Origin of the sequence: Pseudomonas sp. DCA-1, from assembly GCF_046523955.1 — a bacterium.
In the GTDB taxonomy this organism is placed as follows: domain Bacteria; phylum Pseudomonadota; class Gammaproteobacteria; order Pseudomonadales; family Pseudomonadaceae; genus Aquipseudomonas; species Aquipseudomonas putida_Y.
Genome location: NZ_CP169881.1, coordinates 278,512 through 333,106, shown reverse-complemented (window position 1 = coordinate 333,106; position 54,595 = coordinate 278,512). Strand labels below are relative to the sequence as shown.

Annotated in this window: 59 protein-coding genes and 5 pseudogenes (1 of these 64 cut by a window edge); 52 read left to right on the top strand and 12 right to left on the bottom strand. The window is 56.5% G+C overall.

The genetic code is table 11. The annotated features are described in order from the left end of the window. Positions 1 to 88: 88 nt before the first annotated feature. From ACE4QZ_RS01720 to ACE4QZ_RS01700, 5 genes are all read left to right on the top strand, one after another. Positions 89 to 736 (top strand): glyoxalase superfamily protein, encoded by a 648-nt coding sequence (locus ACE4QZ_RS01720; RefSeq protein ID WP_410480385.1) that lies wholly within the window; start codon positions 89 to 91, stop codon positions 734 to 736. Between the two features lie 384 nt (positions 737 to 1,120). Continuing rightward, positions 1,121 to 1,426, top strand: coding sequence for a hypothetical protein (locus tag ACE4QZ_RS01715; protein ID WP_410480384.1), 306 nt, complete (start codon positions 1,121 to 1,123; stop codon positions 1,424 to 1,426). Positions 1,427 to 1,580: 154 nt separating this feature from the next. After that, complete coding sequence (locus tag ACE4QZ_RS01710; protein WP_410480383.1) at positions 1,581 to 2,324, top strand: hypothetical protein; 744 nt, start codon at positions 1,581 to 1,583, stop codon at positions 2,322 to 2,324. 11 nt (positions 2,325 to 2,335) lie between these two features. Next, complete coding sequence (locus ACE4QZ_RS01705; protein WP_410480382.1) at positions 2,336 to 2,521, top strand: hypothetical protein; 186 nt, start codon at positions 2,336 to 2,338, stop codon at positions 2,519 to 2,521. A 555-nt stretch (positions 2,522 to 3,076) separates the two neighbouring features. Further along, the gene (locus tag ACE4QZ_RS01700; RefSeq protein ID WP_064492258.1) at positions 3,077 to 3,286 is read left to right on the top strand and encodes a hypothetical protein; all 210 of its coding nucleotides are present in this window, start codon (positions 3,077 to 3,079) and stop codon (positions 3,284 to 3,286) included. 1,452 nt (positions 3,287 to 4,738) lie between these two features. Here the strand turns inward: ACE4QZ_RS01700 and ACE4QZ_RS01695 are convergent. Both ACE4QZ_RS01695 and ACE4QZ_RS01690 read right to left on the bottom strand, forming a co-directional pair. Then, positions 4,739 to 5,164 (bottom strand): hypothetical protein, encoded by a 426-nt coding sequence (locus ACE4QZ_RS01695; RefSeq protein WP_410480381.1) that lies wholly within the window; start codon positions 5,162 to 5,164, stop codon positions 4,739 to 4,741. 215 nt (positions 5,165 to 5,379) lie between these two features. Beyond that, the gene (locus tag ACE4QZ_RS01690; protein ID WP_410480380.1) at positions 5,380 to 5,709 is read right to left on the bottom strand and encodes a DUF6388 family protein; all 330 of its coding nucleotides are present in this window, start codon (positions 5,707 to 5,709) and stop codon (positions 5,380 to 5,382) included. 283 nt (positions 5,710 to 5,992) lie between these two features. On the opposite strand from ACE4QZ_RS01690, the gene ACE4QZ_RS01685 reads away from it, so the two are divergent. The 15 genes from ACE4QZ_RS01685 to ACE4QZ_RS01615 all read left to right on the top strand — a co-directional run bounded on the left by ACE4QZ_RS01685 (position 5,993) and on the right by ACE4QZ_RS01615 (position 16,073). Continuing rightward, positions 5,993 to 6,508 (top strand): hypothetical protein, encoded by a 516-nt coding sequence (locus tag ACE4QZ_RS01685; RefSeq protein WP_410480379.1) that lies wholly within the window; start codon positions 5,993 to 5,995, stop codon positions 6,506 to 6,508. 403 nt (positions 6,509 to 6,911) lie between these two features. Next, positions 6,912 to 7,079 (top strand): hypothetical protein, encoded by a 168-nt coding sequence (locus ACE4QZ_RS01680; protein ID WP_225786342.1) that lies wholly within the window; start codon positions 6,912 to 6,914, stop codon positions 7,077 to 7,079. A gap of 116 nt (positions 7,080 to 7,195) precedes the next feature. Beyond that, entirely contained in the window at positions 7,196 to 7,621 is a 426-nt protein-coding gene (locus ACE4QZ_RS01675) for a hypothetical protein (protein ID WP_410480378.1), read from the top strand. A 1-nt stretch (position 7,622) separates the two neighbouring features. Continuing rightward, positions 7,623 to 7,895: a hypothetical protein gene (locus ACE4QZ_RS01670; protein WP_410480377.1), complete on the top strand. Its 273-nt coding sequence runs from the start codon at positions 7,623 to 7,625 to the stop codon at positions 7,893 to 7,895. A gap of 30 nt (positions 7,896 to 7,925) precedes the next feature. Then, positions 7,926 to 8,261, top strand: coding sequence for a hypothetical protein (locus ACE4QZ_RS01665; protein WP_410480376.1), 336 nt, complete (start codon positions 7,926 to 7,928; stop codon positions 8,259 to 8,261). 473 nt (positions 8,262 to 8,734) lie between these two features. After that, positions 8,735 to 8,968, top strand: coding sequence for a hypothetical protein (locus tag ACE4QZ_RS01660; protein WP_410480375.1), 234 nt, complete (start codon positions 8,735 to 8,737; stop codon positions 8,966 to 8,968). 84 nt (positions 8,969 to 9,052) lie between these two features. Beyond that, on the top strand, positions 9,053 to 9,523 hold the full coding sequence (locus ACE4QZ_RS01655; protein ID WP_410480374.1) for a hypothetical protein: 471 nt from the start codon (positions 9,053 to 9,055) through the stop codon (positions 9,521 to 9,523). Between the two features lie 639 nt (positions 9,524 to 10,162). Beyond that, positions 10,163 to 10,870 (top strand): hypothetical protein, encoded by a 708-nt coding sequence (locus ACE4QZ_RS01650; RefSeq protein WP_410480373.1) that lies wholly within the window; start codon positions 10,163 to 10,165, stop codon positions 10,868 to 10,870. 568 nt (positions 10,871 to 11,438) lie between these two features. After that, the gene (locus ACE4QZ_RS01645; protein WP_410480372.1) at positions 11,439 to 11,735 is read left to right on the top strand and encodes a hypothetical protein; all 297 of its coding nucleotides are present in this window, start codon (positions 11,439 to 11,441) and stop codon (positions 11,733 to 11,735) included. Between the two features lie 18 nt (positions 11,736 to 11,753). Beyond that, entirely contained in the window at positions 11,754 to 12,278 is a 525-nt protein-coding gene (locus ACE4QZ_RS01640) for a hypothetical protein (RefSeq protein ID WP_410480371.1), read from the top strand. A gap of 92 nt (positions 12,279 to 12,370) precedes the next feature. Then, on the top strand, positions 12,371 to 12,661 hold the full coding sequence (locus ACE4QZ_RS01635; protein ID WP_410480370.1) for a hypothetical protein: 291 nt from the start codon (positions 12,371 to 12,373) through the stop codon (positions 12,659 to 12,661). 285 nt (positions 12,662 to 12,946) lie between these two features. After that, positions 12,947 to 13,129 (top strand): hypothetical protein, encoded by a 183-nt coding sequence (locus ACE4QZ_RS01630; RefSeq protein ID WP_410480369.1) that lies wholly within the window; start codon positions 12,947 to 12,949, stop codon positions 13,127 to 13,129. 75 nt (positions 13,130 to 13,204) lie between these two features. Beyond that, positions 13,205 to 13,870, top strand: a complete 666-nt coding sequence (locus ACE4QZ_RS01625; protein ID WP_410480368.1) for a hypothetical protein — start codon at positions 13,205 to 13,207, stop codon at positions 13,868 to 13,870. A gap of 265 nt (positions 13,871 to 14,135) precedes the next feature. After that, positions 14,136 to 14,414 (top strand): hypothetical protein, encoded by a 279-nt coding sequence (locus ACE4QZ_RS01620; RefSeq protein ID WP_410480367.1) that lies wholly within the window; start codon positions 14,136 to 14,138, stop codon positions 14,412 to 14,414. A gap of 285 nt (positions 14,415 to 14,699) precedes the next feature. After that, positions 14,700 to 16,073, top strand: a complete 1,374-nt coding sequence (locus ACE4QZ_RS01615; protein WP_003458619.1) for an IS1182 family transposase — start codon at positions 14,700 to 14,702, stop codon at positions 16,071 to 16,073. Positions 16,074 to 16,176: 103 nt separating this feature from the next. Here the strand turns inward: ACE4QZ_RS01615 and ACE4QZ_RS01610 are convergent, their stop codons facing one another. The 4 genes from ACE4QZ_RS01610 to ACE4QZ_RS01595 all read right to left on the bottom strand — a co-directional run bounded on the left by ACE4QZ_RS01610 (position 16,177) and on the right by ACE4QZ_RS01595 (position 17,710). Further along, the gene (locus ACE4QZ_RS01610) at positions 16,177 to 16,314 is read right to left on the bottom strand and encodes a hypothetical protein (protein ID WP_410480366.1); all 138 of its coding nucleotides are present in this window, start codon (positions 16,312 to 16,314) and stop codon (positions 16,177 to 16,179) included. Between the two features lie 200 nt (positions 16,315 to 16,514). Continuing rightward, complete coding sequence (locus tag ACE4QZ_RS01605; protein WP_410480365.1) at positions 16,515 to 16,697, bottom strand: hypothetical protein; 183 nt, start codon at positions 16,695 to 16,697, stop codon at positions 16,515 to 16,517. Between the two features lie 44 nt (positions 16,698 to 16,741). Beyond that, a complete protein-coding gene (locus ACE4QZ_RS01600) occupies positions 16,742 to 16,927 on the bottom strand; it encodes a hypothetical protein (RefSeq protein ID WP_225786353.1) in 186 nt (61 codons plus the stop codon). A 132-nt stretch (positions 16,928 to 17,059) separates the two neighbouring features. Next, a complete protein-coding gene (locus ACE4QZ_RS01595) occupies positions 17,060 to 17,710 on the bottom strand; it encodes a hypothetical protein (RefSeq protein ID WP_410480364.1) in 651 nt (216 codons plus the stop codon). A gap of 153 nt (positions 17,711 to 17,863) precedes the next feature. Between ACE4QZ_RS01595 and ACE4QZ_RS01590 the strand changes: the two genes are divergently transcribed. From ACE4QZ_RS01590 to ACE4QZ_RS01530, 13 genes are all read left to right on the top strand, one after another. After that, entirely contained in the window at positions 17,864 to 18,136 is a 273-nt protein-coding gene (locus tag ACE4QZ_RS01590) for a hypothetical protein (RefSeq protein ID WP_410480363.1), read from the top strand. Between the two features lie 44 nt (positions 18,137 to 18,180). Beyond that, positions 18,181 to 18,456, top strand: a complete 276-nt coding sequence (locus ACE4QZ_RS01585; protein ID WP_410480362.1) for a hypothetical protein — start codon at positions 18,181 to 18,183, stop codon at positions 18,454 to 18,456. Between the two features lie 247 nt (positions 18,457 to 18,703). Next, positions 18,704 to 19,003 (top strand): hypothetical protein, encoded by a 300-nt coding sequence (locus ACE4QZ_RS01580; protein WP_410480361.1) that lies wholly within the window; start codon positions 18,704 to 18,706, stop codon positions 19,001 to 19,003. A gap of 192 nt (positions 19,004 to 19,195) precedes the next feature. Further along, positions 19,196 to 19,441, top strand: a complete 246-nt coding sequence (locus tag ACE4QZ_RS01575) for a hypothetical protein (protein WP_410480360.1) — start codon at positions 19,196 to 19,198, stop codon at positions 19,439 to 19,441. 601 nt (positions 19,442 to 20,042) lie between these two features. Then, on the top strand, positions 20,043 to 20,918 hold the full coding sequence (locus tag ACE4QZ_RS01570; RefSeq protein WP_410480359.1) for a SprT-like domain-containing protein: 876 nt from the start codon (positions 20,043 to 20,045) through the stop codon (positions 20,916 to 20,918). A 55-nt stretch (positions 20,919 to 20,973) separates the two neighbouring features. Next, entirely contained in the window at positions 20,974 to 21,471 is a 498-nt protein-coding gene (locus ACE4QZ_RS01565; RefSeq protein ID WP_410480358.1) for a hypothetical protein, read from the top strand. A 108-nt stretch (positions 21,472 to 21,579) separates the two neighbouring features. Further along, on the top strand, positions 21,580 to 22,086 hold the full coding sequence (locus ACE4QZ_RS01560) for a hypothetical protein (RefSeq protein WP_410480357.1): 507 nt from the start codon (positions 21,580 to 21,582) through the stop codon (positions 22,084 to 22,086). A 250-nt stretch (positions 22,087 to 22,336) separates the two neighbouring features. Continuing rightward, positions 22,337 to 22,741 carry a TraR/DksA family transcriptional regulator gene (locus ACE4QZ_RS01555; protein WP_410480356.1) on the top strand — a complete coding sequence of 135 codons (405 nt, stop codon included), beginning with the start codon at positions 22,337 to 22,339 and terminating at the stop codon, positions 22,739 to 22,741. Between the two features lie 50 nt (positions 22,742 to 22,791). Next, positions 22,792 to 23,118, top strand: coding sequence for an Arc family DNA-binding protein (locus ACE4QZ_RS01550; protein WP_410480355.1), 327 nt, complete (start codon positions 22,792 to 22,794; stop codon positions 23,116 to 23,118). A gap of 12 nt (positions 23,119 to 23,130) precedes the next feature. Continuing rightward, a complete protein-coding gene (locus ACE4QZ_RS01545; RefSeq protein ID WP_410480354.1) occupies positions 23,131 to 23,910 on the top strand; it encodes a hypothetical protein in 780 nt (259 codons plus the stop codon). 111 nt (positions 23,911 to 24,021) lie between these two features. Continuing rightward, the gene (gene rdgC, locus ACE4QZ_RS01540) at positions 24,022 to 24,942 is read left to right on the top strand and encodes a recombination-associated protein RdgC (RefSeq protein WP_137162099.1); all 921 of its coding nucleotides are present in this window, start codon (positions 24,022 to 24,024) and stop codon (positions 24,940 to 24,942) included. A 167-nt stretch (positions 24,943 to 25,109) separates the two neighbouring features. Beyond that, entirely contained in the window at positions 25,110 to 25,577 is a 468-nt protein-coding gene (locus ACE4QZ_RS01535; RefSeq protein ID WP_410480353.1) for a hypothetical protein, read from the top strand. 135 nt (positions 25,578 to 25,712) lie between these two features. Next, positions 25,713 to 26,875 (top strand): IS3 family transposase gene (locus tag ACE4QZ_RS01530; RefSeq protein ID WP_410480352.1). Its coding sequence is split into 2 segments (ribosomal slippage): positions 25,713 to 25,968 and positions 25,968 to 26,875, totalling 1,164 coding nucleotides; the frame shifts between segments, so codons are not numbered across the junction. 150 nt (positions 26,876 to 27,025) lie between these two features. Here ACE4QZ_RS01530 and ACE4QZ_RS01525 read toward each other — a convergent pair. Continuing rightward, on the bottom strand, positions 27,026 to 27,244 hold the full coding sequence (locus ACE4QZ_RS01525) for a helix-turn-helix domain-containing protein (protein ID WP_410480351.1): 219 nt from the start codon (positions 27,242 to 27,244) through the stop codon (positions 27,026 to 27,028). Between the two features lie 104 nt (positions 27,245 to 27,348). Here ACE4QZ_RS01525 and ACE4QZ_RS01520 point away from each other — a divergent pair, with 104 nt between their 5' ends. From ACE4QZ_RS01520 to ACE4QZ_RS01510, 3 genes and pseudogenes are all read left to right on the top strand, one after another. Then, positions 27,349 to 27,921 (top strand): hypothetical protein, encoded by a 573-nt coding sequence (locus ACE4QZ_RS01520; RefSeq protein ID WP_410480350.1) that lies wholly within the window; start codon positions 27,349 to 27,351, stop codon positions 27,919 to 27,921. Beyond that, a pseudogene (locus tag ACE4QZ_RS01515) lies at positions 27,918 to 28,955 on the top strand (DEAD/DEAH box helicase); the annotation flags it as partial. The gene ACE4QZ_RS01520 and the pseudogene ACE4QZ_RS01515, both read left to right, overlap by 4 nt. 499 nt (positions 28,956 to 29,454) lie before the next feature. Further along, the gene (locus tag ACE4QZ_RS01510; protein WP_410480349.1) at positions 29,455 to 29,664 is read left to right on the top strand and encodes a hypothetical protein; all 210 of its coding nucleotides are present in this window, start codon (positions 29,455 to 29,457) and stop codon (positions 29,662 to 29,664) included. Positions 29,665 to 30,056: 392 nt separating this feature from the next. On the opposite strand, the gene istB is transcribed toward ACE4QZ_RS01510, so the two are convergent. The 3 genes from istB to ACE4QZ_RS01495 all read right to left on the bottom strand — a co-directional run bounded on the left by istB (position 30,057) and on the right by ACE4QZ_RS01495 (position 32,898). Next, positions 30,057 to 30,800 (bottom strand): IS21-like element helper ATPase IstB, encoded by a 744-nt coding sequence (gene istB, locus ACE4QZ_RS01505; RefSeq protein WP_410480348.1) that lies wholly within the window; start codon positions 30,798 to 30,800, stop codon positions 30,057 to 30,059. Then, complete coding sequence (gene istA, locus ACE4QZ_RS01500) at positions 30,797 to 32,347, bottom strand: IS21 family transposase (RefSeq protein WP_410480347.1); 1,551 nt, start codon at positions 32,345 to 32,347, stop codon at positions 30,797 to 30,799. The genes istB and istA overlap by 4 nt, the downstream gene beginning before the upstream one ends. A gap of 260 nt (positions 32,348 to 32,607) precedes the next feature. Next, on the bottom strand, positions 32,608 to 32,898 hold the full coding sequence (locus tag ACE4QZ_RS01495) for a hypothetical protein (RefSeq protein ID WP_410480346.1): 291 nt from the start codon (positions 32,896 to 32,898) through the stop codon (positions 32,608 to 32,610). Positions 32,899 to 33,010: 112 nt separating this feature from the next. On the opposite strand from ACE4QZ_RS01495, the gene ACE4QZ_RS01490 reads away from it, so the two are divergent. The 13 genes and pseudogenes from ACE4QZ_RS01490 to ACE4QZ_RS01430 form a co-directional block, all read left to right on the top strand. Beyond that, positions 33,011 to 34,051 carry a hypothetical protein gene (locus tag ACE4QZ_RS01490; protein WP_410480345.1) on the top strand — a complete coding sequence of 347 codons (1,041 nt, stop codon included), beginning with the start codon at positions 33,011 to 33,013 and terminating at the stop codon, positions 34,049 to 34,051. A 916-nt stretch (positions 34,052 to 34,967) separates the two neighbouring features. Next, positions 34,968 to 36,395: a D-serine/D-alanine/glycine transporter gene (gene cycA, locus ACE4QZ_RS01485; protein WP_410480471.1), complete on the top strand. Its 1,428-nt coding sequence runs from the start codon at positions 34,968 to 34,970 to the stop codon at positions 36,393 to 36,395. Between the two features lie 162 nt (positions 36,396 to 36,557). Beyond that, on the top strand, positions 36,558 to 38,090 hold the full coding sequence (locus ACE4QZ_RS01480) for a sigma-54-dependent transcriptional regulator (protein ID WP_410480344.1): 1,533 nt from the start codon (positions 36,558 to 36,560) through the stop codon (positions 38,088 to 38,090). 267 nt (positions 38,091 to 38,357) lie between these two features. Beyond that, entirely contained in the window at positions 38,358 to 38,735 is a 378-nt protein-coding gene (gene gcvH / locus ACE4QZ_RS01475; protein ID WP_410480343.1) for a glycine cleavage system protein GcvH, read from the top strand. Positions 38,736 to 38,749: 14 nt separating this feature from the next. Then, positions 38,750 to 41,620, top strand: coding sequence for an aminomethyl-transferring glycine dehydrogenase (gcvP, locus tag ACE4QZ_RS01470; protein WP_410480342.1), 2,871 nt, complete (start codon positions 38,750 to 38,752; stop codon positions 41,618 to 41,620). A 73-nt stretch (positions 41,621 to 41,693) separates the two neighbouring features. Beyond that, positions 41,694 to 42,947, top strand: coding sequence for a serine hydroxymethyltransferase (gene glyA / locus ACE4QZ_RS01465; protein ID WP_410480341.1), 1,254 nt, complete (start codon positions 41,694 to 41,696; stop codon positions 42,945 to 42,947). 48 nt (positions 42,948 to 42,995) lie between these two features. Then, positions 42,996 to 44,372: an L-serine ammonia-lyase gene (locus tag ACE4QZ_RS01460; protein WP_410480340.1), complete on the top strand. Its 1,377-nt coding sequence runs from the start codon at positions 42,996 to 42,998 to the stop codon at positions 44,370 to 44,372. Positions 44,373 to 44,381: 9 nt separating this feature from the next. Then, positions 44,382 to 45,503, top strand: a complete 1,122-nt coding sequence (gene gcvT / locus ACE4QZ_RS01455) for a glycine cleavage system aminomethyltransferase GcvT (protein WP_410480339.1) — start codon at positions 44,382 to 44,384, stop codon at positions 45,501 to 45,503. A 24-nt stretch (positions 45,504 to 45,527) separates the two neighbouring features. Beyond that, positions 45,528 to 46,511: a lipoyl synthase gene (lipA, locus tag ACE4QZ_RS01450; RefSeq protein ID WP_410480338.1), complete on the top strand. Its 984-nt coding sequence runs from the start codon at positions 45,528 to 45,530 to the stop codon at positions 46,509 to 46,511. 137 nt (positions 46,512 to 46,648) lie between these two features. Continuing rightward, entirely contained in the window at positions 46,649 to 48,088 is a 1,440-nt protein-coding gene (gene cycA / locus ACE4QZ_RS01445) for a D-serine/D-alanine/glycine transporter (RefSeq protein ID WP_410480337.1), read from the top strand. 447 nt (positions 48,089 to 48,535) lie between these two features. Then, positions 48,536 to 49,513 (top strand): annotated as a pseudogene (locus ACE4QZ_RS01440) (cache domain-containing protein); the annotation flags it as partial. Positions 49,514 to 49,576: 63 nt separating this feature from the next. Beyond that, positions 49,577 to 50,419 carry a methyl-accepting chemotaxis protein gene (locus ACE4QZ_RS01435; protein ID WP_410480470.1) on the top strand — a complete coding sequence of 281 codons (843 nt, stop codon included), beginning with the start codon at positions 49,577 to 49,579 and terminating at the stop codon, positions 50,417 to 50,419. A 68-nt stretch (positions 50,420 to 50,487) separates the two neighbouring features. Further along, a pseudogene (locus tag ACE4QZ_RS01430) lies at positions 50,488 to 50,622 on the top strand (IS5/IS1182 family transposase); the annotation flags it as partial. A 908-nt stretch (positions 50,623 to 51,530) separates the two neighbouring features. Here ACE4QZ_RS01430 and ACE4QZ_RS01425 read toward each other — a convergent pair. After that, positions 51,531 to 52,127 (bottom strand): annotated as a pseudogene (locus ACE4QZ_RS01425) (transposase); the annotation flags it as partial. A 69-nt stretch (positions 52,128 to 52,196) separates the two neighbouring features. Further along, positions 52,197 to 52,553 (bottom strand): annotated as a pseudogene (tnpB, locus tag ACE4QZ_RS01420) (IS66 family insertion sequence element accessory protein TnpB). A 546-nt stretch (positions 52,554 to 53,099) separates the two neighbouring features. Between tnpB and ACE4QZ_RS01415 the strand changes: the two are divergent. From ACE4QZ_RS01415 to ACE4QZ_RS01405, 3 genes are all read left to right on the top strand, one after another. After that, the gene (locus ACE4QZ_RS01415) at positions 53,100 to 53,531 is read left to right on the top strand and encodes a hypothetical protein (RefSeq protein WP_410480336.1); all 432 of its coding nucleotides are present in this window, start codon (positions 53,100 to 53,102) and stop codon (positions 53,529 to 53,531) included. Between the two features lie 101 nt (positions 53,532 to 53,632). Next, positions 53,633 to 53,884 (top strand): DUF2933 domain-containing protein, encoded by a 252-nt coding sequence (locus ACE4QZ_RS01410; RefSeq protein ID WP_410480335.1) that lies wholly within the window; start codon positions 53,633 to 53,635, stop codon positions 53,882 to 53,884. A gap of 81 nt (positions 53,885 to 53,965) precedes the next feature. Beyond that, positions 53,966 to 54,595, top strand: partial view of a heavy metal translocating P-type ATPase gene (locus ACE4QZ_RS01405; RefSeq protein ID WP_410480469.1) — the 5' portion only. Its footprint extends 1,632 nt past the window's final position; only the first 630 of its 2,262 coding nucleotides appear in the window; its start codon is at positions 53,966 to 53,968; the stop codon falls past the right edge of the window.

Sequence of the window (54,595 nt, the reverse complement as noted above, 5' to 3'; positions counted from 1 at the left end):
AAGCAAGGTTTAACCCAAATGGTGTTTCTCACCGGCAGGTCCAACGGAGGGACGACGCGCACCGCGGCCGGAACAGCGAGAAGCCATCATGTCGACGATTGAGACGTTCAAAATACAGGCCAAGCGCCTACGCGCCCACTTGGCCCGTCACAACATGCCAGTCACTCATAGCCAAAGTCTTGAGGCTGTTGCAGCCATCCATGGGCACCGCGATTGGAACACCGCGCTGGCTGCGTTGACTCGGCCACCTACGATTCAAGCCCCTTTGCTGCTAGAGGTGACCCAGGACAGCACTCCCGAGCATCTGCACAGCTCCTTACAATCGCTGCTGCGCCTGGCGCCGGAGGCGATCCGCTTTCAGCTCGCGTCTAACGTCAGCGAAGAATTGGTTCGGGTTGCCCAGGACCTAGCAGCCCAAATCGAGAGGGCCGGTACCACTGTGATTTTCGATGGTACGGTGCGGCCGCACGTGTCCACTCTGCGACCTACCCGGGCCGGGAAAAACAGATTCGTTGATGGAGTCTATGAAGCCCTTGTCGGTATGCCGGCAGAAACCAGGGGTGAGGGAGCAACACCGATTGCCGTCCTCAAAAAAATGGGAGTGCTGGTGACTGCCATGAACATCAAGAGAGTGCGTTCAGCTGTTGAAATGTTGATCGGTATCGATACGGTTCCAGGTCTCAGCATCAGCGGAGATGGACGCATCCGAGTCCACCATTCCCCCGAGATGCACTGATAGTTCCGCATTGGACAAATTAGATTCGAACTCTATTACGTGGAAGAATTCGGCTCCAAACGTGAGGCCGAATCCGGAAGACTTATATGACCGACAAAGCTATCACTATGTTGCAAAGTTCGCGTAATTCCCCACGAACAAGCAGCTCGCATTACAATTTGCTCCAGAGAGCCTTCCGCTTTCAGCCGAACAATTTCGGTAAAGGTTCAATCGAGCCGCCATGGGTTCGGCGGTTTGAGCCGCTCTATGAGCGAGGCGAGCGACTTCGCCTCCAGCGTGGTTATCGCATCATCTTATGGCGGCCAGAAGCCTAGGATCGAGCACCTTATCAACCCCAGCCCCGGTATGAGCCGGGGCCAATCCACATCAGTAGGTAGACTATCCATGAGTGATTCATTGCTACAGGAAGGCCATAAGCATTGGTTTGTTATCGACAACCATCTCAAAGGTAGCCTTGTCGATTGGCTGACGAGGTGCCCTAACCCGATAATCTGCGAAGGAAAGCGGATTCGAAAACCGAGCACCGAATTCGAGCATCAATGCAGCTACGAAATTGAGGATGGCGCCACGCCCGAAACTGCGGGGTTAATCCTGCTAAAGCTCTACACAGATGTTCCATCGTTGAACCAGAGCTTTTTGGGCGCTTTGCGTGATCATTTCAAACCAAGCAAATCGTCCGAACCGCTGTAGGCTTAGAGCTCGTTCAGCTGATCCGTAATTTTCGCTGGGGTGTTGGCATGCTCAGGCAGAATGAAAAGATTAAATCCCAGTTTAATAATGTTGCCTTACGTTGTCCTATAGTTTAACTTATGGTTCAACTAAGTCACTCTAATAGGAACGGATCATGGATGTTGCAAAATCGCGAGCTGCCTACATTGAGCAGCGCCAGCAGACCCAGGACGAGCGCAAAGCCCGTGCGGCCGAGAAGCTCAAGAACCATCAATACACCTGCCTGGTGAAGCAGGACGACGCCGAGATCTGGCGTTGCAAGGCTGAGGGCACCACGGCTTATGCCTTCGACATCATGATGACCCGCTTCGGTATCGCGGTAGTCGGCGACATCGGCCATCTGACGTTCAGTGTAGGTTTGAGCTATGGCATGAATTTCCTGGCCGGCGATGACGTCACCTATTACTTGCACACCAAGCTCAATGAGTCCCACAAGAAGCAGGTGTTCAGCACGGACCTGTTCCGTCAGGTGTTGGTATCGAGCATCTGCCGGGAGCTGCACAACGATTGCTCAGAGGAAATCTGGGAAACTCTTCCCGCGTGGGCGCAGGACTCTGACCTGGTTAGAGGTGCACATTGGGCTGAATTCCGCGCTCTGACCCTGACCCATCGTCGTGACCTGTCGAATGGTGATGACCGATGGATGCACTGGGACGACCTCTTTGATGCCGCGGAGAACATCGGTTTCACCGAGGAAGCTCATATCTTCATGAGAGATAACTGTCAAACGTTGTGCCTGGGCGAAGAGTGGTACGAGCACCGCATCACGGAGACATGTGACAGCCTCTACGCACAACTGTACATGATCAACCATGCAGCCAAAGCGATCATGGCTCAGGCTGAAAAGGCTGCGGCTTGAAGGTGTAGACCATGACAACCACAACTAAGGCACAGTTGGACCTGATCTATCGCCGTACGCATAACGATTACAAGGGTGTGTCAGCAGATGGTGTCCGCATGATCATGGTTTGTCGCGGCGTGACCTGCCTTGTTCCTCTGGATGACCTTACCCCAGAAGAAGTTGCGCAAAGACTACCGAAGTCAAAAGGCAATTGACGCCCGATGCATCTGGACCTCGCTTAGAGGTCCGCACACATCCACCAAGTAACCCTTCCAATCGAGCAAGCTAGAAGATGGTCACCCACTATGGAACCGGCGAGGATCAAGTCGCCTGCGGTCGAAACAACCACAACCTGGTGTCGACGAGGAACCCCAATGGAGTCACCTGCAAGACATGCCGATCAACCGAATCGTATCGCGCAGCGGTTGCAGCGCCAGCGGTAAAGCCAGAATCACAAGCGGACATCGGCCGCCAGCTCATCGCAAGCATCCGCACGGCTACTGAGCACCTCCACGCAGAGGTTCAACGAACCATGTCGAGAAAACAAGCGTGGGAATGGCGTCTGACGAGGCTGGGGCCAGGAAACAGGCTGCCTCGGGGTTTCAAGCAGCAGCCGTTCACAAAGCAAATATGGATCATGAAGGACGATTGCCCCCAATACCTCATTGGGCTACCCGGCCATGGGCGCGCAACAAAGTCTGAAGCGGAGGAGGACAGTAAGCCGGATCAGTGATTACACTGATCCATCATCCACGCAAGGAGCAGCTCCGATGGCAATTGAAGATGTAACCGAGTTGAAGCAAGTGAATGGTCAGACTCAGGCGCAGCGCCTGCTGGATGAAGGGTGGCGTATTTTGGCAGTGTGCGTGATCCAGGATGGCAGCAGCCAGTATGCCGAGTATCACTTGGGGCGTGCCAAACCGGTTGAGTCGGCAGTAGGCCCCGGCGTGCAGGTCAGCAGGGTGCCGCTCAAGGGCTGACCATTCGTTGTTCCAAGTCGACTACACACAGCCCCGGGAAATCCGGGGCTGATCCATTTTAAGCGCAGCACTGGCCGCCGGCGCAGAGGGATAAGCTGGACTGCAGCCGCGTGCTATGAGGGAGAGTTGAATTGTCCAATTCACCACCCCGTCAATTTCGGGGCTCGGAAAGTCTCGCGGCAGAACAGCGCTCTCGCGACGCTGTGAGGCCATTCTTGGAGGCCTGCGGCTTCAACGTTGTCGAGGATCGTCGAATTCCAACTGGCTCAGCATCCCAGCAGATAGTCGCTTTCAACACCCACGAAGGACAGCATGTCAAAGCCCGGGTGCGCCTTTGCTGGCGCCGTGATGGTCGTAATCCGAACGAGCAAAAGTACTCAGCTGCTCAGTTGACCGCCCACCTACGGCCTGGCGGCTGGGACGCTACCCTGGAGCACGTGGTGGGGAGAGACCTCGCCCAAGGCATGAGCCACGCCATGCTATTCCAGCGCGACGGCGAGGCGGTGGCCTATGCGGCTCTTATCCCGCTAGGTGCTTTGCATCCGATCTGGAATCGTCAGCGGGAAGTAAGCGATGAGCTCTTGCGTCTGGGGCTGAAGGGCCGCATCAAGAAAAACCATGCCCAGAACGGAACAAGTCCAACGCTATGGCTACAGGATGACCGGTTGCCAGATACCCACCAGGTAGCTGATGTCTTGTGGCAATGGCCAGGGGTTGTCGATCTCGCGAAGCTGGTCCCTACCGGTGGATTATCGCCGAGCCTTGACGACACGTTCGACGATTGTCCTGCACCCGATTACTCGGATCTAGGCCGCGACCTTGGGGAGAGGGTGAGCACGCTTCGGTCACACGTGAAGCGAGACCCTCGGGTGCGACTAGCGGTGCTAGAACGGGCTCGGTACCGATGTGAGAGATGCGACGAGAGTCGAACTTTCCGCGGCTTCCTAGACGTGCATCACGTGCTAGGTGCCGAGGTGTCTGACCGCGTCTACAACTGCGTAGCACTCTGTCCGAATTGCCACCGAGAAGCTCACTACGGTGAAAACCGAGATGAACTGAATACGCAGCTTCTGGAGTACGCCCTTCAACTCCGATCGTGACTTCCCATTGCCGATCGTCGTGACGCCATTCTAGGACCTCCTAAACAAAGCAGGTCCGATCATGAACGCAGCACCAGAAGCAATTTATCGGCAGGTGGACCAAGACCAGGTCATGTTCTGGGTCGCAGTCGACGGGCGAGGTTATCGAGCGTGGGGCACCTTTAGGGGACGGCACATCAACGCCCGGGGAGGATCTCGATCGGCCGCGGTAGGCGAGTGGCTTCGAAAGGCGAATTACGCAACCAACGAGTGATGTCTCGGCTGAGGAGCGGGAGGGTTGATCCTCGGCCGCTCTTCAGCGGGTGCGCTTTTAGTGCAGGGCAATATGGAGGCCGAGTGTGTGCTGACCAGGCTAATCGAAAGTGGGCAGCCCCGCGTGCTCGATGAAACGCTCAAGCACCGCTCGTTCGTCCGGTGATGTAGGCGTGTCGCCGTGTGACGCCTTACCGCGGAGATCTACTTCCCAGCTGGCGTACCAGGAGTCTTCTGGGCCGACGTATACCGCCGGCCGGCCATCCAGGAACTGATCTGCGGTCAGGTCAACAATTAGCGAATCCACAACGAGCCACATATGTGACTTGCCATTCCGGTTGGCGTTTACCGTTTCGGCCTCCGGGCCGTCTGGAATGCTGTTGAGATAATCGCCAAGTAGTTCGGAGGTCGCGCCGCAGCAGGCTCTCGGAAAATCCATCATGTGCTGCGGAAGAATCCCCAGGGCTTTCTGAGTGTCGAGCGATGCACGGAAGTCATGCGCGATTTTGTGTAGGTCAATCCTCATACTGCGAAACCATATCGTGAGAGGGGAGGAGACGCTTTCGGGGCGCCCACAAAAAAGCCCCGGGCTTTCCGAGGCTTTTGACTTCCTTAGCCGTAACGCTATGAAAGGAGCAGCAGGGCGAGATCACGGAGCGGCTGTTACGAGCAGCAGCGTGAGGTCACCGCGCATCGGGGGCAAACTTACAGCACCGGCAGAACGGTTTCAACTCGAATTGGTTATTCGTGGATTTTATTAAGGTCTTTGTACTCTGGCCAGTCGATACCCAGCGCATCAGCCATTTGCCGGTGGCGCTTAAGCCGCCATTCCTGAGCTTGTTGAGGGGATTCGGCAACCAGCCCTATCACAAACTCATCCAGGTCGATTCCCCGCTTCTCCGCGGCTTCAGCGAACACCCGAATCCGCTGCGCTTTACGATACTCCTCCACAGTCATACCACCGGCCTCAATCACCCGAGGATTAACCGCCTCAATCTCTTTCATCGCTTGGGGATTGTCAGCAAAGAACTTGTTGCGAGCTGCGTCGTACCGGTCTTCGAAGGTCAGCATGCCTCACTCCCTGTTTTGTGAATTGATCGCTGCGAGGCTGCGGATGCGCAGGCGCGCGAATGCGTGAGTGTACCGTGGGATGCAATCAAAGGTGATGCCTCTGCTCCTCTCGCAGCAACGGGCTTACAAGTGATAACCGTCCCTTGCGCGATGAGCTACGAGAGGATTGAATCGTACAGTGGAAGACCGGGCGTGATTCCGGTAAAGCCGCAAGCCAACCTCTGTTTTCAAGCACAGCCCATCGACCTCACCTCTGCATCACCTCCTGGAAGGAACCTGCCTCATGAAAAATGCGACTCTGCTCGGTACCGAGCCACCGGCGCTGCTGACCACGCCTATGACCGTAGTGCTTGACTCAATTGTCCTGGACGAGCTGAACTTCTACCGAAAGGCGCAGCATGCGTTCTACGCCGCCCAAGCCGTCGACAGCACCGATCAGGATGAGCTGAAGTGTTTGCAGACGAAATACGAGCAGGCCCAGCGCCTTCTCGGGAACGTAGTTGGCCACCTGGTTCGTGCCACCTTGGGCGAGCCGATGCAGCTGATGACCGCAGAGCCAGTGACGGGGCCAGCTGTTGAAAAGGGCGAACAGCTGATCAGCCAGGCCTCCATAGCCATTGCTCACACCTACCTGGCCAGCGTACTGGAGGCGGCTCGCACAGCGGCGAGCATTGAAGAGGCGAAGCGCGAGTCGAGCGTGGCCATCGGGTATGCCAGGCTCATGGCTGACCTAGGGTTGCTGACCGATGAAGAGTACATTGGCAAGCGTAGCGAGGCGCTGCAAGCAGTGGAGCGGTAAAAATGCGGGTGTCCAAGGCAACTACTGGCACACAAGGAGCGGTCTCCGTAAGCGTGAACTTAGGTTGCCAGCTGCCACCGCTTGCTCCAGGCGGTGCACGAAGGGTGCCGGCATCAGCAGCTATTTGCTCCAGCTGAGGTGTATGGGGGCAGTGAAATTACCTTCGCACTCACATTGTCGTACAGGCAAATTATCATTGTTAAAGGTTGTCCTATAGGATAACCTTTTCCGTCTCGGGCAACATTCGTCTATAGCCTAGTCTTTCGTTGCCGATACAGCTGGCGTAGCTTGCTACGTTATCGAAGTGGCGATGTGTTGATGACCAGGTTTGCCGGTACAACTACCCAGGGGTAGGGGCCGCCAAGGCGGCTCGGTCTGGGGGCCTGATCTAGGAATGATCCGTATGACTTTGACGTATGAAGAGGCGATGGACGAGGAAACAGAGGTGTTCCGCGCCGAGGTTGCCCGAGAGTGCGAGAGCCGCGGCCTTGACTTGGCAGAGTTGATCGCAGCTTTGGGGGACCACGATGTTTACAAGTCACGTGAGGTTATGAAGTGGTTCGGGTACTGATTCGCGATGCCGTTATTTGCACCGATGACCTGCACCATCAGAAGCGCCTCGGGCGGGTAATTGCAAATAGGAAAAGACCAAGCTGTGTTTATTAGCCTGGCAAAGGAGAATTACTTTTGAAAAGCTTCGCGATCTCGATCGCTTGGGTAATGCTGGTGCTCTGGTGTGCGATCCGAATCGGCTTCGCTCTGCAAACAATCGACCCTGCAGTCGCGTTCATCACTGATCCTTCCATCTGTCACGTCGCTGGATCTCCAGTAGTCAATGGGCACTGCCGGGCCGAAGGGCGGATTGTGGGTGGTCTCGATGACAAATGGCATCTGCACACGGCAAGCACACCAGCAGAAGGGGTAGTCCTGCCCAAATCGGTCGGCCTGCTGTATCAAGTAGAGTCATACAGTTTTTGGGGTGGTTCACTTGCTGGTTACGCGCTGGCTGCCCTAACCTTTATCCTCGCGTCCCTGCCGGCCGTTTTTGCAACTTTGAAGGTGTCACGTAAAGCTGGCACCTCAACGCCGAAGCAATCTTCACAAGGAGTTTAACATGGATTACGGATTTCACCCGGGAAGGCGGAGGCTTAAATTGCCGTTCCTGGTACTCTTCGTTCTCGTAGTCGGACTCGTGGCTGCAGCCGTAAGTGTTGCTGTATTTGAATTCAAACCAGCTGCTTGGTTAGTCATGGGTGTGATTTACGTCTGTGCTTTTTTTGCCCTTGTTAGCGGTAAAGAGGGTAAAGGCAGCGCAGCACTTTGGCTTGCAAAGGCCTTTGCTTATAGCGGTATTTTTATTCTCTGCTTGGTGACGCTGGCTAAGTAAGGCGAACCCAAATAGATTTAGGTGGATCGAATGTTCACGACTATCAAACTTGACGGCCAGCAACCCTATGCTTTCAATCCGGTTGATGCCGCTCGCACCGAACCTGAGTTCCTGGTTCAGATGCTTGAGCGGATGCTGGCTGAGAAGTTCAGCACTGAGAAGAGAGCAGACCTCCTAGCCATTGTCGCCGCTCTGCCCGAGGGGGCAACCATGCTGGATCTGTTCGAGGCTATCAAGGCTCAAGAGGCTGCGAGCCTGGGTATCACTCCAGAACAGTACGAATCATTGTCCCCGTTGCTTGTTGCACTTCGAGGGATGCAAGAGAAGGGCGCCCTGGTCGGCCTCTTCGTCCAGCCGCACGGGTGACGCAACATGGATCATAATCATCCTAAACCGCCATGCCGTCGTACGACGCAGCATGCGTTTATGCTGGTCATTACATCAGTCATGCTCGGTTGGCAGGGCTACTTGTTCCACTTGCAAGCCGCCACAATTGGTTCGTTCCGCGGATACGAGTGGCCTTCGCTCTGGCCTGCTTGTGTGGCTGCAGCTGCGCTTATCCTGCTCGTACGCTCGATTCGGCGGTACCAAGCGGCGGTGCAATCTGCAAAATGGGTGCGCCGCGATGGAAGCCGTCTTCCCTAATGACGGGGAAACTGGGCTGTAGCCGGGATCGACACGGGAAAGGAGGATGTCGTCGCCGGCAAGTCGCTGGCTGGACGCTATCACCCTGATAGGTCGTGAGAAATCCGTCTCGGCCAGTTACACTTCATGCTAGGCCACAGCTAGGCCAGGTCTGATGAAAGGCTTGAGCTTCGCGCCCACAAGGTGAGGTAGATATGAGCGATAACGAAAAATACAGCCAGCTAGACCAGGATCTCGAAGCCTTTGGTGATAAATGGACTATCGAGAATTCGATCATCTGGTGCCAGGATTGCAATTCCAGCCAAGCTGTTGATCAGGCGGCCGAATCCTTCGCTCATGCTCAAGGGTGCTCTAACGAAACAGATAGGGCACAGCATCCGTGGCACGAGCTCAAAGATCTGCTTGGTGACCTTCCTCACCTTGGGTAAAAGAGCGGGCGGTTTTTCCCATCTACCCTGGTCGCAAGCTAGGGTAGATGGAAACTAGATTAATTTTGGTGTGCAAGCATTCTCATGAAAGTAATTATCTTCGCAGCTTTGGCTGCATTCTCGTTCAATGCATGTGCAGAGTCAGTAAATATACGCACTGAGCTCTATCGCAATGGTGAGCTTGTAGCTAAGCCTTACGCGATTACTGACAACGGGTCCCAGCGTCCGTTTAAAGATGTTCAGTACATGAACTACAGAGAGTTAGTTGGTTCGAATAAAGCGCGACTCGGCCGTCTAGAGCTTGGCACAACTGCGTACTTTACGCCAGTTGTCACTAGTGATGGAGACATCCGTCTGACCATGGACGTCAACTACGTACGCTTGAAGGAAATGAAGAGTGACAAATTTGGTAGTCTTACCGTTGACTACCCTGTCACTGATGGCTACGTGTATAAATCGACTGAAATTCTCCATAATGGTGGTAAGCGCGAATATAGATCCACCGAAAAAAATGGTGATGAGTACACTTACATCGTCACAGCTACAAGGCAATAATTCCACGCACTACTGGTTCTTCCGTCGAATATATTTCGCAGTCTCGCACCGGTCTTCTCGCGCCAGCGCCAGTGCGACTGCCACTGGCTGCAGGCCTGGCGCTGCTTAAAGAGGGTCACTCTTGGCTCAACGACATAAAGTCGAGCGCCCGATCAGCAGAACCCGGTATTCACTAAACTATTCTTCTGACCAGTGAAAGGCATTGAGAATGAGCTTACGGTCTTGGATCATGCGTCGATTGAAGGGGGGGCGTCCGGTCTGTATGCAGGCGCCGCCACTAGCGCTTGCTGGAGCTTACCCAGAGAGCGTCGATGACTGGACACCTGATCAACGCGAGGCTTTGAGAATCCCCCGTGTCAAATCTTCATTTTGCCGCGGCCCCATAGACCTGCTGGAAGAAAAACTTGCTCGTTGGGATGCTCAACAAGAACAGAAGGCGCTCAGTGCTCTGTCTCGGCAGGAGTGCGTCCGCCGGGCTCGCGAGAGTAACCACGCACTGGTTAGGGCGAGACGAGAACCATACGCTGATTATCACCACTTGCTCACACTGCTGCTCAGGCGTTACCGGTACATGGATTCCGCCAGAGCCACCTTAGCATCGACGGCGCCGCTTGAGCACCCGCTTAATGGACACACCTAATGAGCATCAACAAGAACAAATTTTGCGCTCTATCTGTAGAGCAAATCGAAGCCCTGCAGATCTCGGCAGACATGAAGGGCCTTTTGCGTTCGCCGTTTCACCTCAATGAGCAGAATGGCGGCATCCTGGTTCCGAAAGAAGCGTTCAAGGACATGATCGACTACATCACCGAACTCGCCTTGAAAACCCATGCCGGGCCTAAGCAGCCTGCTGTCACCTTGGATCCCACGGCAGTTGAAATGTTGGTCAGCTACCGCCGTGCTCAAGCTGCATTCGAAGAGATCGGTCACGGCACCGACCACGGCGCGGACTTGTTCATCGCTGCAGAAAGTGCCGCCGAGAAGCTCGGCAAGTATATCGCTGTTCTCGCAGGCGATGTTGCGCAGCCACCAGATCTGCAGGCGGAAGAACTGTTCTCGACCCTAAAGGCTGCCATGACGCAGGCCGTAGCAGAGACGAGCTTCGCGATAGTGACTTCGGCTGCGGAGGAGGCGGCGATGTCGGGAGGGCGCAAGGACCCTAGTGTTACAGCCCTTGGCTTCAGTTACGAGTACACCGACGCCACCGGCGGTATCGTGACGCTGGTCGTGAAGTCCTGGGATACCAGCCGAACCTTCCAAATGCTCCCCGACCGTAACAAGATGACGATCGAGCTGGTTCGTGGAGGGAAGACCCTGCAGAGTTACACCGACTCCTACGACGACTGACCCAGTCACGGCCAACCGGCAGCTCCCAGGTGTGACCTGGGCCGCGGGAGCTCTGGGGCGCTATAGCGCTCATGGAGGCCCGCGGCAGATGACTGAGGACCATTCAACTACGTGAAGCCGCTCGACCCTCTGACCGGTTTCTGAGCCTAACCAAGCACCTCATCCCCTTCCCGCACGTCGGTATTGTCCCACCATCCAAACCTCCTAGCCCTGCCGGACCATTGCATGATTCATGCGTCTTAGTATTATACATACGCGTTATGTATCATTTATCTACCATTTCCGAGATCCAGCTAGGTGCTTACGAGCATGGAAGGAACCCTTGAACAAGTCAGCCCTTGTCGAAAGTGCAACAGCCTCAGTGGCTGGTACGAGAAGAGAATTTGCAAGTACACCCAGATTTTCGAGGCCAATGGTGACGCCTTCGATGCCTGCAACATGGTACGAGTTCGAGGTGGCGATCGGCGCTTTTGCGTGCAATGTCACCGCGACATAACCGACCTGGTACAGGTGGTCGTCGCTTAACACCGCAGCCCAGAATCCCTGTCATATCCCGAGAGAGCCTCAAATGAACAAGCAGCAAATACTGCCGCGTGAAACCTACATGGACCGCAATGGGCCTTGGCTTCGGCCATTCATAGCGGCGATCCTAATTCTGATGGGGCCTGCCCTGTTGCAGGTCATCAATGCTACTCCGGCTTGGCTGCCAGCATGGGCGTCGACCTTGGGTGGGGCAATCGGAGTCGCCTTCGCTGGCTTCTTCGCGATCAAGACGGACACGATTTCCGCCTGGGTGGTTCGAGCGGTGGCGAATTTACTGTGGGTGATGTTGATTGTTTACCTGGTCGTTCAACTTGCCCGCTGATAGAGAGGAACACCAATCATGAAAGACCCTTTCAAAGTGTTCCTTTTCATCCCGGCCATCCCCATGCTTTGGGGCGGCATGCAACTGCACCTGCAGTACATGGGATGGATGCCGCAGGGGAGCTTAAAATCTACTGCCTGGTTGGTCGTCTTCAGCCTGGTAGCGACACTTCTGGTCGCGTGGGTGCTCAAAAAGTCATCCTCCCAACAGCGACTCACACTTGAAATGAAGCTGAACAGCGTTGAAACCGCTGGCGGGGAAGCCTTCACTGGGGCGTTCTCTTCTAGCACCCGGTTTTTGGCTGATCTGGAAGAGTTCCAGAAAGTGGTCCAAGCGGTAGCTTGTCGTGAATCGCGTACAGGCGGACGCTTTATGGCATGGCGCGAGCCGGCCACGGTCCGAATCTGGCCAGGGCCACTGGGGATCACCGAAATCGAGCTTGAGGTGGTCACAAGGGCCCTAGCCGAAGAGTTCATCTCGCTGGAAGTTGAAGTGATGAGAACGACTGAGCCAGATCATGTCGGCAGCACTGCCCAGGCATGACTGACACCATAATTTTGAGGTTCCCTTGATAGGCACATGTGCCTAGAATGCGTGTAGGCACATGTGCCTAATTTCAAAGGCTCGGAGGGTTGATGGACGTCGAACAACGGGATGCCAACCGGCAAGCATTCCTTGCGCTGCTGGAAAAGCACAAGGTGAAGCAGGGCGAGAGCGCGATGCTCATCAATGCCGTGACCCAGCGGCCCTGTTCAGTTCGTGCCGTTCGATCGTGGCTCAACGATCCGACCAAGAAATCATCCAGGCCTTGCCCATCCTGGGCGGTGAAAGCCCTGGAAGATGGGATCGTGTACATGCAGCGGTTGATGGAGCGTCGAAAGCAGCAGCAAGCTGCGCAGTCCACCGCTGAAGAGATCCAGCTCTAACTAGGCACATGTGCCTAGCCATCAGGTAGGCACATGTGCCTACCTACCGCCTGCCTCGAACAAATTTTGACGCCCATTATTCACGGATGAGGGCGTGTAAACCCGTGATTTTTCTGTCCATGATGTGAGGTCGCCGATATGCCCGCTTGCCTGATTGATCCAGCCGACCTAGAGCGACTTGCCATCTCGGATAACGGGACCCTGCAGGTAACTTTGTGCCGCGCCGGCCGCGGTTTAGTCCCTTTGGAGGTGTGTGAGGACCGGGACGTCGCACGGGCCGAGAAGATGACCGAACTGCGTGACCTCATCGAGCACATGAAGACTATGAGAGATGGGTATTCCGTCGCCTACAACGAAGGGCTCATTGATGGTCGGCTCAAAGAGCTGAGTGGGCTTGGGATTTTGAGCGAGGAGGACGTCTCGACTATAGAAGCGGAAGTAGCGGCGTGTACGGGCGGTCTTTACTGAGCCGGCGCCAGCCCGCGAAATGAAATTCAAGGTTCAGCCGGCAATTGCGCCAACTCAAAGGACAGGAAATTCAGCATGAACGAACAAGAGCTAAACGTCATGAAAACCGCCAAGGCATTAATCAAGGATTTGGCGGGCTGCTACACGGTCGAGGAGGCCAATCAGCACGTGGAGCAGGCCCGTGGGTATTGCCGTGCCATCACGGATCATCACCTGGTGCCGTTCGACGCTCGGGCCGAGCTTGAAGGCGATATCCACTCGGCTCGCAGAACGTGGACATCCGTCAAAGCCACCGTCGAGTTCCAAGATGAAATTCACACGCTGTTCGACATGATCAAGATCCTCCCGGATGTGCGGTCGAGTGATGAGCTGTTTAAGACCATCCTGAGCGCCAAGATGCTGATTGGCCACCTCCAGAGCGAGGGAGCTCTTTCGGATGCGGACGCTGAAGGGCTCAGTGAGCGTGTCCAACTCACGGCTGCAACGGCAGGCAAGCGTTTCGGAATTGAAGACCCTGTCAAAGCCCTGCAAGAGCAAGAACCACGAAACACGGTGGTAACCGTGCGAGAGGCCCTTCAGAGCCTTCAAACGGTCCCTGACGAGCATCTGGATCTTCCCCTGGTCTGTGAGAACGACACGTTCTACTTCGACTGTTCCAGCACCTGGGAGCTCACTACACGCGATCGCCGTACGCATAGCTGGGCCGAGAAAAATGAACCGGAGCCGGTCATTCTCATCTGATCAACAGTTCGGCCGGTTCCTCGCCGCCAACTTTGAAGCCACGCGCTATACTGAGAGCCCTGCCTGCAGTGACCTGTAAGCGGGGCGGGGCAGTTGTCAGTGCCCACCGCAAGGAAAGTTGAATGACTTCAAACCCGCTGCCCGGGGCCGGGCAGGCCTGCACCTTCTTTGAGTGCGGGTAATCGCGTCAGGCTGGCGATGAAATGGACAGTCATGACGCTCACGAAATACGCTCTCCCAGTTGCGATTTCGAGAGGTACAGACCATGAGCTTGATCGATCCGCAAGCCCTGAAACAGTTTGTGCTGGATGCCATGGAGAATGATATGGCGAACCTTGGCAGCTATCGTGAACACCCGGACCTGGAGCGAACCCGTGGCTATCACATGGGGCGTCTAATGCTGCTGCGCGATTTCCGCGTGATCACCAAAACCGAACATGATCTGCTTGAAATTGAGTTACTGCGCGCCTGTATGGAAGAGGCCGACAAGCGCGATGATGATATGGAAGACTCGCCGCTGACCGAGGCGCGCAGTGCGTGCTAAGGGCCGCCTGGCTGCCGAGTGAGGCCCTGTCATTGCCCCTTAGCCTGGCAGCAGGAAACTGGTGTCGATTGCATTGTGAGGAACATCCACGCCCCACCATTCAAGCGAGCGGTTGCGGAAGGTCAGCCAGTCGGCCTGTGTTGGGCTTCCATGTGTGCAATGGCGACATTCAGGCGCTCCGGCCATCATTTCGGTAACGGTATTGTGAAGATCAATTCCCCTAGCAGCCTGTCGGACTTTTCCCCTCGCCGGTAGAATTGCGCATCGCTCCTGGAACCTGACTGTATGAGCCGCTTTCGACCGATAAACCGCGAAATCGACTACTTGCTCCCGCCGTCGGTGCAGGACTGGCTGCCCGAGTCACATTTGGCGCGCTACGTGGTGGAGGTCGTAGAGGGCCTGGATCTGTCGAAGCTGGAGAGCGTCTATGCGGGCCGTGGCAGCGCTGCCTACCATCCGGCTATGTTGCTGTCGTTGCTGATCTACGGCTATGCCACGGGTGCGTATTCAAGCCGCAAGATCGAGCGAGCCAGCTATGACTCCCTGGCGTTCCGGTTTATCGCCTGCGACCAGCACCCGGATCACGACACCCTGGCCAGCTTCCGCCGTCGCCACGGAGAGCAGTTCGCCGCGACCTTTGTGCAGGTACTGCAAATCGCGCGCGAGAACCAAGTCTCGCGTTTTGGCACGGTCAGTCTGGACGGCACCAAGATCCACGCCAATGCCTCGCGGCACAGCGCCCTGTCCTATGCTCACGCCGAGAAGATCGAGGCCCAGCTAAAGGCCGAGGTCCAGGAGATGCTCAAGCTGGCAGAAGCGGCCGATCAGAGCGACCTCCCCGACGGGGTCAGTCTGCCCGACGAGATCAAGCGGCGCGAAGACCGCCTGGCCGCCATAGCAGAAGCCAAGACCAAGATCGAAGCGCGGGCCAAGGAACGCCTCGAGCGCGAGCAGGCCGAGTATCAAGCCAAGCTGGACAAGCGCGAGGCCAAGGAAAAGGCCAACGGCAAGAAGCCTGGAGGCAAACCGCCGAAGCCGCCGCAGGTGGGCCCGCGCCCGGACGACCAGATCAACCTGACCGACGAAGAGTCGCGCATCATGAAGGTGGCTGGTGGCGGCTTCGAGCAGTGCTACAACGCCCAAGCGCTGGTCGATAGCGAATCCATGTTGGTCATGGCGCCGCATGTGACCCAGGCGGGCAACGACAAGGAACAGGTCGTACCGATGCTGGCCAAGCTTCAAGCGCTTCCCGAGGAGCTGAACCAGCCGGAGAAATTCCTGGCCGATAGCGGCTACTTCAGCGAGAAGAATGTCGAAGCCTGCGAGGCCGCCAGGATCGAGCCCCTGATTGCCGTGGGCCGCGACGCCCACCATCGGCACTGGCGCGAGCGTTTCGAAGAGCCGGCAGCGTCATCGGAGCCGACCAGTCCGGTCGACAAAATGAAGCACCGACTCAAGACCAAGGCCGGGCGCGCGGCCTATGGGCAGCGCAAGCAGACGGTGGAACCGGTATTCGGAATCATCAAGTCGGTGATGGGCTTCCGTCAGTTCCTGCTGCGCGGTCTGGCGAATGTCCAGAACGAATGGACCCTGGTGTGCCTGGCGTGGAACTTGAAACGCATGGCCACGTTGCGCCCGCATTCCGTTCAAAATGCGTGAACAGAGGCTGAATCCGCTCGAATTCAGGAAATTCAGGGCAACAACCGGTTAAAAACGCTCAAATAGTGGGCAATTCGCTTTGTCTTTGTCGCGCTCTGTCCATTTATGAATTCAAGTCCGACAGGCTGCTAGGGCTGAATCGACCGACCGTTGAGCCATCACTGCTGTGAATCCAGATAGTCTGGCGATTGGCGGCGATCTGAAGCTCGTAATACAGCTCCTGGTCGGGTTGTTCAGTCATGCCTGTTCCTTGAAATTTGCGTGCACACGGTGATTTACACCTACGTGGCAACCGATGCAACCCACAAGAGGCCAGCTGCGATTTGGTTGGTGCCTTTTTCGCTTTGCCGCTTGGCTCTACCTGACCGGAAGCACAACGAAAAACGCCCCCAGCAAGCCGGGGGCGGTGGTGTGTATGCTCAAGACTCAGGTTCCTGAGGCTCAGTCATACGGGGTTTCGGCCGTGGGGGGCAGGCCACGCTCTGCGCGGAACTCCTGGGCCATGTTCTCACGACGCATATCCGAGAGCATGTCGAATTCGCGCTCGTATTCAGGGTTGACGCTGCCAGTAACTGCATAGGCGGCACGGACCTTCTGTGCTTGTGCTTCGATTGCGTTGGTCATGATGTTCCTGGGTGAGGTTGGAGGGTTTAAGGGAGGACTGGTGATCAGCCTGCCGCGGGCAATCGTTCATTCAGCGCTTTGAGCTTCTGGTCGTATTCCTCAACCAGGTCGCTGTATTCCTTCGACTCCCAGCTTTGAAGGCCGCCGGCGGATAGGACTTGCAAGCAATAGTCTTTCTGTCCTTGAACAGACAGGATTTCGTCTGCGATCAGTTGCTGATAATGGTTCATGGTGTCTCCGCCCGGTGGATTGTTGGCTATGTACGCGGTGATGCCGCACATGCAAAAGGAAACTCTGGCCAATAAAAACCCCAGGCGAACCCGGGGTATGGTGGAGCGTTCGTTTAGGGGAGCGTGGTGGTGCTATTTACCAACCGCAGCCAGGTCGCGAGGACGAAGCAGGCGCACGGCATAGGTGCCGCTGACTACGTCGTCAACTCGGGCTGCGAAACGGCTAGTGCCCGCTTCTACAGCCTCTGTCGAGCAGTCTGGGGTGAAGGTCGCAGTGGTTGTGCTCAGCACATTGTTGCCCTCGCTGTAATATTCAGCGAGCAGGCGCCTGGCGCCGTTATCCCCGGCTTGCAGGTATGCGATTGCCTCTTTGATGCCGACCGCTGTTTGGTACTGCTTTTTGGCCACACCAGAGGTGCAGTTGAAGCTCAGGTCGTCGACGATCAGCCAACCTTGAGATCCCAGCCGGTCAGCAATAAGCGTTTTCAGCGCGTCGGAATCCTCTGCCGCGGTCACCGGTGAAGTTTCAGTCGGCTCACCTGGTAGGTGTTTTGCGTCGAGCCGGTGCGCCAGGTCCTCGGTCACCAAGAAATGCGTGGAGCCAAATGTACGGACGACACCACGCCCTTCGATTGGGGACTCCAAGCGATCGGGCAGGGGTCTGGTGTCGCGAATCTCTACACCCTCTCCGGTCTGAGAGATGCGCACGATGCACGCCATCTTGACGATGGTACGCGCAAGTTCCGGGGTCAAGCAGGTCGCTACTTTCACGAGTGTTGTCATGGTTTCTCTCCTGAGGAATTGAACATCGTGCTCAGGGATGAGTTACATGGCAGAACAAGGACGCTGGCGCTCGCCGGCACATCCGTTACACGTGTGCGTGAGCCATCTCCATGGGCAAGTTCAACCAGATTTCCCTTCTGAGGAGTGCCACCCATGAGCAGCAACAAAACCGTCCCTGTCGCCGAGTACCGCCGTGCCTACGACCGTCTCCACCGCAAGGTCAATGACTACCATGCCTGCTGCAGTGCCGGTGAGGTTTCCCATTGGAAAGAGATGACCCAACGTGTTTTGACTGAGGTCTCGAACATTTCGTGCTCGCGTGCGAAACCTGATGATGTCGAAAACATGGCCAAAGCGCGTGCGAGGGTCGAGGGCTACCTGGCCGCAGCCGACGAGCGAATCGAGGCCTACAAACGCGCTGCGTGACGTTGTCAACACGAGCAAAAAGTGATTATTGGCGGATGAGCAGTATGGAATACCTTCAATACACGCCGGCGCCGTCGGCACGCAGTGCTGATGTTCGCCGCATACGTGCGGCATTGGCGAATGCAGGCTACATGGCCAGCGAGAACGATATCGAGCGGCTGTGGGATGACTACAGCTTCGCGAGACGCTTTTACAAGGCAGGTTGGTTTGATTTGCCCCAGGACGATGAGCAACTGCTGGAGATTCTGCTTGTTGGGTTCAAGGTGAAGCCTGTCCCCTACGACGATGACGATTCTATCCAGTGGCCTTCGCACTGGTAGTACCTTCCGCCAGGCCTGGTCCCCTAACGCTGCACCACCCCGTTCTGCTCACGCAGATCGGGGTTTTTTACACCTGCGCTTCCTGCTCAGGAAGGTATTGTCAGGAAGGCGCAACTCAAAGAGCCTGCGGCGATCGGCTGCTGATACCCGCAGCTTCGCCCGCGGGAGCTGCCGTCTGGGGCGGCTTATCAGGTGTTGTTGGCCATTCCTAGCTATACGGCCAACCCACTCCTTGAGGAAGAACCCAATGCAAACAATGCCCGTGACCATCGCCATGCTGCGCAACATTGCACCCGTTTCAGTGGGCGCCAGCCAGTTCAACGGAAAGCAAGTGTTCAAAGCCTACTCGAAGACCGAGGACCGCTATTTTGAGCTGCGCGGTGACGCTTCAACCAGCGATCACTACGCTGCACTGGTTGCCGAGTTCGGCGACGCAATCAGCAAGCCTGCGGCAGATCATGATGTCGAGCAATGTACCCGGTGCTTCACCGATCTTGAAGTATTCCAGATTGGCCTTTGCGACGACTGCCAGGCACTCGGATGCTGAACCAATAACGTTTCATCCACCCGGCTCACGAGGCCGGGTTTTTTTGTGCCCCACTGAAGAGGGCAGGCTGTTCCCAGTTGATTATTATTGTCCTATAGTTTAAAAATGCCTCTTCTCTCCGCGCTTGCGTGGTAGCGTACGAAGGTGAGGGTGGACTCTCGACCAGCCTTCGACATCAAATTTTTCGAGTGCATGAATTTGGAAAACGAAGTTCAACTGAAACAGCCGCTGTTGACCCCGGCAGAGTTCAAAGCTGAGTACAAGGCCCGCGGCTGGAATGGCCGCCAGCTTGCCATCCGCTGGGATAAGACGGCTGTGTGGATCAGCAAAGTGGTCAACGACCTTGACCGTGATCCGCACTGGGATGACGCGGTCCGCGGCTTGCCAAATATTGTGATCCCCAAGAAGCCCAGGGCGAAAAAGTCAAAGGCGGATTGAGCGGTGCCGCCACCGGGAAGCAAGCAATTTTGGTCGCTGGCTCGTTGTTGTCTTGGAAAAATGAAAGTCGAATGAGGCGTATGTAATTGCGTTCCGCATCTCCCTGAGTCATGCAACGCAAGCCTCAGGAGATTGCAAATGGGAACACTCAACTCGACCCCCACTGGTCCGGAGATGCCTCTCAAATTGTGGGGAGGAGAACAAGGCCAGCGGCTGCGTCGCGCCCAAGCACGTCACGAGAGAATGGTAGCCAAGGCGATCAACGGCAACGTATCTAGCCGCCGTCTTAAACAATTGGTCATGCGCTATGACCGGATACTTCTCGCCGCCGTAAAGCTCGTGCCTAGGTAGCAATGAAGATAGCGACCATCAAGAAGCCTCAGCCCAAGTGCTGAGGTTTTTTTTGCCCGCGGAAAGGCGATCGGCGCATCTGCAGAGAGCCGGTGAGCTGGCTCCTCAATCTAATTTGTGCGTTTACGATACATAACGCGTACGTGTAATATCTGCGGCTTCTGTCCAGGAGCCCGCCCCCAGCCATGCATACACCTTCCTCTGCTCGTGAAACCCAGCTGAACCAGGTGCTGCCAGAGGCTGAAGCCTGATGCTCCCCGTCGACGAACTGAAGGCGGTCAGGGCCCGTGTCACAGAGTGCCTGGGGCTGGCGGCGTCTCATCTTTCCCGTGACATTCCAGAGATACCGGTCCTGTTTAACCTCACTGGTAAATCCGGTGGCATGTTCAGGTACCGCAAAGACAAAGGGTCTGGCCGGTGCTACGACCTGCAATTCCGGTTTAACCGCATCTTGGCGCGAGAGAATCTCTCAGAGTACCTCGATCAAATCTGTCCGCATGAGGTCGCCCACTATGTCACTCACCTGGTATGGGGGGCTGAGGTCGATCCGCACGGGGCCGAATGGACCCAGATTATGGTTGAGGTGTTCAAGGTCCAGGCCGACAGATGTCACCAGCTTGACACATCGAGATCTGTAAAGAGGGAGTTCCTGTACCAGTGCGGGTGTGAAGGTAGAACATTCCGGTTATCGACCAAAAGGCACAACCGCATGGTCAGGCAGACGGCCCTATACAACTGCAATGCTTGCGGTCAGCTCCTGGCTTTCATCCGAGAGGCTGATAAGGCTGCGGCCCAGGTCATCTCAAAGCTGTTCATTAGCACCCCGGGCCCCGCGATCGACAGCGCTCAAGCTGACCGGATCGCCAAGCTCATCATTGATCACCAGGTGAACCAGGTCGTCATTGACTGCTTAATCACGGGTGAACGCCACCGCAAGCTGTTGAGCAAGAAATTGAATGTCCCGTTGGCCTCGGTGACCAGGCATCCGACCCCCGACACCCTGCCAGGCGGGGTGACTCACGCGATCGTCTTCGGCGATGGCCATGACGAGCGTCAAGGGCGCGTAGCCAAGGCTTTCGAGCAGCGAGGGGTGAAGGTGCGGATGGTGCGAGCAGGTGTTGGCTGAAGTGGCGGTTATGAGAGCGCCCATTACCCCTGAAGCAATTTGCGTAGAGCCCCCCATGCGTCATACCGAACCTACCCAGCAACACCCCGATGCCGCAGATACTTTCCGCCTGAAAGCATTCCGAGTCGTTACCGGCGAACTGTTCGCTGCAGCCAATGCGCAGCATGCGCTCGACATGGCCAAATCGCACCTCTCACAACCCCAGCTCAGCCTACGTGACGTCGTCGCGGCGAACCACTGGGACTGGGTGGTAGCGGATGAGAATGGCGCTGAGCTCGCCGCTGGCGCTTCGGCGCTACTCGCCCGGGCTACCGCACCGGGCTTGCTTGGTCGCTGCAGAACAGACCATTCGTACCAGACCGTGTTTGTCGAAGATCTGAGCGGACGAAGCTTGGAATGGGCCATGCGTGAAGCGAGCTTCAAGGCTTTTGGTTTCATGATGAGCGCTGAGCCTGGCTGCCCAGTCGCACCTCAGAGGGAGGCCGTACGGCGGTGGCTTGGGGATGTCGTGAGCGTCCCTGCAGATCACATCCGGAACGATCAAGCGGCGTGAGCCTTTTGCATGCCGGCGCCATGCACCTAGCGCTAGGGGAGAGGCCGTCATACATGTCCGTGTGGGCCATCTCCAGGTACAAACTTAACGCACATGAGGTGCCGCACCATGACTAACCCAAACCAAGCAGTAGCAGTCTCCACTGAAGGCCGTGTACCAGCTGATTGGAAGGCTCCTGACTTCTACCAGCCGTTGGATCTTCTGCAGGCCAAGCTGGCGTTCCAATTCGGCGATTTCGCTCATCTCATGCTTAGTCAGTTCGAAAAAGCGACGACGGCATACATGGGCCGCGATTTGTCTCAGGCTCAGTTCCCCCGGACTGGCGAGGAGGCGATGATCGAGCTTGAGGTTCGAGCTCAAACCCTGCAGTGGGTTGTTGAAATGGCGGGCCTGACAGGGAAAGCTGCTGACTACGCCGCCAACCGCTATCACGAGGACACCGCGTTCCTGCTGGTCTACTCGATGCCAAACGAGGGTGCGCTTCAAACATTCCGCTGTGGTGGTGGTAGCCCGGGCGCCGCTCTTGCTCAATTCGCGCAGCAGAATCCAGATCGGGTTCATCTCGTGCAGGAAATCTACGTGGACAAACGAAGCCTTCAGCCGGCAGCGGCTTAACGATTCACCCAAACCCCACCGCTTAGGCGTTGGGGTTTTTTTACGCCTGCAGGAAGCTCTGGAGACCGGGTCATATTTATTTTTTCAGCATGCATAACACGTATGTGTAATTTGCTTGTTGTGCGTTTCGGATACTGCCAGTAATATCGGTGCGTGTGAAAATGACAGCATGGTGACATCAAGCAGCCGTTTCTCTAGACGAAACGCTGGCGCCAGGCACATTGACCCAACCAATCACGAGGCCCAATCGATGACCCCTCAGGAACTGCTGCAACAGCCCGACGACCAGTACATGAACCCTGAGCAAGTAGCGTTCTTCAAAAACCTGCTGGCGAACGAAAGTGCTACAGCCATGGGGCGCATCGAGCAGCTGCGCGTCGATCTGACGGGCTTGGAGAAAGCCCCTGATGAAGTGGACGCCGCACTGATCGAACAAGAGCGCCAGTCCATCCTGGGCAGCATCGAGCGTGAAAACCAAAGTGTGCGCGATATCAAGCTGGCCATGTCTGCGATTGCAGACGGTAGTTACGGCTGGTGCGAAGACACCGGTGAGCCGATTGGTCTCCGTCGCTTGCTCTCAAATCCTCGATCGCTCCTGACTGTCGAGGCCAAGGAGAGCCGCGAGAACAAATCCCGGCACCTTCGCGCTGCGTAATCACCATTTACCTGTAATGCCGCCAGCCCGTCATAGTGAGGTTAATCCCCATGCCCAAGTCCCAATCCCTGCCCGTCAAGTCTTCCCGCACAGCTGACAAATTTGTGGTCCGTCTGCCTGACGGCATGCGCGAGCAGATCGCTGATATCGCGAAAGGCAATCACCGCAGCATGAACTCCGAAATCATCGCCCGCCTGGACTTGAGCATCGAGCAGGATAAGCATGGCGACCTGACGGTGCGCACACTGGCGCAGGTTACCCGGCGTTGTGAGGAGCTGGAGCAAGAGCTGGCGCAGATCAGGGCAGCTCAGGGTAACGAAACACCGAAGGCAGGTCTGCAGCAGCTGCCGCGACTGTCGATCGCCAGCGCGCAGTGAAGGACGACCGCCATGGGGAACCTGCTTGATGTAGCTCCTGGCGCAACTGGCGCTGGCACCGCCGACATTGCGGCGTTGCTCTTGAAGGCCGCCCAGCGCTATTTCTACTTGCGTGGCCCTGCCCTCCGAACCGGGAAAGCCAATACCCCAATGGTACGTATCGGCATCGACGCGCTGTTGAGCGGCGAATCGCTCGATGCTGAGGTCGACCGGGCCATGATCGAGGCGCATGCCGCGGGGCTCAGTGTTCCACCAGGAGCCAGCGGCCATGCCGGCAGCCTTCAGTTCTCAGCGGCAGAAGCGGCGTTTTTGCGAAAGCTGCTCGTAGCGCCACAATCAGCGCAGGCGGCCCAACTCTTGAAGTACGCAACCGCGGTAGGGGTGCGTGACACCGCGAATCTCTTTGCCAACTACATCGCGTACATGAACTCTCCGATGCCCTGGCTGCAGCAGACGGCCATTGAAAGCCCTCTCGCAACTTTCAGCCGCTCACCGTCCAACCGTTTTGAAAATGCGCCTACTGAGCGCCAGCGGGCCAGTACGCGCCGCATCTGGTCACAGGCGGTACCCGAAAGTGCCGGCCATTTTTGGAACTGGAGCGGGAAGGAGGGCATCGATGCCTCCTTGTTGGTGGTCAGCTGGTCGTCGGACTTAGGCAAGTTCTGCGTAGAAGGTGCACCTGGTACATCGCGACCGATCAGTTGTGAGGAGTGGGGAGGATGGTGGGCAGGGCTTGACCGGCCTAACCCATCCCAAGAGATCGATTGCCTCCGCTACGCGGCTGCCGGCTGATCGACAGCTCACACTACCGGCAGATATCACTCAGCTGCTTCAACCTCAATTACTCAAGATTGCGCTCATAAGGGCGCTGTCATCACCGACATCACCTAACAAGGCATGACCATGTGGTTTAAGAATCTGACCGTTTACCGCCTGACCCAAGATATTGAATTCGCCGCGGATACGCTCCAAGCCGCCCTGGCGTCGAAGCCGGCACGGCCGTGCGGTTCGCAAGAGCTGGTCACCTATGGCTTCATCGCGCCGCTGGGCAAGGGGGAGGATGCTCCACTCGTTCACCAGAGCGGGAATTTCTTTCTGATCAGTGCTCGGAAGGAAGAGCGCATCCTGCCGGCAAGCGTGGTCAATGATGCTGTGAAGGAGAAGGTCGAGGAGATCGAGAGCGCCCAGCAGCGCAAGGTCTATAAGAAAGAGCGTGACCAGATCAAGGACGAAACGATCCAGGCCATGCTGCCGAAGGCGTTTATTCGTCGGGGTGTGATCACAGCGGCCATCGCGCCCAAGCTCGGGCTGATCATCGTCAACAATGCGAGCGCCAAACGTGCAGAGGATCTGCTCTCCACGCTCCGTGAAGTAATGGGGTCCCTGCCGGTGCGCCCGGTGACTGTGAAGATCGCCCCGAGCGCGACCCTCACTGACTGGCTCAAAACCGGCCAGGCGAGCGAAGGGTTCCATGTCCTGGACGAATGTGAACTGCACGACACCCATGACGAGGGCGGATCGGTTCGTTGCAAGCGGCAGGATCTCACCAGCGACGAAATCAAAAATCACCTGGCCACTGGCAAGGTCGCGACCAAGCTGTCGCTGGCCTGGCAGGACAAATTGTCTTTCGTCCTGGATGACAAGCTTGTGATCAGGCGCGTGAAGTTCGAAGAGCTGCTTCAGGAGCAGGCTGCCCAGGATGGGGGAGAAGATGCCCTGGCCCAGGCTGACGCCACGTTCGTGTTGATGATGATGACCTTCGCCGAATTCCTCCCAGCTCTGTATGAGGCGCTGGGTGGGGAGGAAGTGCCGGCGTCCATCTGAATCAAGCAGGACATCAAGCCTCCGCCGTGGCGGGGGCTTTTTTTTGCACGAAAAAAGTATGGAGACTTGTTCCGCATTCCAGGTGTGTACGGACAACCAGTTTGTCATTTCCCCGATCGGGCTCAGTCCCCGTCAGGGGAGCTGTGTCGACCACTTGGAGCAGCACAATGACCACCATCATCAACGCAAAAATTGGCGAATCGAAAGGCGTTTCACGTGTCTTCATGGAGGGCCGTCACCTGCTGACAGCGGGTGTTCAGATTGGAAAAAAATACTCGATTAAGTCTGACAAGGTTGCCCGACGTCTAGAACTAATTGAGGTTCAATCCGGCTTTGCCGGGAAGTGCATCAGCGTTTCAAAACGAGAGCGTAATGGGATTGTTCATCCAGTAATCGATCTGCGATCTGAGCAAATTCGTGAAGTCTTTGAAGATGATCATAAGGTCCGGGTTGCGATTCGTCGTGGCCGGATTGTGATCACTGCACTGCAGATTCAAACCAAGATCCGCGAGCGCCTCAAGCGCATGAAGGATAAGTTGGAGCGAGGTGCAAAGCTCGCAGTTGCGAGCATCTTTCACGGCGGGGGTATCGCGGATAAAGCAGTTCACCGTTTCTGGAGCTGTGCTAACTGTTAGATGTCGTTTATCTGCTGTAAATCAACCAGTTATCGAAACTAACTTTTTTGCAGCATTTTGTGAGGGAGTGCTGTAGTGGTCTAATGAAACCGGACACCCATTTAGGCGAGAATGCTCGCCATAGAGAGGTGTCCGATGACCAAGCAACGTCGTTCCTTTACGCCCGAGTTCAAACGCGAAGCTGCCAGTCTGGTGCTCGACCAGGGCTACAGCCATATCGAAGCAGCCCGTTCGCTTGGGCTGGTGGAGTCGGCCCTGCGTCGATGGGTCAACCAGCTTCAGGAAGAGCGAAACGGTGTGACTCCGACCAGTAAAGCGCTGACGCCCGAACAGCAGAAAATCCAAGAGCTGGAAGCTCGGATCAATCGCCTGGAACGGGAAAAAAGTATATTAAAAAAGGCCACCGCGCTCTTGATGGCCGAGGAACACGAGCGTTCGCGTTAATTGATCAGCTTCGTTCTGAAGAGCCTGTTGATCTATTGTGCTCGGTATTCGAAGTCACCCGATCCTGCTATTACGCGCACTGTCGCAAGCACCGATCTCCAGACGTTAAGCAGCTGATTTTGCGCAGCCGCGTGAATGAGCTGTTCACCCAAAGCCGCAGCGCGGCGGGCAGCCGAAGCATCATGTTCATGATGCGCGAGGACGGCATAGCGATTGGGCGATTCAAGGTGCGCAAGCTGATGAGCGAGATGAAGTTGATCAGCAAGCAACCCGGCTCACATGCCTACAAAAAGGCGACGGTGGAGCGGCCTGATATCCCGAACGTGCTGGATAGAGAGTTCACCGTGTCGGCACCAAATGAGGTCTGGTGCGGGGACATCACGTATGTCTGGGCTCAGAGTCGCTGGCACTATGTGGCGGCCGTGATCGATCTGTTCGCCCGCCGCGTGGTGGGCTGGGCGTTTTCATCGAAGCCAGATGCCGACCTGGTGATCAAGGCCTTGGACATGGCTTATGAACAGCGTGGCCGGCCTGAGAATGTACTGTTTCACAGCGACCAAGGAAGCCAATACAGCAGCCGAAGCTTCCGTCAGCGGCTGTGGCGTTATCGCTTCAAGCAGAGCATGAGTCGGCGTGGAAACTGCCACGATAATGCACCGATGGAACGGTTGTTTCGCAGCCTGAAAACGGAATGGGTACCGACCGTGGGCTATATGAGTGCTTCGCTGGCACAGCAGGATATTGGTCGGTTTCTGATGCAGCGCTACAACTGGCAGCGACCGCATCAGTTCAACAGCGGGCTGGCGCCCGCTGTTGCCGAAGAAAAACTTAACGCAGTGTCCGGGATTAGTTGACCACTACATGCCTAAAAATGTCGCAGAGTAAGGGTAGGCGCAGGCTTAGTGTGATCGGAGCGCTGAGTTAGCACGCGTTTTACCACCCGCCCACCCTCGGGAGAGGTGATGCTTTTCTATCTCATATAAGAAATGATGCTGTCATTTAGCTTATCTCGCCAAGCGGGGTAAAAGCGTATGGGGCTGGCATTTGAGATGTAAGGCTATTCGATAGAGCTTTTCGATGGTGAGGTTCACCTCACCTCTCTCTATGCGGCCCATGTAGCTACGATCTATCCCGCAGGCGAACGCGAGAGCGTCTTGGGACAACCCAATCAAAACCCTTCTCTCACGGATTTTCTGCCCGAGATCCTTTGCCAGAGCCTGCATAACCGCCTCGATTCATCAAGGCGGAACTATCCGTCGTTTACTGAGCACTGGGCGACGGATTATAATCCGTATTTCGCCCGCTTTCCGTTGCAGTGGTTGCCTGTATGAAACCAGCTACATTCAAGCTAGACAGGCGTGTCTTCGAGCTGCTCAAGGATGAAGACTTTCAGCTATTTACGATCCGTGCGCTGAGGGATGCCTACGCCCGTCAGCTACATGGGCCGGTTAACGATGTAGAGCTATGGCGCTACATCTACGATCAGGTTCAACGTTTGAAGCGCGTAGGATGGGTTCAGCAAGATCCCATACGCCGTAGGCGCGACCAGCTTTTCCGCGTGCAGGACCAGCCCGCTGCTCTCAATCTTTCTCTCGTACGCCAGCGTTTCTCCACGGCCCGCGTTGATGCATTGAGCGAGGAGGGGACCGGAGTGGTTCAGCCGCTTGTACATTCGGAGGTTTGTCCGACGCGGCGGTTGGAATCGCTTGCGAAAGAGATCCGCTTAGACATGCTCACCGCATTGGGGGAGGCCGAGCGCTATAAGCAGCTGTTCACTGAAATGCCAGTGCTTAGGGCTCGAGTTGAAGATGACTACATCGAGGCGCGGGATCGCAGTTCTCGTTTGCTCGGACATCTTCGGGCGATTGAGAACACGCTGAAGATGCTGGTAGCTGCATGATAGCTTTGCGCGTGTGGCAAGACGCTTGTGTATCAGCTGCGTTGGAGCATTATCAGACATCGTCGCATTTCTTTTGCCAGGCCACTCCGGGTGCCGGCAAGAGCAGGATGGCCGCCGAGGTTGCAAGGTGCTTATTCCAAGCGGATCTCATTGATCTTGTGCTCTGCTTTGCGCCATCCTGCCAAGTCGTTGATGGCTTGCAAAAGACGTTTTCTACAGTACTGGGCAGGTCTTTCGATGGACGCCTTGGATCGCTCGGTGTCGCCTCCACTTACCAAGCAATGGATCACCGCGATGCTTCATTTTGGCAGTTGGTTGATGACTACAGAGTGCTCGCGGTATTCGATGAAATTCACCATTGCGCTGGGCACGATCCGCTGTTGAGTAACGCTTGGGGACAAGTCATCCTTCAACGTTTGCAAGACCAGGCGGCCTATACTCTTGCGCTATCAGGCACTCCATGGCGATCCGATGATAGGGCAATTGCCTTGGCTCGATATTCAGACCCCGAAGGGCGGCTCGTCAGTGATTTTCGTTATGGTCTGAAGGAGGCCATAGCTGACAAGGTGTGCCGCTCACCGCGCATAGTCGTCATCGACAACAGCGCTGTCAGGCTCACAGAGCTTGTAGACGATACGCCGATCGTTACCGTTTACCCAAGCATCGCTCAGCTCTTGAACGAGTCGCCCATTACCTTTGAGGACCTACTCACTCACCATGACATGGTCGAGAAGGTTGTCGATTTGGGCTGCAGCCGTTTGGACGAAATTCGCTACAAAATTCCTGATGCAGGTGGTTTGGTGGTTGCGACGAACATTCGTCATGCCAACCAGATCGCTGCAGTGTTCAGGTCGAGGGGCGAGGAGTGTTTAGTGGTCACGACGCGGACACCCGGGGCGCAGCAGTTGATAAAATATTTTCGAGAAGGGCTGGGGAAGTGGATCATCGCTGTCGGAATGATCAGCGAGGGTACTGACATTCCTCGATTGCAGGTGTGCTGCTATCTGAGCCGCATTCGTACCGAGCTGCATTACCTGGGTAATTGCATCGACTTGACCACCTGTTTGCATTCCCGTTGACCAGGCATTTGCATTCCCACTGACCACCCATTTGCATTCGCACTGACCAGCAGTTGCATTGGCACTGACCAGCGATGGATGACGTATCACCTCGACCAAAAGCATCGTGGACGCTCGAGCACCTCCGCGAGCGATAACGCGCTGCGGGCAAACCAGCGGAACGAGCCTGGCAGTATTATTGGGCAAGTCGTAAGCTGCATTCGCGGAGTACCTCTGAGCATTGCGTTATGGCCGAAGGGGCTATGGGGTCATTTCGGTGCGAGTTCATGAAAGCTGCCTGAGAAGGCTGTGGAATGTACTGGGCACCTCTCCTATGGCTGAGGCCTATAGCGACGGTACTGCCGGCTAAAAAGACAGCACGAGAATTCTTAAAACGTTCTTCCTGACCCAAAGCTCACAGATCGTCAGGATGATCAGCGAGACGTTTTGACAAGCATCAGGGGAGTCAGAGTCTGTGACCATCGCCCAAACAAAAAAATTGATCAGCACCCGTAGCGAGGAAAATGCCAACCGGCTTTTGAGTGCTGGATGGACACTTCTCCTGGTGGCAGATCGTTCTGAAGGCAAGCACCAATGGCTGGTCTATCAATTGGGATGGCAACGTGAGGGCGAGCCAGCGGATATCACCTTCACAGGTGTCGAGCCGGGGCCTGACCCATTCTAATTACTCTCAAATTTTAACCGCTCAGCCTCGGGCGATCTTTAATCGGCAACGAAAATACGATCCCAATCTCGTGCTATCAATGTCCGACACGCGGCCGTTGAGCCACCGAACCAGCTTCGCGACACCGTCTCCATGGTCACTTCTGCGATATAGCGAATCGATTCTCCATTTTCATCGAGCAAGCCCCCCACCCCCCTCAACAAAGTGTGTCCTACCGCAATGTCATAAGCCGAAACTGTGTAGCATGGGATAGCAGGACTGACTTTCCATTAAAAACAATCAGTTGCATGCAATTGACCAAAGGTCTTGCATTCGACTTGACCAATTGCATTGCCACTGACCACTGATTGCATTCGACTTGACCACCCGGTTTGCCGGCGGAGGTGGATGCGTCATCGCTTCCGGCTTCTCGCCTTGCGCATTGACTCACCCTTAAGCTCGATGAAGTGAGATTTGTGCAAGATCCGGTCAAGAATCGCGTCTGCGATAGTTGGGTCGGTGAACAGGTCGTACCATTTCGCCGTCGGATACTGGCTGGTGATGAGTAACGAACCGTTTTGTGATTGCTGATCAATGACATCCAGCAGAAAAGGGCCTAGCTGCGCATCGATGCCCCCGATGCCCAAATCATCGATGATTAACAATTGAGCTCGGATCAGTTGCCTTCGAAGCTTTGGCAACGTGTGGTCCGCGTACGAAAGAGATATCTCTTCAAAAAGTTTTGTAGCAGTTCGATAAGTCGTGTGAAAACCGAGGCGACATGCTTGGTTTCCAAATGCGCATCCAAGCCAGGTTTTTCCGGTACCGGTTGCTCCTGTGATGATGATGTTCTGTCGCCGCCTCAACCACTCACATTCTCCCAGTGTCATAACTGTATTGCGGTCGAGGCCTCGGCTAGCCTTAAACTCTATGGTTTCCAAGGTCGCCTCCGATTCGCGGAGCCTGGCCGACTTGAGTAATCGCTCAACTTTTCTGGTCGCACGCTCACTAGCTTCCGCCTCCATCATCAACCCAAGCCTCTGGTCGAATGGCTGCTTTTGAAGGTTTGGCTGCTCAAGCTGCCGCTCGTAAGCCGTTGCCATGCCATTCAATCCGAGTTCAAGTAAACCCTGAGCGGTGTTTAGGACTGGTTTCATACAGGTTCATCTCCTTGCGAGGCATAGTACTGGGCGCCGCGAATATTCGAATGCTCGATCATTGGCGTTAAAACTTTGACCGGACGGCGAAGGTCAGAGTCATTTCGTAAAATGGCCCGCAGGCGTTCAGAACTCAGGGTATTGAGGGAGTTAGCGTAGGCGCAGGCCGATTCCAATCGAGAAGGTGGGATTTGTTCTTTGCGGACGTCCCGCCGCAGGGAAATAATCGCCCTGAGACCTGTAGCAAAATCTCGTCGATCCTCAAGATTTTTCTGAACAAAATACAAAGTTGCCGGACCGATGCCTTCCGCCCATGACAAAAGAACTGCCGGTTGCGAATCCTGGAACTGGCAGTGGTTCGGTGCTAAATGCTCACGCAGTGTGCTGACACCCCGGTCCTTCTCAATACGATGGGTACTGATTATTTGTCGTTGAAAGGTGACCTCAAGCCACTCAGCATTTACACGCATATCCACGACCTGATTGGCATAATGATACGGTACCGAGTAGTTGTGACCATTGAATTCGACGTGGTAGTCGCCCCCCACACGAATGTGATAAACCCATTGGCTATAGTTGTAGCGCCTTTCTGGTAGAGGTTGCAGCGCCGGAACATCAATCTCTCGGAAACGGTTCAGGCGGCTTTTAGGGTAAGTGCGAGTGACCCGTTCATTCAGGACTTTCATCCAGCGATCAATTTGCTCGTTAAGCTCTTCAATTGAAAAGAATGACTGTTTTCTAAGTCTTGCTAGCACAAAGCGCTGGACGATTTGAACGCCAATCTCACCGAGGGACTTGTCTTTAGGCTTGCGGGGCCTCGCTGGGGTGATCATGGTTCCATAGTGTTCAGAAAGCTCAGCGTAGGCTCTGTTTAAAATGACCTGGTCGCGAGTTGTTTTAAGTACCGCAGCCTTTAAGTTGTCAGGCACAACAAACCGCGGTACTCCTTCAAAAAATTCGAAGGCGCGAACGTGACACAACAGCCAATCTTGAGTCGTCTGACTCGCGACGGCCGTAGCGAAAAGGTAGCCAGAGCCACCCAGGGTGGCGACGAAAATCTGAGCGTGCGCAGTAGTCCCCTGAACCGGGTCCACAATGGGCATAGTGCGTCCACAAAAGTCGACAAACATCTTGTCGCCGGGCAGGTGCACCTGTCTCATGCTGACTTTCTGTGTTTTTAGCCAGCTGCGATAAAGCCGTGTGAATTGAGCATACGAGACCCCTTCAGGCTCGTTCTCTCTGAACTCCTGCCACAGGAGATCCAAGGTCATATCGGGCAAGCGTAGCTGTTCGTGAATCTCCAGCCACTGAGGAATTACTTTCCTGCGGGCCGCCCCCCGCTTATCGATGCCAAGCCGCACCGCAAACGCTTGGTTATCGAGAGCCCTAAGGCTCTCCCAGGTCTCGCCGCATTGGTTGAGCTGATCGCGGATGCTTCGAACGGTGTTGTGCGAGACCTTTGTTAACCGGGCGATGGCTCTATGGGGCAATTGGCTCTCAGACGCGAGACGCAGAATCTCGCGCAGGGTTTCTATGGGTAACCTCATGTTCTCTCCCCGCGACAGGCATGGGAATGCCCTCACAAATCGCGTCGTGTGAAATTTGCAGATGAACGGGGTTTGGCCGGCTTGACGCCGAACGCGGAGGAACACAGAATGGGCATGTCATGGAGTCGAAACCGGACATAACCAAAAAAAGCCTGGGGCGCCAACCCCGGGCTTTTTTGTGCTCCTGAACCACCGAGTTTCGGTTCAGTCACGTCTCATTTTGCTTCCTCCTTTCGCTATCGCAATCATGGCCGAGGGCGCTATTGAGCTTCTTCTTGCAGGCTTTCGGCCAGTGGCACTGGAGCTGTACAGCGTTGTTTTGCAATCCAGGTTGCGACCTCTTTGGACAGCGCGAATGACCCACGGCGGTTTGGCACGGCAAACAGCGGGACCTCAATTCGTCCTCGCTGCTTTGCCTTGCGGAAAGCCTCTTGTGACTTGTACCCAAGCTCCCGCCATAGCGCCGTACTCCCAAGCATCAAGCCATAACGGTCTACAAGTTCGACCTCCAGTTCGGAGGCAAGGGTGTCTATCTCGATATGTTCATGCATGACGCTGCTGGTCCTGTGTAGTCACACTTCATGTTAATAAACAGGCTCCTTGCCTTCCAGCCGTAAGACTTCTACATTTTTTACGGTACAGGGTCACTGGAAGATTCAGTAAGTGTCTGATTTCAATAGAATCAAACAGCTTTACCTGACGTTTTCACATGAAATGCGGGAACATTTTGATGAAAAAAAACCAATTTTGCGGGAGTCCATTGAGGCAATCCGTTTGCGCTACTGGTACGAGGGTCTGAAGCAACGTACTTCCTTGCACACTGCGTACGAGCTTGAAAGGCACTTTGAAAAAGAATCTTTTCAGAGAAACAGCAATGGCACTATTCGTCACTACCGCAGTAAATGGTCGCGGTATGAGCAAAGTATCCATACGCCCAAGTCCAAGACGCTAAAGCGAGTAGAGTTGCTTGCGCCCGGATCCACACGAGAAATCGACCACCCACTTTGGCGGATTCTGAAACTCACGGATCCAGGAGAGATTGACGCTGAGATGATTTTGAGGACGTTGAGCTTCGACGTTCAGGAAATTATTTTTGTTTGTTCGTTTTCAGGTTTATCTTCCTATTCCAATAGAAAACCCATTACACAAAGGGTCCTAGACCAGCTTGAGCGTCGAGCCAGCTTGGACTGTTTGACTTGTTTAATTTGTTTGCTCCTGGAAGCTTCCAGCCAGAAGCGCGCTGTGCTTTCTACAAAAATCGCTCTCACCGTGCATAACGTAATCTTGATGATGGGGATTGAACTTTATGCTCGAAAGGTTGCACTTCCCCTTTTGGATATACTGATTGAGCGTATATTGCCGCTCGGCGTCATGCCTCATCTAAAGATGTGGATGATTAGTAGCGACTATATTCACGCATCTGCCCACCTTAACTTGATGGTCTATCAGACCAAGCGAGGGAACAAGAGGGTCTTGAGCTGGCCGCAACGTGCTAAATTGATGTATCGACTGATTCACGGCTACATGGGGCTCGACGTTCAATATGCGATGGCGCCGCAATTTGAATTAAACGACAAGGTCGGTGATATTCCGGAAGAGCTAATCAACAAATTCAATAAAGCTTCGAGTCTTAGAAATTGGGCCTGGGATAGTATTGTCGAGGGGCGATCGGAGCCTATGCCTCCGGCGGAATTGTTCGTTTGAAACCCCAGCCCCCAATAAACCTCATCCGAAGGTTTGATTCCTCTTGACAATTCATGTGCCATTTTTTCAGGTGTCCACATTCCATAAACTGTGGACACCAACAATCGGCCCAACTGAATTAGTCAACCTTTATATAGGTTCGGCCATCCAAGGGTGGCTCGCGGAAAATCAGAGCACTGACGGATCTAGCCAAGCGGTATTTGGCACGCTTTGGCCATCAATTCGCGCCCATCCCAGGTACTCGAGGATAGGTAGAACATTATTTACTACTCGGTGCTGCCGGCGATCCCTCGCGCCACGGCGCATAAACCTCTTTCGAGCGGATTTCGGTTGTTTGACTCGATACGGGAGGGCATTGCTGCACTTGCATCGACAGCGTGTAGATTGGTTAGCGTACGAACAAAGGCTTCGACTGGCTTCCTTGACGAACTACTGCACTGCTCCCGCGCCATCGCCGCGCAGAAATAACCGCATCGGGGGCCTGGCGTCGGCATCACCCGGTAAGCCCTGGCTAGACCGGACTGACGGGTCGAAAGCGTTCCATCGGAGCGATATCGCTCCGTTGGGCCGGGAGGCACGGTTTACGACCTCTACGTTCTGATTAACGCCCCGGGAACCACTTTTTCCGGAACGATTTCATTACACCGGGAAAAGAACACCTGTGCGTAAACGGGCACTTCAGCGGTATTTCCGCGTCTGGCATAGCCCTTGCTAATACCCTTCTGTCCGGCCCGATAAGCAAGTTGTTTGTTGGGTTGTAGGACCACGAGCAAGACGAGGAGGAATCTTGGAGATAGCACATATTAATTCGGACTTCAATCCAGATATCGGAATTTTTCCGATATAGCCGCCAAGCACTTTGTGTTTGAACTTGTGAATCTTATAAAAACAATTCAACTTGCAAGGTAAAAGAACAATGAAACATTCGACTCCTGGTCACCGTCCGCCTGATAGTGAAGAACACGAACTCAAACGCAATCTGTCCAATCGCCATATCCAGTTGATCGCCATCGGCGGTGCAATAGGCACCGGCCTGTTTATGGGTTCTGGCAAGACCATCAGTCTGGCCGGCCCCTCGATCATCTTCGTCTACATGATCATTGGCTTCATGCTGTTCTTCGTCATGCGGGCCATGGGCGAGTTGCTACTGTCCAACCTCAAGTACAAGTCTTTCATCGATTTCTCGGCCGATCTCCTGGGACCCTGGGCCGGTTTTTTCACCGGATGGACCTACTGGTTCTGCTGGATAGTCACCGGCATTGCAGACGTTATCGCCATATCCGCCTATTCACACTTCTGGTTCCCGGATATCCCTCAATGGTTACCGGCACTCAGCTGCGTTGGCCTGTTGCTGTCGCTCAACCTGATTACCGTGAAGATGTTCGGCGAACTGGAGTTCTGGTTCGCCATGATCAAGATCGTGGCCATTTGCGCCCTGGTCTGCACCGGGCTTTACATGGTGGTCGCGGCCTATCAGTCGCCTGCCGGCAACGTCGCGTCCCTGGCCAACCTATGGAATGACGGCGGGATGTTCCCCCACGGCGCCATGGGATTCTTCGCCGGCTTCCAGATCGCTATCTTCGCCTTCGCCGGGATTGAACTGGTGGGCACGACCGCCGCAGAAACCAAGAACCCGGAGCACAATCTTCCGCGGGCGATCAATTCCATTCCGCTGCGCATCATCGTGTTCTATGTGTTCGCGCTGATTGCCATCATGGCCGTTACCCCGTGGCGCGAAGTCGTTGCCGACAAGAGTCCTTTCGTCGAACTCTTTGTGCTGGCCGGCCTGCCGGCAGCTGCGGGGATCATCAACTTCGTGGTGCTCACCTCCGCGGCTTCTTCCGCCAATAGCGGTGTCTTTTCAACCAGCCGCATGCTTTTCGGCCTGGCGCTGGATGGCGATGCACCCGGCAAGTTCAAAGTTCTGTCCAAGCGCGCAGTGCCCTCCAACGGACTGATCTTTTCCTGTGTTTGCCTGTTGTCGGGTGCGCTGGTGATCTACCTTGTTCCGAACATGCTGGATGCCTTCACCCTGATCACCACGGTCTCGGCAATCCTGTTCATGTTCGTCTGGTCGATGATCCTGCTGTCCTACCTGGCGTATCGCAAGAAGCGCGATGGCCTGCATCGCTCATCGAATTACAAGATGCCGGGCGGAATAGTCATGACCTGGATCTGCCTGACCTTCTTCGCATTCATGGTTGCATTGCTGGCCCTGGAAGAAGACACCCGAACAGCATTGTTCTTCGTGCCTGTCTGGTTTGTAGTGCTGGGCTTGTCTTATCGATCTATCCGCCGGAGCAAGTCGGAGAGCGTGCACCTGTCATACGAAGCGGATCAGTAGCCACATTCACGGTATTGCTTTTGTCCAGGGGGACGGCACAGGGCGTGCCGTCCCCCTGTCGTTTTTTGACTGCAGGCTCCAAGTTCGGCAATGACTACCATGATACTGATGCAAGGCGCCCGAACCGCCGTGCCCACGGTATAACGACACGCAGGACCCGCCATGCGAATCCACGTCACCTTTATCGACCGCGTCGGCATTACCCAGGAAGTCCTGGCACTGCTGGGCGCGCGCAACCTCAATTTGGACGCGGTGGAAATGATCCCGCCCAACGTCTACATCGACGCCCCGACCCTGTCCCAGGCCGTGCTGGACGAGCTCCACGATGCCCTGCTGCGGGTGGCCGGCGTGCAGGCGGTGGAGCTGGTGGACATCCTCCCCGGCCAGCGCCGACGCCTGCAATTGGAGGCCTTGCTCGCTGCGATGAGCGATCCGGTGCTGGCGGTGGACCCCGGCGGCCATGTGCTGCTGGCCAACCCCACCCTGGTCGGCCTCTACGGTCGCGAGCCGGCAGGTGAGCCGTTGTCCAACCTGTTCGCCGAGCCGGACCTGGCGCAGACCCTGATTGATAGGGGCTTCCGCCTGCCCATGTGCGAGGTGAGCTTCCAGGGCCAGGCCCTGCTGCTGGACGCCACACCCATCAGCGGCGAGGCAGATGCGCTGGTGGGCGGCCTGCTCACCCTCTACCCGCCGAGCCGCATCGGCGAGCGCCTGGCCTCGCTGCTTCATGACCATGCCGAGGGGCTGGAGGCATTACTGGGCAAGTCGGCGGTGCTCAAGGATCTCAAGGCGCGCCTGCACAAGGTGGCCAGCCTGGATGCGCCGCTTTTGATCCAAGGCGAAACCGGCACTGGCAAGGAGCTGGTGGCCCGCGCCTGTCATGCCCTGAGCGCCCGGCGCGACGCGTCCTTCCTTGCGCTGAACTGCGCGGCGCTGCCAGAGAGCCTGGCCGAGAGCGAGCTGTTCGGTTACTCGGCCGGAGCCTTCACCGGCGCCCAGCGCGGCGGCAAGCCGGGTCTCCTGGAGCTGGCCGACGGCGGTACCGTGTTTCTCGACGAAGTGGGCGAGATGTCGCCTTACCTGCAGGCCAAGCTGCTGCGTTTTCTCAGCGACGGGAGCTTTCGCCGCGTCGGTGGCGACAGTGAGGTGCGGGTGAATGTGCGGGTACTCTGTGCCACTCACCGCAATCTGGAACGCATGGTGGCGGAAGGCAGCTTCCGCGAGGACCTCTACTACCGCCTCAACGTGCTCAACCTAATGGTGCCGCCCCTGCGCGAGCGCGGGCAGGACATCCTCCTGCTCGCCGAGCATTTCCTGCGCCAGGCCTGCGCACAGATCCAGCGTTCGCCTTGCCGACTGGCCCCGGCAACCCATCCGCTGCTGCTGAGCAATCGCTGGGCGGGCAACGTGCGCCAGTTGCAGAATGTGATCTTCCGTGCGGCGGCTATCAGCGAGGGAGATGTGATTGATTGCGACGGTCTGGAGCTGGCCGGCACGGTCTTGAGCAGCCAGCAGGCCGACGCGCTGGAAGTCACCAGCCTGGAAGCGGCGGTGCAGGGGTTCGAAAAGTCCCTGCTGGAGAAGTTCTACGCGGCCTATCCCTCGACCCGGCAACTGGCGGTGCGCCTGCAGACTTCCCATACCGCCATCGGCCAGCGCTTGCGCAAATACGGCATCGCCAATCGGTCTTCGTAACGAACCCGGTTCGATTGCGCTCCACTGGAGTGATTTTGCTCCAGTTGGGCGCAAGCCGCGCCGTTCGTTGGGTTCACCCGTAAACAGCTGCTGAAGGACTCTGCAGGTCGGAGCGATTTCGTTCCATGCGCACTCTTGAAAACAACAAAAAAGTACGTAACTTATTGATTAATAAGCATTTTAATTAATTGGCATTGCCCTTGCTTTTGTTCAGTCAGTCCCAATCAGTCCTGCACCGGGACCCACCTGATAACAAGAGGAAGATCCATGAGCACTCTGCGTTTTACCCACGAACATGAATGGCTGCGCCTGGAAGAGACCGGCGAGCTTACCGTCGGCATCACCACCTTTGCCCAGGAAGCCCTCGGTGACGTGGTGTTCGTGCAATTGCCTGAGCTGGGCCAATACGGTGAAGGGAATGAAGTCGCGGTGCTGGAATCGGTCAAGGCCGCCAGCAACATCAGCATGCCGCTGACCGGCGAAGTGGTGGCGGTCAACCAGGCCCTGGCCGACGACCCCGAGTTGGTCAATGCCTCGCCCATGCAGGCGGGCTGGTTCTTCCGCATCCGCGTGGCGAGCCTCGAAGCCCTCGACAGTTTGATGGACCAGGACGGTTACGACCGCTTCCTGGCCGATAACGCCTAAGCCAAGGTGCCGACATGACCAGAGCACATATCCCGCTGGGCACGGACAACGAGTTCATTGCCCGCCACATCGGCCCGCGCGAGGGCGATATCGACGCCATGCTGGCGCTGACCGGCCACGATTCGCTCGATGCGCTGATCGACAGCGTCATCCCCGACAGCATCAAGGGCACCAGCGTGCTCGAGCTGTCCAAGGGGCAGGGCGAGACCGAAGCCCTGGCCGCGATCAAGACCATCGCCGCGAAGAACGAGCTGTTTCGCAACCACATCGGCCAAGGCTATTTCCCTTGCCATACGCCGACGCCGATCCTGCGCAACCTGCTGGAAAACCCGGCCTGGTACACGGCGTACACGCCGTACCAGCCGGAGATTTCCCAGGGCCGCCTGGAAGCGCTGCTGAATTTCCAGACCCTGATCATCGACTTGACCGGGATGCAGATCGCTAACGCCTCCTTGCTCGATGAAGCCACCGCTGCCGCCGAGGCCATGACCTTCTGCAAGCGCCTGGCGAAGAACAAGGCCCCGGCCTTTTTCGTCTCCCGCCACTGCCACCCGCAAACCCTCGATGTGCTACGCACCCGCGCCGAGCCACTGGGCATCGAGGTGGTGATCGGCGAAGAGTCGGAGCTGGAGCAGGAAGGCCTCGACGGCTATTTCGGCCTGCTGCTGCAATACCCGGCCAGCACCGGCGATATCCCGGACCATCGTGCCTTGGTGCAGCGTGCTCACGAAGCCGGTGCATTGGTGGCCGTGGCCGCCGACCTGCTGGCCCTGACCTTGCTGGCAGCGCCCGGCGAGTTCGGCGCCGATGTAGTGTTGGGCAGTGCCCAGCGCTTCGGCGTGCCGCTGGGTTTTGGCGGCCCGCACGCGGCCTTCTTCGCCACCCGCGATGCCTTCAAGCGCGACATGCCGGGCCGTCTGGTCGGCGTGTCCATCGACCGCTTCGGCAAGCCGGCCCTGCGCCTGGCCATGCAGACCCGCGAACAACACATCCGTCGCGAAAAGGCCACCAGCAACATCTGCACCGCGCAAGTGCTGCTGGCCAATATTGCCAGCATGTACGCGGTCTATCACGGTCCGCAGGGCCTGGAGCAGATCGCCCGGCGCGTGCATCGCCTGACCTCGATCCTGGTGCAGGGTTTGCTGCAACTCGGCCATCAAGTCGAGCAGGAGCATTTCTTCGACACCGTCAGCGTCGTTACCGCCCGCCCGCTGGCCGATGTCCTGGCCGCTGCCAATGCGGCACGCCTCAACCTGCGTTTGATCGATGACGTGCGCGTCGGGCTGTCGCTGGATGAAACCTGCGAGCAGGCCAGCGTTGAGGCGCTGTGGGAAGTCTTCGCCGCGCCGGGCCAGATCCTGCCGGACTTCGACCAGCTTGCCGTCAGCACCGGTGACTGCCTGCCGTTGTCGCTGCTGCGCGAGACGCCGTTCCTGCAGCACGAAGTGTTCAACCGCTATCACTCCGAAACCGAGCTGATGCGTTACCTGCGCCGCCTGGCCGACAAGGACCTAGCCCTGGACCGCACCATGATCGCGCTGGGCTCGTGCACCATGAAGCTCAACGCCGCCAGCGAGATGATCCCGATCACCTGGCCCGAGTTCGGCGCCTTGCACCCCTTTGCCCCGGCCGGGCAGTCACTGGGTTACCGCGAGCTGACCGACGAGCTGGAAGCCATGCTCTGCGCCGCCACCGGTTACGACGCCATGTCCCTGCAGCCCAATGCCGGCTCCCAGGGCGAGTACGCCGGCCTGTTGGCCATCCGTGCTTACCACGCCAGCCGTGGCGAGGCCGGGCGTGATGTCTGCCTGATCCCGTCCTCGGCCCATGGCACCAACCCGGCCACCGCACAGATGGCCGGCATGCGTGTGGTCGTGGTCGATTGCGATGCCCGCGGCAACGTCGATGTGGCGGACCTGCAACGCAAGGCCGAGCAGCACAAGGATCGCCTGGCCGCGCTGATGATCACTTACCCCTCGACCCATGGCGTGTTCGAGGACGGCATCACCCGGATCTGCGACATCATCCATGCGCACGGCGGCCAGGTGTACCTGGACGGCGCCAACATGAACGCCATGGTCGGCCTCTGTGCACCGGGCAAGTTCGGCGGTGACGTGTCGCACTTGAACCTGCACAAGACCTTCTGCATCCCCCATGGCGGTGGCGGTCCGGGCGTCGGCCCGATCGGCGTCAAGGCGCACCTGGCGCCGTTCCTGCCTGGCCACGGCCACATGGAGCGCAAGGAAGGCGCGGTGTGCGCGGCGCCTTACGGCAGCGCGAGCATCCTGCCGATTACCTGGATGTACATCCGCATGATGGGCGGCGAAGGCCTCAAGCGTGCTTCGCAGTTGGCGATTCTCAGTGCCAACTACATCGCCCGGCGCCTGGAGGAGCACTACCCGGTGCTGTACACCGGCGAGAACGGCCTGGTCGCCCACGAATGCATCCTCGACCTGCGCCCGCTCAAGGACAGCAGCGGCATCAGCGTCGAGGACGTGGCCAAGCGTTTGATCGACTTCGGTTTCCACGCCCCGACCATGTCCTTCCCGGTGGCCGGGACCTTGATGGTCGAGCCGACCGAGAGCGAGTCCAAGGAGGAGCTGGACCGCTTCTGCGACGCGATGATCAGCATCCGCGAGGAAATCCGTGCGGTGGAAAACGGCACCCTGGACAAGGACGACAACCCGCTGAAGAACGCGCCGCATACCGCCGCCGAACTGGTCGGCGAATGGAACCACAGCTACAGCCGCGAGCTGGCGGTGTACCCGCTCACTTCGCTGCGCGAGAGCAAGTACTGGCCGCCGGTGGGACGCGTGGACAACGTCTACGGCGACCGCAACCTGGCCTGCGCCTGCCCACCCATGTCGATCTACCAGGAAGCCTGATGGTCTTGGCCCGGACGCGGTCCGGGCCTTGCCGCAGCCAAGTCTGTCACCCGAACAAGAAGGAAATACGAGCATGTTTCATAAAAGCGTGACCCTGTCCGATTTCGACCCTGCGCTGTTTGCTGCCATCAGCCGCGAAGCCCAACGCCAGGAAGATCACATCGAGCTGATTGCCTCGGAGAACTACACCAGCCCGCAGGTAATGCAGGCCCAGGGCACCGAGCTGACCAACAAGTATGCCGAGGGCTACCCGGGCAAGCGCTACTACGGTGGCTGCGAACACGTCGATGTGGTCGAGCAACTGGCCATCGATCGCGCCAAGCAGCTGTTCGGCGCAGGCTATGCCAACGTGCAGCCGCATTCCGGTTCCCAGGCCAACGCGGCGGTCTACCTGGCCCTGTTGCAGGCTGGCGATACCATTCTGGGCATGAGCCTGGCCCACGGCGGCCACCTGACCCACGGCGCCAAGGTCAGCTCATCCGGCAAGCTGTACAACGCCGTGCAATATGGGATCAACGGTGACGGCCTGATCGATTACGACGAGGTCGAGCGCCTGGCCGTTGAGCACAAGCCGAAGCTGATCGTGGCGGGTTTCTCGGCCTACTCCAAGACCCTGGACTTCCCGCGCTTCCGCGCCATCGCCGACAAGGTCGGTGCTTATCTGTTCGTCGACATGGCCCACGTCGCCGGTCTGGTCGCCGCCGGCCTGTATCCGAACCCGTTGCCGTACGCCGACGTGGTCACCACCACCACCCACAAGACCCTGCGCGGCCCACGCGGCGGGTTGATCCTGGCCAAGGCCGATCCGGACCTGGAGAAGAAGCTCAACTCGGCGGTGTTCCCCGGCGGGCAGGGCGGGCCGTTGATGCACGTGATCGCGGCCAAGGCCGTGTGCTTCAAGGAAGCGCTGGAGCCGGGCTTCAAGGAGTACCAGTTCCAGGTGATCAAGAATGCCCAGGCCATGGCGGAAATCTTCAAGCAGCGCGGCTACGACGTGGTCTCCGGTGGCACCGACAACCACCTGTTCCTGGTCAGCCTGATTCGTCAGGGCATTACCGGCAAGGACGCCGACTCCGCCCTCGGCCGCGCCCATATCACCGTGAACAAGAATGCTGTGCCCAACGACCCGCAGTCGCCGTTCGTGACCTCGGGCCTGCGCATCGGCACACCGGCAGTCACCACCCGAGGCTTCCAGGTGCCGGAATGCCGTGCCCTGGCAACCTGGATCTGCGACATCCTCGACCACCTTGGCGATGCCGATGTCGAGGCCCAGGTGGCCAAGCAGGTTGCCGGGCTTTGTGCGAGGTTCCCGGTTTACCCGGCCTGACCACAAGCAGGGTTTACCAAGAAGCAGGGTTTGATTGCGGAGGCATGTATGTCGCTAAGTGTTTTTGATCTGTTCAAGGTGGGCATCGGCCCTTCCAGTTCCCACACGGTCGGGCCAATGCGCGCAGCTGTGCGCTTCGCCGAAGGGCTCAGGGCCCAAGGGCTGCTGGCCCAAGTGGAAAGCTTGCGCGCCGAGTTGTACGGCTCGCTCGGCGCCACCGGCAAGGGCCACGGTAGCGACAAGGCGGTGCTGCTGGGGTTCGAGGGTGAGTACCCGGACACCGTCGATACCTCGACGGTGGCGGACCGCCTGGCGACGATTCGCGGTTCCGGCACGTTGTCGCTGCTGGGTGAGAAGACCATCCGTTTCGTCGAGAAAGAACACTTGGCGATGATCCGCAAACCCTTGCCCTACCACCCCAACGGCATGATCCTGCGCGCTTTCGATGCTGCCGGCCTGCAGCTGTGCAGTCGCGAGTATTACTCGGTGGGCGGCGGTTTCGTGGTGGACGAGGAGGCCGTTGGCGTCGACCGCATCGTCGAAGACCGCACGCCGCTGCGCTATCCCTTCCTCAGCGGGCGCGATCTGTTGGCGCAATGCACCCAGCACGGGCTCTCGGTCAGCCAGTTGATGGTCGAGAACGAAAAAGCCTGGCGCAGCCCGGAGCAGACCCGCCAGGGCCTGCTGCAGATCTGGCAGGTGATGCAGGACTGCGTCCAGGCCGGCTGCCGCAACGAAGGGATCATGCCCGGCGGGCTCAAGGTCAAGCGCCGTGCCGCGGCGCTGCACCGTCAGCTCAATGCCAATCCGGAAGCCAACCTCAGGGACAGCCTCTCGGTGCTCGACTGGGTCAACCTCTACGCCTTGGCGGTGAACGAGGAGAACGCCAGCGGCGGCCGCGTAGTCACCGCACCCACCAACGGCGCGGCCGGCATCATCCCGGCGGTGCTGCATTACTACACGCGCTTCGTACCGGGCGCCAACGAGGACGGCGTGGTGCGCTTTCTGCTCACGGCGGCGGCTATCGGCATTCTCTACAAGGAAAACGCGTCGATCTCCGGCGCCGAAGTCGGCTGCCAGGGTGAAGTTGGGGTGGCCTGCTCGATGGCGGCCGGCGCGCTGTGCGAAGTGCTCGGTGGCACGGTTCAACAGGTCGAGAACGCTGCCGAAATCGGCATGGAGCACAACCTGGGTCTGACCTGCGACCCGATTGGCGGGTTGGTCCAGGTGCCCTGCATCGAGCGCAACGCCATGGGTTCGGTCAAGGCCATCAATGCCGCGCGCATGGCCCTGCGCGGGGATGGGCAGCATTTCGTTTCACTGGACAAGGTGATTCGGACAATGCGCCAGACCGGGGCCGACATGAAAAGCAAATACAAGGAGACCGCTCGCGGCGGTCTGGCTGTCAACATCATCGAATGCTAGGAGTCACCCATGTCCACCGAACAACTACAAAAAACCCCACTGCACACCCTGCACCTTGAACTCGGCGCGCGCATGGTGCCCTTTGCCGGCTATGACATGCCGGTCCAGTACCCGCTGGGCGTGCTCAAGGAGCACCTGCACACCCGCGAGCAGGCCGGCCTGTTCGATGTCTCGCACATGGGCCAGATCCGCCTGCACGGCGCCGGTGCGGCCAAGGCCCTGGAAGCCCTGGTGCCGGTCGATATCGTCGACCTGGCGGTGGGGATGCAACGCTATGCGCTGTTCACCAACGAAGACGGCGGCATCCTCGACGACCTGATGGTCGCCAACGCTGGTGATCATTTGTTCCTGGTGGTCAACGCCGCCTGCAAGGATCAGGACCTGGCCCACCTCAGGCAGCATCTGGAAGGCCAGTGCGAGGTCGAGTCGCTGTTCGACAGCCGCGCCTTGCTCGCCTTGCAAGGCCCGCTGGCGGCCACGGTGCTGGGCCGACTGGCGCCCCAGGTCAAGGCCATGACCTTCATGCAATTTGCCAGCGTGAAGTTGCTCGGCGTCGACTGCTACGTCAGCCGCTCGGGTTATACCGGCGAGGATGGCTACGAGATCTCCGTGCCGGTGCAGGACGCGCAGATGCTGGCCCGTTCCCTGCTGGCCGAGCCCGAGGTCAAGGCCATCGGCCTGGGCGCCCGCGACTCGCTGCGCCTGGAAGCCGGCCTGTGCCTGTACGGACATGACATGGAACAGCGCACCACGCCGATCGAGGCCAGCTTGGCCTGGGCGATTTCCAAGGCCCGGCGTGCCGATGGCGTGCGCGCCGGTGGCTTCCCCGGGGCCGAGCGCATCCTCGCCCAACAGCGCGATGGCGTGCTCAGCAAGCGCGTCGGCCTGTTGCCCAAGGAGCGCGTGCCGGTGCGTGAAGGGGCACTGATCGTCAATGCCCAGGAACAGGTGATCGGTCGCGTTACCAGTGGCGGTTTCGGCCCCAGCCTGGGCGGGCCGCTGGCGATGGGTTATGTGGAGAGCGCTTACACCGCACTGGAGACCGAAGTCTTCGCCCAGGTGCGCGGCAAGCTGGTGCCGATGCAGGTGGTCAAGACACCTTTCGTGGTGCAGCGTTACTACCGTGGCTGAAGGCACGATTACTGGAGCAAGGTCATGAACGAAATCCTGCCTGAAGCCACCCGTCCGCTGCCATTGCAGGCCGGGGTGAAACTGCGCGGTGCCGAAAAGGTGGCGCGTATCCCGGTGAAGATCCTGCCCACCGAAGAGGTGCCGCGCAAGCCCGACTGGATCCGCGTGGAAATCCCCACGTCGCCCGAGGTGGCGCGGGTCAAGGCGTTGCTGCGCAAGCACAAGCTGCACAGCGTCTGCGAGGAAGCCTCGTGCCCGAACCTGGGCGAATGCTTCTCCGGCGGCACGGCGACGTTCATGATCATGGGCGACATCTGCACCCGACGTTGCCCGTTCTGCGATGTCGGCCATGGCCGGCCCAAGCCGCTGGACGTCGACGAGCCGAAGAACCTGGCGATCGCCATCGCCGACCTGCGGCTGAAGTACGTGGTAATCACCTCGGTGGACCGCGACGACCTACGCGATGGCGGCGCCCAGCACTTCGTCGATTGCCTGCGCGAGATCCGCAAGCTGTCGCCAGGCATCCAGCTGGAAACCCTGGTGCCCGATTACCGGGGGCGCATGGACGTGGCCCTGGCCATCACCGAACAGGAGCCGCCGGATGTGTTCAACCACAACCTGGAAACCGTGCCACGCCTGTACAAGGCCGCGCGGCCGGGCTCGGATTTCGAGTGGTCGCTGGATTTGCTGGAGAACTTCAAGCAACGCGTACCGGGCGTGCCGACCAAGTCCGGGCTGATGCTCGGGCTGGGCGAGACCGATGAAGAAGTGATCGAGGTGATGCAGCGCATGCGTGAGCATCAGGTCGACATGCTGACCCTGGGGCAATACCTGCAGCCATCGCGCAGCCACCTGCCGGTGCAGCGTTTCGTGCACCCGGACACCTTTGCCTGGTTTGCCGAGCAAGCGTTAAAGGTGGGATTCAAGAACGTGGCTTCCGGACCTTTGGTGCGTTCTTCTTACCATGCCGACAAACAAGTGTCCGCTGTTGTATCAACAAAGCAATAGGAGTGAGTCGTTAATTAACGATAAATAAATGCAGATGCCATAACGTCCCAGCCGTGTGATAGCCAGTACCATTGGTGAACGTCGTCGCAACAATGTAGCTCATAAAAACAATCATGATTCACGTAGTGGAGCTAAAAATGCAGAATAATGCACCCTCTTCGAAAATGGGTCGACAAGAGAGCGATCTAAAACGCAACTTGTCTAACCGTCATATACAATTGATCGCTATCGGGGGGGCCATTGGTACGGGCCTGTTCATGGGGTCAGGCAAAACCATCAGTCTGGCAGGCCCTTCAATAATCTTTGTCTATATGATTATTGGTTTCATGCTGTTTTTTGTCATGCGCGCCATGGGTGAGTTGCTGCTGTCGAATCTAAATTACAAATCTTTTATCGACTTCTCTTCGGATTTACTAGGCCCCTGGGCTGGCTATTTTACCGGCTGGACCTATTGGTTCTGCTGGATCATAACTGGCATTGCCGATGTCATCGCAATCTCCGCATATTCGCAGTTCTGGTTTCCAGATATTCCTCAATGGGCTCCAGCCCTCTCCTGTGTGGGATTGTTGTTGTCACTAAACCTGATAACCGTGAAAATGTTCGGAGAAATGGAGTTCTGGTTTGCCATGATTAAAATCGTGGCTATTTGTGCTTTAGTTTGTACCGGCGCATATTTAGCATTCTCTGGTTATCAATCGCCAATTGGCAAGATACCCACTATGGCCAATCTATGGAATGACGGCGGCATGTTTCCGCACGGGCTCATGGGCTTTTTCGCAGGATTCCAGATCGCTGTCTTCGCGTTCGTCGGTATCGAACTGGTAGGCACGACGGCCGCTGAAGCAAAAAACCCAGAGCGCAATCTGCCACGCGCCATTAACTCCATACCGATTCGAATCATCATTTTCTACGTGTTTGCTTTGATCGCCATCATGACGGTGACCCCTTGGCGCGATGTGGTGGCTAATAAAAGCCCCTTTGTTGAACTTTTCCTTATTGCGGGCTTGCCTGCGGCCGCGAGCATCATCAACTTTGTGGTGCTGACGTCGGCAGCATCGTCTGCCAATAGTGGAGTTTTTTCAACCAGCCGTATGCTCTTCGGCTTGGCACAGGAAGGCGATGCACCACAAAGTTTCAAGAAATTATCTACACGTTCCGTTCCGTCCAACGGGCTGTTTTTCTCCTGCATTTGTTTATTGTTAGGCGCAGTGTTGATGTACCTGATTCCGAACCTGATGGCGGCCTTCACCTTGATCACTACGATCTCCGCAATTTTGTTCATGTTCGTCTGGTCGATCATTCTGTTGTCTTATTTGTCTTACCGGAAAAACCGGCCGGAACAGCATAAGGTCTCGAAGTACAAAATGCCCGGAGGCGTTTTTATGGCGTGGGTGTGCTTGGGCTTCTTTGCTTTCATCCTAGCGTTACTGACCTTGGAGGTTGATACTCGCGAAGCCCTGCTCTGCGCCCCGTTGTGGTTTATCATACTGGGTGTGTCTTATCAGTTCGTACGCAAAAATAAGCTTCAGATAACACATTTCCAGCCTGGGGAAAAACAAGAAAGCCAGGTTCACTGAGTTGTGTTAAGGGCGTCCGTCTAAGTCGCCTGACTTGGCCTAGTCTAGACATGGTGTGCACTTAAACTAGGTGCGCACCAATTTGGCTTCTACAAGCGGATTTTTCAACATTGTTATCCACTGCAAATCCTTCAGGGTACCTCTAAGGAAGGGCTAAAATAGTCGCTGAAGTTTACCTGCAGCGGCTTTCACGATCAAAAATGGCAGCCCAATAAATACAATTGGGCTGTTTCTCCGAAGACAGGAGAAATTTTCGTATTACGGACGTGCCTCTCCTGCACTCAACGAGTTTTTAGCACCATCCACAAGTTCAGGCAAACGAAACAGTTTGTTGCGCAGTGTTCTAGGTTCTGTACGAAGTAACCATGGGATGGACGCCCCCGCCCATAATCGCATCACTGTGCAAGACAATAAAAACTTCAAAACCTCTTTAGCCAGGCGTCAATCATGAAAATCGTACATAAAGTTGGTATAGCTGCCGCCACAGTGCTATTCCTCACGACAGGTTTACTGTCGATGTCACAGGTCAGCGCAGTCAGGGGCAGTATCGTTTCGAGGGAGACCGCAAGCATCTCCGCGATCAGTAGCACCCTGGCTCGGCAGATTGAAAACTGGCTAAACGGAAAGCTACGTATCATCGATCTGATGGCCGAAACCATTGATAGCGACTACAGCCCCGAAAAAATCCAACACATCGTTGACAGACCGCTTCTGAAGAAAGAGTTCCTCCTGGTATTCGGTTCGCTGCAAGCAGATGGTAAACCGATCAAGAACAGCAATGACTGGAACCCAAACTCAGATTGGGATGGCCGTAAGCGCCCATGGTATGGTGTCGGGCGTGATAGTGCTCAGGCTGCCTTGACTGAACCATACGTTGACAATACATCTGGCGAAACCTTGATTTCTGCCATAACCAAAATCACTGACCATGGAAACTTCCTGGGTGTGTTTGGCGGTGACATCAACCTGAAAGTCGTAGCCAATGCGCTTAACACCATGGACTTTAATGGTTCTGGTTATGCGTTTCTGATGAGCAAAAGCGGCAACATAATTTCGCACCCAGACGCTAAATTTAACGCTAAGCCCTACAGTGAATTGTTCGGCGGCAAGACCCCGGCTCTTGGCCAAGAGCTTCACGAGGTGAGTGCCGGCGGTAAGGATTATTTGGTGTCCTTCACCCCCCTTATCAACCTGAAAGGCCTCGATTGGTACATTGGGGTGGTTCTAGACAAAGACATTGTGATGGCCGAAGCAGACAATCTTAGCCATCGCGCTATGATTGCAACCATCCTGGGGGTTCTCATTAGTTTGATTCTCCTGGGTTTGCTCATGAAGCGCTTGCTCATGCCGCTCGATAGGCTTCATCGCTCACTGATTGAAGTGAACAGTGGAAATGGCGATCTGACTCGCCGGCTTCCAGACACAGGGAATGACGAAATCGCTCTGGTGTCTAAGGAGTTCAATAGCTTCCTTCAAAACCTGCAAATCATGATCGGTGAGGTGAAAGGTAGCGCTCTCTTAGTCCGTAAACGCGCCAACGAGACATCCGACGAAGCAACTCAGTCTTCTGGTCGTTTGCAGCAGCAGTTACAAGAGCTCGATCAACTCGCTACAGCCATGCACGAAATGGCCTCTACGGCAGAAGAAGTCGCACGCAACACACAGGGAGCTGCACAAGCAGCGAAAGCGGCCAGTGCAGAAGCTGAAAGCGGAGTGCATGTCGTAGCTCAGTCCACGTCCGCAATACAGAACCTGGCAACTGAAATGGATTCGACCAGCCAGTCAATCAATGAGCTGACCAAGCTGAGCAACAACATCGGTTCGATTCTCTCTGTAATCACTGCTATCGCCGATCAGACAAACCTGCTGGCACTCAATGCAGCAATCGAAGCTGCCCGTGCTGGTGAGACTGGTCGGGGTTTTGCAGTCGTGGCTGATGAAGTCCGCTCGCTTGCGTCGAGAACTCAGCAATCTACGCGAGAAATCCGCGAGATGATCGACAAGCTCCAATCCGGGGTTCGGGAAGCGGAAATGCGAATTCAGCACAGTCGTGATACTGCCAGCCAGACGGCTGTAGAAGCCGGCGCTGCCAACGACATTCTTGAGCGCATCGGTTTGGCGATTACTCGCATCAACGACATGAACCTGCAAATCGCCACAGCAGCTGAAGAACAAAGCGCAACCACAGAGGAAATCAACCGCAACACCACGAACATTCGTGATATCTCTCATGAGGTATCCCGTGGTGCGGAAGGTCAGGTTCACCAATGCCGCGCAATGACAGATCAGGTTGGTCAGCAAGATCAGATCCTGGGGCGTTTCAAAGTTTAAATTTCTAGCAGCCGAAACCAGGAAACGTGCAGAGGGGAGTCTATTGCACGTTTTCCAAGGTAGCCTTACGAATGTTTGGCTGGTTAAAAGAGAACCGGAGAATCGGTACGCGCTACGAGAAGCTGGCGAAAAGCTTTGACGCAATGGTCTCACTAGCTTGCGCCATGCGGTGTTTGCGACATTACTTTTCGTACACAACCTAGGTACGATTTTTTCCGAATTCTGCGGGCTCCCCAACGAGAGACCACTTGGGGTGGAGGCGCTTTCAGATCTTCCGTGGTAGAGCCCAGCTGTGCGGCAGTAGCTCAAGTAATCACACTCGCCCGCTGCGTCAGCAGGCAGGTAGCAGCCCTGGCAGGCATGTGATTAGCATTTTCGCACTCCTGAATAGCAGGGTAAGAAGAGGCGGAACGAGTACAAATCAACCGGAGGATTTCCATCGCTGGTCAGTGCCAATGCAACTGCTGGTCAGTGCGAATGCAAATGGGTGGTCAGTGGGAATGCAAATGCCTGGTCAACGGGAATACTTCTGGTGGTCAAATGGCGTGCAATTTCGCATTACCGCCAAGTGCTAGGCCGGGTGCTGAGACGTACTGGGTGCGAAGATAACCAGGCATGGCTGTATGTGCTCGCCGAGCCTTCGTTGGTTCAGTTCTCCCAGCGGGTTGCAGAAGACCTGCCCGATGATCTTGCTGTCCTGGATTACACCCAACTTTTGCGCCTAGATAGTGATTGCTCTGATCTAGAGCCAGAGGCCGCTATCGAGGAGATAGCCGGTTCACTAGATCTTCATGTCAGTCGGTCACCGAACTCTGCGGAAGAGGTTATCGCAGGTGTATTGGAGGTGGAGAGCCTGTTTCGAATGGAGTTGTCCTCAGGATTCCGAACAGAGATTCTCTCCGTTTACTGAATCAAGGCTTGTTGCGATTCGGTAGTCGATTTGGAGGGGCTTTATCAAACAGGCGCCCCCAGTGACATTGGGATAGTTTCGGGCAGGCGCGAGGAGCTCCGCCAAAGCATCTCACCGAAGCCATTGATAACCTGGCTTCGCTTTCGTAGGTGATTGAATTTCCCTGTTGGTCGACCAAGACGCCTTTAGCCCCAATCATTAGGGTATGGCCAACAGGCTATCGCGCATTAAGTTCAGCAGCGGCTGGAAGTGTTCGCCGCATTGGATTACCCAGCGAGCCAGTACTTTTCAAAGCGGTGGAGCGGCAAACCGTCCATGTATTTTGTGGTCAACAGCATCGCCAGAACACTTGAACTGGCCATGCTTTTTTCAATCAGTTGAGTTGGCTTGTCCGCCGTGGCCGGTGCCCTCTCGCAATCGCGGCAACCATAGACTTTACGAACGTGTTTGATGCCACGGATCTGCATCGGCACGATTTCAAGCGGCTCACTGACTTTTTCGCCAATGGCGTGTTTGCGGCAACCACAGACGCAAGTCAGTTCGTGTTCGGAAAGCTCGCGGATAACGTCGATACACGGCAGGTCGGTCGGCAGAGGCTTGCGCTTGCCGCGACGCGTGGTCGTCTTCCTCTGAAGCCTCGTCCGCTGGCTCTGCTTCGTATTCAGCTTCGTTGAACAGGGTCATTTGCGGAGTCGCTGGTTCGACCGTCTGCTCGGTTTTTCATGCAAACAAGCGCTGCCTTGGCAGAGCAACTTGCTCTTCGAGCAAACCACCCCGGGATTGCATCTTTGCAAGCATCTGCTTGAGCAATTAGGGGGCGTCAGGGAGGTCTTCGGGCATGGAATTCATGCCGTTGATTATACCGATTCAGGCCACGAATCGCGGCGTCAAAACCTGATGTGGACGGTTGCGCCAGAGGTCGAAGCCGTCGAGTAGCCAGTTGAGTTCCTGGACGGTCAGGACAAACGCCTCGTTGGTGGCATCGGGCGATGTTTTGAATCGCTCAGATTCCAAGCGTTTGAGCCAAAGGCAGAACCCGTTACGCTCCTAGTACAAAATCTTTACTCGGTTGCGCGGCTGGTTGAGGAAGACAAAAAGCACTGGATCGAGAACGGCGACCTTGATGTCCAGCTCTACCAGTGCGGCTAGGCCATCAATGGATTCTCGGAAATCGACGGGCTTGGGGTAGAGATACACTTTTTCCACTTTGGCATCGGGTCGCATCATGGCGGGCTGGCTCCAGAGTAATCGAGAGCACAGCATCCGAGATTAGCTATGCGCTTTGAATGTGGGATTCATGGAGCGGTTACAAAATCCCAAGTTTATGAATTTTTGTTTTCAGAGCGGTTGGTAACAATATGTCGAAATGATGAAGCGGAACGTAAAGTTTGCGCAAATTGTGCATAATCCTAGATGTACATTACAAAAATGTAATGTTTGCCTAAGCTTGCTGACAGGTGGACAGGACTAGCGTAGTAAGAAAGCTACATGCTCAAGTTAGGAGTGACCTATTTTGAACGCGGGCTAAGGCCAGATAGAGTCTGGCTAATAGCCAATGCTGGGCACGAAGACCTATCACCAAGACGCTTGATTCAAATCAATTTAAACTTAAGTGTAATTGGTAAATTTGCTGAGTCATTTTCATTGACTAATATGCCCATGGCTGACCAAGGACTCTGCGCTTCATGGCGATTATGCTGTGGTAGCAGGTGTCCACAGCAACTATTAGCTAGGGGACCACTTTGAACCAGACTATATTTGGAGTCTTTTATGCGTGCGCACGTTAAATCACTGATTGCCGCCCTACTAATCAGCAGCCCGCTGGTCGTTTCGGCTACCGAAGAGCACCATCCTGAGCAAAGTGCCACCTCGCCTGCAACGACTGAGAGCAAGGCTGCTACTGTCCAAGACAAAGCCATGGCTGAGCAGATCAAAAAGATGCAGGTCATTCACGACAAGATCGCCACAGCCAAGACCCCGGAGGAGCGGCAAGCTGCCATGCAAGAGGGTATGACTGCGATGAGGGATGGTCTTGGCATGATGCAGAAGGGCTGCAGCGGGGCCGGCATGGGGCAGCACATGCAAATGATGGACTCGAAGATGATGGGCATGATGATGCAGATGATGGATCAGCAGTCGAATATGATGGGACAGCAGTCTGGTATGCCGATGCAACAATCGGCTGAGAAGCCCGCCCAGTAGCGTAGAGGAGTGTCAAAAATCCCCCTATTAGCCTGGAGAGCAATCGGGCGAGCCTCCAGGCCGCAATAGTTCATTTATTTTGCTGGCGCTGGAGAACATTCATGAGCAATGCCCCTCCATCACGCGATTCACTGACATCCTTCTGGCGCAGCAAGCCGGGTATTGCAGTCGGCATGCTGCTAGTCATCGCACTCTTTTACTTCGCTCGCGAACACTACGGCCACATTTCCTTACTATTGCCGTATGCGATCTTATTGTTGTGCCCGCTGATGCATTTGTTCGGTCACCACCACGGTGGGCACGGCCATGATCGCGGAGCCGGCAGCTTACCCAAGGATGGCGACAAAGGCTGACACATGCACAGTTATCAAGACTTACACCCGGCGCCGTTGACCAATGCGGATTCGGCCGAAGCGAAAGATCCGGTTTGTGGCATGACGGTTAGTGCGGTTAGCCCTCATCGCATGGATTTCAAGGGACAGACTTGGCTGTTCTGCAGCGAAAAATGCCGGTTGAAGTTCCAAGAAGCGCCAGAACGCTATCGCGCTGCAGTGCAAATCTCGACAACGAGCTCCGTAGCCCAGGCAGGTGAAACCTGGTACACCTGCCCAATGCACCCCGAGATACGTCAGCTCGGTCCGGGTACCTGCCCCAAGTGCGGCATGACCTTAGAGTCTGTACTACCGGAGCTGGAACAGGAAGAAAACCCTGAGCTCAGGGATTTTTCCCGGCGCTTCTGGTGGACCTTGCCCCTGACCATTGTTGTTACGCTGCTGGCTATGGGCGGGCATGCTTTGAATCTGTTCCATGGCGTGTTGCAGAATTGGGTTGAGCTCGTCCTCGCCAGCCCCGTCGTGCTTTGGGCTGGATGGCCGTTCTATGTTCGTGGCTTACGCTCGGTACTGCAGCGTAGCCCGAATATGTGGACATTGATTGGTCTAGGCACGGCCGCCGCCTTTCTCTACAGCGTCGTGGCCACACTGGCCCCGTCAGTGTTCCCGGCAACGTTCATGATGGAGGGGCGTGTCGGCGTCTATTTCGAAGCTGCAGCAGTCATTATCTCG

Bases quoted from the DNA above. Each gene is read 5' to 3' on its own strand.
- ACE4QZ_RS01720 (WP_410480385.1), top strand. From the start codon at position 89: ATGTCGACGATTGAGACGTTCAAAATACAGGCCAAGCGCCTACGCGCC.
- ACE4QZ_RS01715 (WP_410480384.1), top strand. From the start codon at position 1,121: ATGAGTGATTCATTGCTACAGGAAGGCCATAAGCATTGGTTTGTTATC.
- ACE4QZ_RS01710 (WP_410480383.1), top strand. From the start codon at position 1,581: ATGGATGTTGCAAAATCGCGAGCTGCCTACATTGAGCAGCGCCAGCAG.
- ACE4QZ_RS01705 (WP_410480382.1), top strand. From the start codon at position 2,336: ATGACAACCACAACTAAGGCACAGTTGGACCTGATCTATCGCCGTACG.
- ACE4QZ_RS01700 (WP_064492258.1), top strand. From the start codon at position 3,077: ATGGCAATTGAAGATGTAACCGAGTTGAAGCAAGTGAATGGTCAGACT.
- ACE4QZ_RS01695 (WP_410480381.1), bottom strand. From the start codon at position 5,164: ATGAGGATTGACCTACACAAAATCGCGCATGACTTCCGTGCATCGCTC.
- ACE4QZ_RS01690 (WP_410480380.1), bottom strand. From the start codon at position 5,709: ATGCTGACCTTCGAAGACCGGTACGACGCAGCTCGCAACAAGTTCTTT.
- ACE4QZ_RS01685 (WP_410480379.1), top strand. From the start codon at position 5,993: ATGAAAAATGCGACTCTGCTCGGTACCGAGCCACCGGCGCTGCTGACC.
- ACE4QZ_RS01680 (WP_225786342.1), top strand. From the start codon at position 6,912: ATGACTTTGACGTATGAAGAGGCGATGGACGAGGAAACAGAGGTGTTC.
- ACE4QZ_RS01670 (WP_410480377.1), top strand. From the start codon at position 7,623: ATGGATTACGGATTTCACCCGGGAAGGCGGAGGCTTAAATTGCCGTTC.
- ACE4QZ_RS01665 (WP_410480376.1), top strand. From the start codon at position 7,926: ATGTTCACGACTATCAAACTTGACGGCCAGCAACCCTATGCTTTCAAT.
- ACE4QZ_RS01660 (WP_410480375.1), top strand. From the start codon at position 8,735: ATGAGCGATAACGAAAAATACAGCCAGCTAGACCAGGATCTCGAAGCC.
- ACE4QZ_RS01655 (WP_410480374.1), top strand. From the start codon at position 9,053: ATGAAAGTAATTATCTTCGCAGCTTTGGCTGCATTCTCGTTCAATGCA.
- ACE4QZ_RS01650 (WP_410480373.1), top strand. From the start codon at position 10,163: ATGAGCATCAACAAGAACAAATTTTGCGCTCTATCTGTAGAGCAAATC.
- ACE4QZ_RS01645 (WP_410480372.1), top strand. From the start codon at position 11,439: ATGAACAAGCAGCAAATACTGCCGCGTGAAACCTACATGGACCGCAAT.
- ACE4QZ_RS01640 (WP_410480371.1), top strand. From the start codon at position 11,754: ATGAAAGACCCTTTCAAAGTGTTCCTTTTCATCCCGGCCATCCCCATG.
- ACE4QZ_RS01635 (WP_410480370.1), top strand. From the start codon at position 12,371: ATGGACGTCGAACAACGGGATGCCAACCGGCAAGCATTCCTTGCGCTG.
- ACE4QZ_RS01630 (WP_410480369.1), top strand. From the start codon at position 12,947: ATGACCGAACTGCGTGACCTCATCGAGCACATGAAGACTATGAGAGAT.
- ACE4QZ_RS01625 (WP_410480368.1), top strand. From the start codon at position 13,205: ATGAACGAACAAGAGCTAAACGTCATGAAAACCGCCAAGGCATTAATC.
- ACE4QZ_RS01620 (WP_410480367.1), top strand. From the start codon at position 14,136: ATGAGCTTGATCGATCCGCAAGCCCTGAAACAGTTTGTGCTGGATGCC.
- ACE4QZ_RS01615 (WP_003458619.1), top strand. From the start codon at position 14,700: ATGAGCCGCTTTCGACCGATAAACCGCGAAATCGACTACTTGCTCCCG.
- ACE4QZ_RS01610 (WP_410480366.1), bottom strand. From the start codon at position 16,314: ATGACTGAACAACCCGACCAGGAGCTGTATTACGAGCTTCAGATCGCC.
- ACE4QZ_RS01605 (WP_410480365.1), bottom strand. From the start codon at position 16,697: ATGACCAACGCAATCGAAGCACAAGCACAGAAGGTCCGTGCCGCCTAT.
- ACE4QZ_RS01600 (WP_225786353.1), bottom strand. From the start codon at position 16,927: ATGAACCATTATCAGCAACTGATCGCAGACGAAATCCTGTCTGTTCAA.
- ACE4QZ_RS01595 (WP_410480364.1), bottom strand. From the start codon at position 17,710: ATGACAACACTCGTGAAAGTAGCGACCTGCTTGACCCCGGAACTTGCG.
- ACE4QZ_RS01590 (WP_410480363.1), top strand. From the start codon at position 17,864: ATGAGCAGCAACAAAACCGTCCCTGTCGCCGAGTACCGCCGTGCCTAC.
- ACE4QZ_RS01585 (WP_410480362.1), top strand. From the start codon at position 18,181: ATGGAATACCTTCAATACACGCCGGCGCCGTCGGCACGCAGTGCTGAT.
- ACE4QZ_RS01580 (WP_410480361.1), top strand. From the start codon at position 18,704: ATGCAAACAATGCCCGTGACCATCGCCATGCTGCGCAACATTGCACCC.
- ACE4QZ_RS01575 (WP_410480360.1), top strand. From the start codon at position 19,196: ATGAATTTGGAAAACGAAGTTCAACTGAAACAGCCGCTGTTGACCCCG.
- ACE4QZ_RS01570 (WP_410480359.1), top strand. From the start codon at position 20,043: ATGCTCCCCGTCGACGAACTGAAGGCGGTCAGGGCCCGTGTCACAGAG.
- ACE4QZ_RS01565 (WP_410480358.1), top strand. From the start codon at position 20,974: ATGCGTCATACCGAACCTACCCAGCAACACCCCGATGCCGCAGATACT.
- ACE4QZ_RS01560 (WP_410480357.1), top strand. From the start codon at position 21,580: ATGACTAACCCAAACCAAGCAGTAGCAGTCTCCACTGAAGGCCGTGTA.
- ACE4QZ_RS01555 (WP_410480356.1), top strand. From the start codon at position 22,337: ATGACCCCTCAGGAACTGCTGCAACAGCCCGACGACCAGTACATGAAC.
- ACE4QZ_RS01550 (WP_410480355.1), top strand. From the start codon at position 22,792: ATGCCCAAGTCCCAATCCCTGCCCGTCAAGTCTTCCCGCACAGCTGAC.
- ACE4QZ_RS01545 (WP_410480354.1), top strand. From the start codon at position 23,131: ATGGGGAACCTGCTTGATGTAGCTCCTGGCGCAACTGGCGCTGGCACC.
- rdgC (WP_137162099.1), top strand. From the start codon at position 24,022: ATGTGGTTTAAGAATCTGACCGTTTACCGCCTGACCCAAGATATTGAA.
- ACE4QZ_RS01535 (WP_410480353.1), top strand. From the start codon at position 25,110: ATGACCACCATCATCAACGCAAAAATTGGCGAATCGAAAGGCGTTTCA.
- ACE4QZ_RS01525 (WP_410480351.1), bottom strand. From the start codon at position 27,244: ATGCAGGCTCTGGCAAAGGATCTCGGGCAGAAAATCCGTGAGAGAAGG.
- ACE4QZ_RS01520 (WP_410480350.1), top strand. From the start codon at position 27,349: ATGAAACCAGCTACATTCAAGCTAGACAGGCGTGTCTTCGAGCTGCTC.
- istB (WP_410480348.1), bottom strand. From the start codon at position 30,800: ATGAAACCAGTCCTAAACACCGCTCAGGGTTTACTTGAACTCGGATTG.
- istA (WP_410480347.1), bottom strand. From the start codon at position 32,347: ATGAGGTTACCCATAGAAACCCTGCGCGAGATTCTGCGTCTCGCGTCT.
- ACE4QZ_RS01495 (WP_410480346.1), bottom strand. From the start codon at position 32,898: ATGCATGAACATATCGAGATAGACACCCTTGCCTCCGAACTGGAGGTC.
- cycA (WP_410480471.1), top strand. From the start codon at position 34,968: ATGAAACATTCGACTCCTGGTCACCGTCCGCCTGATAGTGAAGAACAC.
- ACE4QZ_RS01480 (WP_410480344.1), top strand. From the start codon at position 36,558: ATGCGAATCCACGTCACCTTTATCGACCGCGTCGGCATTACCCAGGAA.
- gcvH (WP_410480343.1), top strand. From the start codon at position 38,358: ATGAGCACTCTGCGTTTTACCCACGAACATGAATGGCTGCGCCTGGAA.
- gcvP (WP_410480342.1), top strand. From the start codon at position 38,750: ATGACCAGAGCACATATCCCGCTGGGCACGGACAACGAGTTCATTGCC.
- glyA (WP_410480341.1), top strand. From the start codon at position 41,694: ATGTTTCATAAAAGCGTGACCCTGTCCGATTTCGACCCTGCGCTGTTT.
- ACE4QZ_RS01460 (WP_410480340.1), top strand. From the start codon at position 42,996: ATGTCGCTAAGTGTTTTTGATCTGTTCAAGGTGGGCATCGGCCCTTCC.
- gcvT (WP_410480339.1), top strand. From the start codon at position 44,382: ATGTCCACCGAACAACTACAAAAAACCCCACTGCACACCCTGCACCTT.
- lipA (WP_410480338.1), top strand. From the start codon at position 45,528: ATGAACGAAATCCTGCCTGAAGCCACCCGTCCGCTGCCATTGCAGGCC.
- cycA (WP_410480337.1), top strand. From the start codon at position 46,649: ATGCAGAATAATGCACCCTCTTCGAAAATGGGTCGACAAGAGAGCGAT.
- ACE4QZ_RS01435 (WP_410480470.1), top strand. From the start codon at position 49,577: ATGATCGGTGAGGTGAAAGGTAGCGCTCTCTTAGTCCGTAAACGCGCC.
- ACE4QZ_RS01415 (WP_410480336.1), top strand. From the start codon at position 53,100: ATGCGTGCGCACGTTAAATCACTGATTGCCGCCCTACTAATCAGCAGC.
- ACE4QZ_RS01410 (WP_410480335.1), top strand. From the start codon at position 53,633: ATGAGCAATGCCCCTCCATCACGCGATTCACTGACATCCTTCTGGCGC.